Genomic DNA, 54,366 nt, shown 5'->3' with positions numbered 1-54,366 from the left:
CTCCTGGATCGGCTTCTTCTTCGCCGCGCGCGCGATCTCAATGTCGGACTTAAACTCGGCCATGTAGGGAACTTCCTCCGTAATTGGTTGCAGGACTAGTATGCGCCGCCCCGTGGTGGCGCGCATGGAACCCGACCGAGAGCGCGCCCGCAGTCCCAATCAAGCCATGCGATGCACGGTTTGCGACAGCTCAAATGACACAATGAGCGCGATTGGTGAATGGGGAATTGGTACAAGCCCCGGCGGGCCTTCACCCATGCTCACCGCGTCAGCACATTGCTGATTTCGACCAGATTGGAGCGCACCTGCAACAGGTTGAAGCCCATCGTCGCCAGATGCGAGGGGAAGAAGGCGCTGGACTCGTTGCCGTTGGAGATGATCCAGGGCTGCACGTTGAGCGCGGCGCGCAATTGTTCTTCCATGCGCGTCCACAGCGCCGTCAGGTTGCGTTCGGCGATGATGGCGGCAAAATCCGAGCGGGCGCCCACGAGGATGCCGTAATAGGCATAGAGCTGACCATAGGCGAACCAGAAGCGGTCGTCGGCGCGCAGGTCGAACCAACCGGCGTCGGAGACCTCGATGCGTTGGCGCAATATATCCGAGGTCGAGCCGATGTCGCCGGCGATGCGGTCGAGGAACTGAATCAGATTGTCGGCGCGCGCGTCGAAGGTCGCGTCGCATTTTTCCAGGCGGGCGTTGAAGGCGCGCAGCTTGCCGATAGCTTCGCGATAGACGCTGGGCGTCGGCCGCGTCGGCCCGCGCATGCCGACATACCAGGCGGTTTCGCTCCAGGCGAGCGCGGTGCGCGCATCCTGCAGGTTCTGGTCGATCTGCGAAGTGCCGCGCACACGCCCGAGCGTGTCGACCAACTCCGTCGTGGTGCGGCGCATCACCTGGTTGATGCCGAGCTGGAAGGCGGCCTTGTTGTCGAAGAAGGGGGTGTTGCGCCAATCGATGCCGAACAGGCCGAGCTTGGAGAGCACCATGGAGGAAATCCAGGCGTTCTGGTTGACGTTGAAGTCGACCAGATCGGCCGAGGTGCCGGCGATGGCCGAGGGCTTGCAGCTTTGCGCCGGCTCGCCGGCGGCGCCGGCGGCGGTTGCGTTCGAACTGATGGGATCGCCCGCGCCGGTGCTCTCCCGCGCCTGCGCCAGCCCTGCCGGATAATCCGGATTGAAGTTGGTCCAGAACTGCGTGACATAGAAGAAATAGGCGTAGAGGCCGACCAGAAGCAGCAGAGCCAGGCCCAGCGCGCCCTTCAGGATCAGCCCGCGCTTGGTGTACCAGCTGCCCAGCCACATGAACGGCCACAGGATGACGCCGATGAGCAGGCCGATGCCTCGGCCGATCCACTGGAACATCCGGGTGAAGAAGTTCACGATCGGATCAAGCATGGCCCGTTACCTCTCTCGATCGACGAGGCCGTAGAGCCTGGTCCGCAACGCCGTCTTGTCGCTCAGATATGCGGTTTTCAGCCGGTCCACAACATAGGATCGCCATGGTTCGGTCAGCTTCTCGTAATCCGTGTAGAAGGCCTGCTTGTTGAAGATGTAGCGCGCCGCGAAGTCCGACGGCACGAACTCGGAGATCAGCCGGTTCGTCAGCCAGGCATCGGGATGGTCCGGCTTGGCGCGCACCACCAGAAAGCGGTGCTGGGGTGCTGCGTCTTCCATCCGCATCTGGCCGCGCTGCCTGATCTCGCGCTTGGCGGCGTTGAGGAAGGGAAAGATGCCGTCGCGGTTGATGAGGTCGGCATGGCCGTGAATCCATGTCTGCAGCCACACCTTGTCGACATTGGCGATATCGCGCTGCGGCTCGGCCTCGCGAATCAGCGCAAGGATAGCCATTTCGGCGCGGTGCTCGAGATAGTCCGACGTCTCTATCCAGGAGGCTCGCGGCAGTTCCAGGCGTCCGCTCGAGGCCAGGAACTTGAAGACGCGATCGGCATCGTGGATCGACAGATAGCTCACCTGCCAGGGCCGCGAGCGGCGGAAGCCGGGGGCGGCAGGATCGCTGATCACCGTCGTCATGTCGGGATCGACGAACACGTAAAGCCCGCCGAAATGGCTGGTCCAGAAAGCGTTGTGGCGGAAAATCACCTGGTCGGGCACCAGCGCGTTCTCGCGGATATCGCCGCAGACTTTGGCCAGCTCGACCATGTGCCGCAGCATCTCGTCGTCGCGCCAGGCGTCCGGTTCCTGCTTCAGCCGGTCGACGAGCGTGCCCAGTTCTGCCGCCTTGCCGAGCACGTCTTCGGCCGACAGCACGCGGAACTCGACCTGGCTGATCGACAAAAGGTCCTCGATGGTCTCGACCTTCGAGACCGAATCCTCGATCTCGCCATAGATCACGTCCTTGATCGTCAGCGCGTCGATGGCCCGCGAATTCTTGACGAAGAACTCGTGGATGAGCTGCGAGGTGTTGGAAAACGCCGTGTGCACCACCGGCAGCTCGGCCTGCGCCGGCGCCAGGATGATAAAGCGGCGGTTGACCTGGTTCGGGTCGAGATAGTGCGGATCGCCAAGCTCTTCGGCGATCTGCGGCGAAAACCCGCTGCGGTCGATCTCGAAGGACGCGAGCTTCGTCGGGGGCAGCCCGAACGCCTTCAACGCCTTGTTGTAGCGCTCGATCAGATGCGGCTCCTCGACCCGGAGCAGCCGGCCATAGATCAGCTCATTGTCGCGCAGGAGGTTCATTGGTCGCCCTTCACCCTTACCCTCTCCCCGCACGCGGGGAGAGGGGGGCATTGGCGTTGCCGCTTCGTCCTTCTCCCCGCGTGCGGGGAGAGGAAGGGCAGGCGGATGAGGGGCAAGTTCAAGCGCATCGCTTCGACACGGCTCCTCGTTGTCCGGCATGAATGTAGCGAAGCTCATATGCAGTGATTTCAGGCGACAACCGTTTCTCTATTGCCGCAAGAATCGTCTCCAACACTTGCTCGCGCGCCTTGAAAACATCGACATTCCACAGCCTCACGATCGACCATCCCGCCGACACCATGAAATCGTCTCGAAGGCGATCCCGCTCGCTGTCGGCATGCTGGCTTCCGTCCACTTCGACAACGAGCTTGGCTTCTCGACAGGCGAAGTCTGCAAAATAGGGGCCGATCGGGAACTGCCTGTTGAACTTGTAGCCGTTCAATCTGCGGCCGCGAAGTTCCGCCCATAGCTTACTTTCGGCATCGTTATCAGCCTTGCGCAACTGTCGCGCGCGCTGGGTGGTTCGAGTGTCTGGTCCGCGCATCTGAATGCCCCTCACCCTTACCCTCTCCCCGTGCACGGGGAGAGGGGGGCATCCGCCTTGCCGCTTCTTTCTGTTACGCGCCGAAGATAGATAGTGGCCTCGGGATTGTCGCTTCGTCCTTCTCCCCGCGTGCGGGGAGAAGGTGCCGGCAGGCGGATGAGGGGCAGGTTCATGTTAGGCATCCCACATCCCCTTGGCCTTCATGTCCTCGATCTCCGCCAATGCCCGCTCGCGCAGGCGTGCGTCGCGCACCATGCGCTCCACCGCCGCGTCGTCGGCGCGGTCGGAATAGCGGAACTCCGAATCGGCGTAGCGGTTGATCTCCTGCATCACCATCGCAAGCGAGAACGGCCCGCGCAGTTCCTCGATCATCGCGCGCTTCTCGTCGTAGTTCTTGTGCATGAAAGCTTCCGGCGTCTCGAACCATTCGTCGGGAAGCTCGATGTCCATCGCCCGCATCTTGATCGCATCGGTGATGTTGCGGATTGCCCGGCCGGTGAAGCGCGGCTCCGCCTGCTTTATCAGGTGCAGGTAGGTGCCGATGTCGGCCAGCGTCTTCGGCTCGCCATTTTCCTTCATGAAGCGCTCATAGACCTGCATCAGCCCATCTTCATGCGGCTTTGCATGGCCTTCATAGGCGTCCGCCACGGCGCGCTTGATCTCCTGTGCGGCGTAGAGATCATGCTTGCCGAGCGGGATCTTGTGGTTCTTGCCGGCCAGCAGCACGAAGATGTCGATATAGTCGTCGCGGCTCTGCGGCCCGTCGACCACCCAGCGCGCGCCGGCGCGCTGGCGCAGCGCATCGTCGACATTTTCGGGGTAGTTGGAAAACATGCCGAAAGAGCAGTTGCCGCGGATCACCGTGGAGGCGCCCGAAAACGCCTCCATCAGAACGCCGGTGATCTCCTGCTGGCCGGCCGAGGCCCGGTCGTCGGAGCGGCGTGCCGCCACCTGATCGATGTCGTCCACCGTGCCGAAGCCGATGGCGCGCGGGTTCAGCACATTGGTGATGAACTGCTTGCAGTTCTGGCCCGACTTGCCCTGATAGGACGAGATCTGGTCGACTCCGAAATTCTCGTAGACGAAGGGGTAGGAGGCCACCTGGCAATAGTCGTTCAAAAGCCCCGCGATCATCTGGATCAGCGTCGTCTTGCCGGTGCCGGGCGAGCCGTCGCCGATGAAGGTGAACAGGAAGCCGCCCAGTTCCACGAACGGGTTGAGCTCCCGTTCGAAATCGTAGGCCATCAGCATCTTGGCAAGCTTGATCGCCTGGTATTTGGCGATGTGGTTGCCAACCACTTCCTCCGGCTTCTTGAAGGTCATCACCAGCGGCTTCGCCTTGCGGCCCGGCGCCACGTCAAAGCCGTCAAGCGTGAAGTCGTCGGCATCGAGGCGAATATGCGCGTTCTCGAAGGCGCCCAGCCCATCGAAGCGCCCCTTGCGCGTCAACAGCCCCTCGATGGCAATGCGGGCGAAGGCGCGGGCGCGTGTCATCAGCTCCGCATCGTCCTTGGCGCCGGCAAGTGCCGCGTCCAGTCCGGCCACGAGCGATTTCAGCGCGTCCTGCGGCGTGTCGAACAGGAAATCCGGCTCCTTGATGTCGTTCGGCGGCTCGCCGTCGCCGTCGATGAGCTGGGCGAGATATGAGGCCAGGCTGAAGGCCGACACGTAGGCGGCGGCCGAAAGCAGCTTTTTGAAGTGCGCCGCATCCTCGCCCTCCAGCGGCGCGCGAGCGTTCTTCGCCTGCAGGCTCTCCAGATCGCCGCTTCGGGCAAATATGTCGGCGATCGCCAGCGCCACGGCGATGCCGCGGCGCGCGCGGTAAAGCAGCGTGTGCTGGGGAATGCTCATAAGCTGGTCGCCTGGGCGGACGGCCGCGACTGTCTTCGACAGCTCGACTTCGCGCGTCTTGCGCACGGAGCCGGTGGAAACCGTGGAAACGAAGCGGCGGCCGGTGCCGGCAAGTGCTGCGCCGGATTTCCCGCCTGAATCCTCCAGCACAACGATGCGCGTGATCATGCTCTGCGCCGTGGCGCGGTGCTTTTCAATATCGGCTTCGGCGATGGTGGTCAGGCCGGTGTCCATAGAAGGCCTCCGATGCAACTGGCTGGCTGCCGGAACGCCCCCTCATCCGGCCCTTCGGGCCACCTTCTCCCCGTCGGGGAGAAGAGAAGCGCGGCAACGTTTCCGATCTCCTCTCCCCCACGGGGAGAGGGTGGCCGAGCCCCTGGGTCCTGCCGAAGGCAAGCCCAAGGACGGGCTCCACAGAGGCCGGGTGAGGGTGCCTTTGTGATGCAGGCCTTACACATTGCTGAGCATCCACAATTCGACGATCCGCATTTGCCTCTCATCCCCCTGCCGGAACCTTCTCCCCACGAGCGGGAAGAAGGGAAGGGCTGCGACCTCTCCGATCTCCTCTCCCCAGTGGGGAGAGGGTGGCCGAGCGAAGCGGAGGCCGGGTGAGGGGGCGTGGAGGCGGACTTCAGACATCCCATTGTCTTTCCCCGACGAGAGAAGAGGCGGGCTGCGGCGTTGCCTGCCTGCTCTCCCCACGAAGAGTGGGGGGAGAGGAGCCCCCGTTCTGCCAAGGCGCGAGTTTGCGGATTGCGGTTTCCTCTCCCCACCGGGGAGAGGTGGCGAGGCATCAGCCGAGCCGGTGAGGGGGTGCTTTCCTTGGTAAGGATCAATTGGCGGCTACACATCGCTTATCACCCGCCCCTTGGACAGGATGTGGACCTTGTAGCCGGCGAAGATCCTGTCGGCTTCGCCCGCCGCATAGAGCGCCTGATAGGCTTCATGCGGAACAAGCGCGTGCTTCTCGTAGTGGCTCACCCCTTGGCGGGCGGCTTCGAGGTCGTCCGTGTTGATGAAGAATTCCTCCGATGCCGGCTCGCTCGACCACAGGCCGCGCCGTCCCGGCTTCTCGGCCTTGGAATAGACCTCCTGGATGGTCCAGGTCAGCAGCCAGGCGTTTTCTGGCCTGCTCACCTTGGAGAGAACTTCGGTAACGGTCGAATTGTGCTCGGTGATGCCGGCCGAATAGAAAGGTCCAAGAACCACGCGCCGCAACTGCTTCGGATGCAGTTCGGGAAAATCCTTGTCGAGATTGGTGGCGATGGTCACCGGCGACAGCGTGTAGGCGGAATGCTTTTCGGTGAAATCATCGAAGCGGTGCGCGAGTTTAGGATTGAGCAGGCCTTCCACCGGTAGCGGGATTTCCACCTTCTCATTCAGCCTGCCGTTCGCAACCACGAGCTGTGCAATCATGTCAGGTGAGGAATCTTCCACCGTCGCCATATAGATCAGCGGCAGGTTGGCGCTGCCGTCGAACGATGCCCAATGGACCAGATAATAGGGCCGCCCGGTCTTCGGATTGACCGAGACCTTGACCGTCTTCGCCAGCAGGAACGGCGCGAAGGTTTCGCCGCCCTCGACATCCTCCAGATAGAGCCGCTCGGCCATCGAGCGCTGCAGCGCTTGCGGAAACGCCTTGTGGCGCAGGATGAAATCCGCCATTTCGGCGCGAAGCTCTTCGGGCTTGGTAATGGTGGCGAGGCGCTGGCTCGCGCTGCGGCGGTCGTTTTCCAGCTCCAGCACGTTCTGGAACACCGGAAAGCCGCTCTCGGCGCGGCCGATGCGGAAGCTCTCCATGAAGCCTAGGCGGTTGTTCCAGCAGGCGAAGGATTTTTCCAGCCGTGCGATATATTCGGCGACGATGCCGGCAACGATCCCATGCTTGTAGAGCGGCGAGCGGTCGTCGCGCATGAAGATTTCCAGCCCGCCCAGCGCTGCGCGAATGGCGGCGAAATAGCGCCTCGCGTCGTCGGGTTCGGCGGTCATGCATGCGTCTCTGACAAGGGTCGGGCGCGCTGCCCCTCACCCTTACCCTCTCCCCGTGAAGTCCGGGGAGAGGGGGGCGTCAGCGTTGCCGCTGGTTGCCTTCTCCCCGCACGCGGGGAGAAGGTGCCGGCAGGCGGATGAGGGGCGGTCAGTTCCATCGCGGAAGTACACTCACGCCCGCACATAGGCCGAGGCGTCGTGCTTCTTCATCACTTCCTCGAAGCGGCGGGCGAAGGCGTCGTCGGCAAGCTTCTTGCGGCGCTGGATGTCGGCGGTCGCCACCATGTTCTTCTCGTGCATTTCGAGCAGGTCGCCGATGTGCTTCTGCGCCGCCGCACCGATGCCGGCCATGGTTTCCTCGGCGGTGTTGTCGACCTGGCTGCCCAGCGTATTGATGCGGTGCGCCACTTCCTGCTGGGCGGCCGTCTTCAAACTGTCCTCCAGCGCCTTGTAGAGCACTATGCGCTGCTCGGTATCGATGGTCAGCTTGTTGATCAGCGTGTTCTGCGCCGCGATCTGGTTGTTGAGCGAATCGACGAAGGTCTGAAACATCGAAGTGTAGCGTTCCAGCGTCTGGCTCTCGGCCAGCAGTTCCTGCTCCTTGGCCTGTTTCTCGTTGTATTCGGTGGCAAGCTTGGAGCGCTCGCCCTCAAGCTCGGTGCGCTCCTTCTGGGTGGTCGAGGCAGCGATGCGGTTTTCCACGTCGAGCAGCAGCGGGTTCAGTTCCTCGATGCGCTTCTGTATCGCCTCCAGGTTGCTCATCGTTGCCTTGCGGCGCTCGATCACCTGGGCCAGGCTGGTCTCGGAGGTCTTGTAGCGCGCATCCAGCACCTGCTTCTGGGCCTTGAGGATGCCGACGATCGTATCGGACTTGACCAGCAGTTCCTGGAGATTGCCGGCAAGCGACATGTTGCGCACACGGTCGGTGCGCATGCGCTGCTTTCTGTGGGCCGAAAACAGGCCGATGAAGTTTTCCCAGGCGGTGAAATTCTTCATGCTCTCGAATTCGGCGCCGAAGACGTTGGTGGCGTCTTCCAGCCCGATGATCAGGTCGGCGATGTTGCCTTCCATGATCTTCTGCTGCTTCAGCACGTCCTCGATGCGGGCGTTCTCGATATCGAAGTCGCTTGCGCCGATCTTCTGGTCGGTTTGGGCGAACTTTTCCAGCATGGCGCCCGACTGCTCGATTTTGGCGCGCATGTCCTCGGCGACCTCTTTCGTCCTGGCAATCTCGGCATCGAAATTCTGCAACGTCGCCATGGGGGTTCTCCGGTTTGCGCGTGAGGTCGGGTTGCCAATATAGGGGCGGCTCATATCGATTGAAAGACGCGGGCCCCGATTGAACCGCCGGCGGCTTGCGGCTAGGCTCCGGGCGTGTTGCCGCATGGCGGAGCTGCATCGGAAAGTGTCGTCTTCAGGAAAGCCGGCGACGCGTGCGGCGGAGCCTTACCGCTTGAAACTACAACAAAATGATGTTTGGCTGAGGAGCCCGCGCGGGGGCAAAACACATCGCCGCGTCGGAAAAGATTCACAACGGGAGAATCCTATGTCGCGTATGAAACCATTCGCCATTTCACTTGCCATGGCGGCAATTCTGTCTGCCGGATCGGCCTTCGCGGCCGAGCCCGACAGCTGCAAGACGGTGCGTTTCTCCGACGTCGGCTGGACCGACATCACCGCCACGACCGCGACCGCCTCGGTGATCCTCGAAGCCCTTGGCTACACGCCCGACGTGCAGGTGCTGTCGGTGCCGGTCACCTATGCCTCGCTGAAGAGCAAGGATATCGACGTCTTCCTCGGCAACTGGATGCCGACCATGGAAGCCGACATCAAGCCCTATCTGGAGGACAAGTCGGTCGAGACCGTCGTCACCAATCTTGAAGGCGCCAAATACACGCTCGCCGTGCCGACCTACACCTATGATGCCGGCGTGAAGGACTTCGCCGACATCGCCAAGTTCAAGGACAAGCTCGACAACAAGATCTACGGAATCGAGGCCGGCAATGACGGCAACCGCCTGATCCTCGACATGATCGAGCAGGACAAGTTCGGCCTCAAGGGCTTCGAGCTGGTCGAAAGCTCCGAGGCGGGCATGCTGGCCGCCGTCAGCAAGGCGGCGAACTCCAAGCAGGACGTCGTGTTCCTCGGCTGGGAGCCGCATCCGATGAACGCCAATATCGACATGAAGTACCTGACCGGCGGCGACGAGGTGTTCGGGCCGAATTTCGGCGGCGCCACCGTCGCCACCAATGTGCGGGCCGGTTACACCACCGAGTGCCCCAATGTCGGCGCGCTGCTCAAGAACATGGTGTTCTCGCTGAAGATGGAAAACGAGATCATGGGCTCGATCCTCAACGACGGCACCGAGCCCAAGGCCGCCGCCACCGCCTGGCTCAAGGCCAATCCCGACACCGTCACGCCCTGGCTTGAGGGCGTCACCACCTTCGATGGCGGCGATGCCAATGCGGCGGTAAAGTCGGCGCTCGGCCTCTGAGCGCCAAGCCGCACTCCAGACCATGATCCCGAAAAGTCGACACCGGTTTTCGGATAAGATCATGAGTCACCAGAATAACGCCGGTCATCCTGACGGGTGGCCGCCGTTGCGATCCCGCAGAATGGAGGGGTTTTAGTGGATCCCATTTCGGCCTTCGTCGCCAGCTTCAAGATCCCGCTTGGACGGTGGGGCAAGCAGTTTTTCGATTTCCTCACCGTCAATTTCGAATGGTTCTTCGATTCCATCGCCGGCGGCCTCACCACCGTGCTCGACAGCCTGGTCGACGCCATGCTGTGGCTGCCGCCGATCGTCTCGGTGGCGCTGATTGCCGCCCTTGCCTGGTATCTGCAGAAGTCGTGGAAGCTCGCCCTCGCGGTGGCGCTCGGCCTGCTCTTCATCGTCAACCAGGGTCTGTGGAAGGAAACGGTGGAGACGCTGGTGCTGGTGGTGGCGGCCACCGCCGCCTCCATGGCCATCGGCGTGCCGATCGGCATCTGGGCCGCCCATAGCGAGCGCGGCTACCGCTTCCTGCAGCCTATCCTCGACCTGATGCAGACGATGCCGACCTTCGTCTATCTGATCCCGGTGCTGATCCTGTTCGGGCTCGGCATTGCGCCCGGTCTCATCGTCACCGTCATCTTCGCCTGCCCGGCGCCGATCCGGCTCACCTATCTCGGCATCACCTCGGTGCCGAAACCGATGCTGGAGGCCGGCGAGGCCTTCGGCGCCACCAAAAGACAACTTCTCTGGAAGGTCGAACTGCCGGCAGCGCTCCCCACCATAATGGCCGGGCTCACCCAATGCATCATGCTCTGCCTGTCGATGGTGGTCATCGCCGCCCTCATCGGCGCCAACGGCCTCGGCAAGCCGGTGGTGCGGGCGCTGAACTCCGTCAACATCCCGCTCGGGCTCGAGGCGGGCCTGGCGATCGTCATCGTCGCCATCATGCTCGACCGCATGAGCCGCATCGGCACGGGAGGCGCCAAATGAACGTCGCCGTCGATTTCAAGAATGTCGACATCATCTTCGGCAAGGCGCGCGCGGAGGCGCTGGCGATGGTCGACCAGGGCGCCTCGCGCGCCGAGATCCTGGAAAAGACCGGCGCCGTGCTCGGCTGCGCCGGCTGTAACCTCACCGTCAGGGAAGGCGAGATTTCGGTGCTGATGGGCCTGTCGGGCTCCGGCAAGTCGACGCTGCTGCGCGCCGTCAACGGGCTGAACGAAGTCGCCCGCGGCGAGGTCATCGTGCACGACAAGGGTTGGAAGGCCGATGTCGTCTCCTGCGGCGAGGGCGAGCTGCGCAAGATCCGCCGCGAATGCGTGGCCATGGTGTTCCAGCAGTTCGGCCTCTTGTCCTGGCGCACGGTGGAGGAGAATGTCGGCTTCGGGCTGGAGCTTTCCGGCGTGAAGGAGGCCGAGCGCAAGGAGCGCGTCGCCACCCAGCTCAAGCTGGTCGGGCTCGACCAGTGGGCCAAGAAATACGCGCATGAGCTTTCCGGCGGCATGCAGCAGCGCGTCGGGCTGGCGCGCGCCTTTGCCACTGCGGCGCCCATCCTGCTCATGGACGAGCCGTTCTCGGCGCTCGACCCGCTGATCCGCACCAAGCTGCAGGACGAGCTGCTGCAGCTTCAGGAGCGGCTGAAGAAGACCATCATCTTCGTCAGCCACGACCTTGAGGAAGCGCTGAAGATCGGCAACACCATCACCATCATGGAGGGCGGGCACATCGTGCAGACCGGCGCGCCGGAAGACATCGTGCTCAAGCCCGCCAACGACTATGTGCGCGACTTCATCGCCAATGTGAACCCGCTCTCGGTGCTGACGGCCTGGAATGTCATGCGCGACCGGCGCGACCTCGAACCGTCGGACGAGCCCGGCTGGGTCTGGCTCGACCGGCGTCGCACCACGCGTTTCCGCCTCGACAGCGACGGGCTGGTGACGGCGGCCGAACGCAACGGCCAGCCGGCCATATGGGTGTCCTGCGATGAGGTCGAGACGCTGCCGCCGGACGCACCGCGCGTGTTCTGGGCCAAGGCCGGCACGACGCTGAAAACCGTCATGCTCGCCATGCACCGCAGCCAAACCGCGCCGGTGGCGCTGTTCGACGATAGCTCCCGTTTCGTGGGAGCGATCGGGATCAGGGATGTGTTGTCAGCGGTGTTGAGAAGGTGAGGGGAACCAAGGTTAGTTCGACCAAGTAAGAATAGGGAGAGGTCAACAACTCGGGAGGCTTGAAAAAGAAGACTGGATAGCTTTGGTTTAGTCGAACAATGTCATTTCAGTCACGAGCAGACGGCGTAGTTCTCCCTCACCTGAAGAGCCTGGTTTAAAGCGATCAGTGTTGAAATCTTGCCAATTAAGTTTGACTCGGTTGAACATTGGCGAGAAGTCCATCCTAGTAACTGCTTGACCAGGTTTGGCAACAGATTTATAAACTCGCCCGAATATTGAAGAAAGAGCTCGATATCCGTTTGTTCTCCACAGCATGATGCCGGTTCCGGAATACGCCCAAGCCTCCGGCCACCGCTCCTTGACAGCCTGAAAGTATTCCTCGTAGACTTTTCCAATCAGAACATCGTCTCCCTTCACAAACAATCCTCGGAACACCAATTTCCTTAAATCGTCGGCCGAAGGTTGGGGCAGAGGATGATTTCGTATTATCAGATCTCTATCGAGCTTCGGATCCCTAGATAGATACACAATAAGGCCGTTTACGAAGGTGGCTTGCGTTAGTGTCTCCTCACCGCGTTCATCGCCCGATGTTCCTAGCCGTTTGATTTTCTGGTAGAATGGGCTGGTAGGTAGCTGATCAAGCGCGACCGCAATGTTGTGGCACGTCTTAAAAGGACTTCTGGATTTCGCCAATGAAAACAGATCATAGGCGAGCGACTTGTTGACCTTTGTCTGCTCCAAATTGACCGTCGCGAAAACGTAAGCCTGATCGGATATGTCACTTCCCACGAAAAACGCCACCATTACATCAAAATTCTGTCTTTCGGCGGTTGGGACGAAACCTTCTAGTCCTGCAATTCGATGCTGGCCATCGATAACGCGCGCTATTTGACGCAACATTTGCGTGGGCTTATCTTCTCCCCATCTTGTGTTCGACACAACTATCTCCCCGGTCGCCTCGTCATAAGCGCCATAGTCATTTTCTACGGACACGATAATTGTCCCGGGGAATGTGGCATCAATGTAGTTCACATACTTTTGTAACTCGGTTACCCTCCGATCATTTAGAGGTCTTTGTATACCAAGATATTGCTCAACATCTCTCTGTTCTTGGAGTCTTCTTCTTACATCAAAAAATGTAATTTCTTGTATTGGTCTGTAGTCAACAGATGCTATGTATATATCCCCGATTGGCTGTCGTACTTTCAGCGCCTTAAAACGGCGCTCAATTTTATCTTGATCAGCGAGCGGCAACGTTGTTTGCATCAACGCACTCCGTAGTCATATAGAAAGTCTTGCTCATCTTGACGCATAACGTTGGCTGCACCGGACTCTCTTACGGAGTTTGTCGTAACGATAGCAAACCAGACTGCAACCGAGCAGAGCGATACAACTAGGGAGAGTGACCACATCGCGGTTGGCGACGTGACAATCTTGACGTTAGGCGCGGACTTGAACCCGATCATTGCGGCGGCAACGACGCAAACGCCGACAACGAGCAAGTAGTAGAGCCACTTCAGAGGGAAGCCTTTGACCCTATTTACTGCTCCTCCTTCGGAGTTTACCAGCGTAAACATCAATGGGCCAACGGTGGTCGCAGACAATAGTAAAGCTTCTCCGTTGAAGAGGTACCCGTTAAGATAGTTAAGTACACTCTCGCCAGAAAGAAAATGGAAAATGGCTCATAACCATACCGGCATAAATGAAAATGCGATAAGGTAAACAAACTCACGAGCTGATCTATAACAACTATTTCTTGCAACTCTAAGCCATACCGAAAATATACTTATGAAATGTGTTTGGCCGCGTGAGATCCAAGCTTTTATTCTCGACATCAGGCTCATGCGACCTCACATATTGAAACGTATTATAAGTTCAGATGTAACTTTCCGACCTGAGGCCTTGCCCGAAATGACCGAAGGTCGGGTGACTCTACTGTGGCCGCCGACGTTGCGGTAGAGTTCGGAAATTGATGGATGATCAGCATTGGTCACAATCACTTTTGCCCCCCTGGACACTGCGCTTAATACGCAATGGCGGAGTCGAACTTGGTCTTCCCAACTGAAGATCTTTTGATTGTATTTCACGAAACCATTAAAGTTATGTGCCGTCGTGTATGGGGGATCAACAAAAAGAAAATCACCAGTTCTGGCCTCGTTGATTGTTTCCTCGAAGTCGCAACATCTGATCTCGGCCCCAGCCAGCGCGGCCGAAACCGCTTCGAAGTCATCGTCGTCAAACGAGATGATAGATTTAGTTCCAATGGGAACGTTGAATTCGCCTTTTAGGTTTTCGCGGTAGAGGCCATTCCAACACGCTCTGTTGAGGTACAAAAACTGCGCTGCTCGCTCGGCGGTTGACTCAAATTTCTTTGCGCGAACTCCGTAGTAGTAATCCTTGGAGTGAGCCTTATGATGCCCAAAAAGCAGTTTTGATATTGAAACAGGTTCATCTCTAATTGCCAAATAGAGCTCAATAAGCTTATGATTAAAATCCGAGATTATTGATTTGGACGGTTTAATAGAAAAGTAAATAGCCCCTCCGCCGAGAAAAGGTTCAATATACCGTCCCTCGTATGGCGGGATTTGAAAATCCCCCCTATCTGCCAGCCAACGCTTCCCCCCAGCCCATTTTAGAAATGGTTTAATCGACACTTCGTTGCCCCTGCCTTCACAGGCAGCGTACCGCGTGAACCTTTCGCGTGGGTTACTTATTTCGTGCAACGAAATGCAAGCGGAAAATTGTTGTGTCCAGAGCCAAAGTTCTCGTGCTGGCGTATTGCAATCCAAAAAAATGCATAATTCCATAAATCTATCCACGCCCTGCTGCATCGCGCCTATCCTCTCCGCACTGCCCTTGCGGGAACCGGGTCTAGAACCGGGATCAGGGAGGGCGGCGGTGACCCTCCCCCGCGCCGTGGTACGTGCGGGCATGTAGGGGCCCGAGACAGGCCGGCGTGCTTCGGCTGGGCGCAAATGCCGCCCGAGGCATGCGGAGAAGCCGCGGCGTACTCCCCGTCAGAGCGACGGGATCGGGGCGCTGTGACCGGCCGACCTTTGGGACAGACACCGGCGGGGCGCGAAGGTCGCGCCACGTATTAAAATCAGGAAGGCACGGCCCAAGCGCCCCGCTTCCCGGCTCTTTGACAATGGCCAGACGGTAGGACCGGGCGTGGCGATGATGACGCGCGTTTTACCCTCCCCCAACGTGGGGAGGGTCGCGCCGCAGGCGCGGGGTGGGGGGCATACGACCATGGCAATCATCACCCCCACCCGCCGCTTCGCGGCGACCTCCCCCATCGAGGGGGAGGTAAGCGCCGCCCGAGACCCCTCTCCCTGCCTGCGGGTGAGGGTGAGGGGCAATCTTGGGGGAGTTTTGGCTGAAAAAGTGCCGTCAGATCCGGGCGACCAGCGCGGCAAGCTGGTCGGCGCATTGCCCCCAGCCCTCATGGAAGCCCATTTTCTCGTGCGCCTCGCGGTCCTCCACCGTCCAGTGCAGTGCGCGCGCCGTGTAGCGGGTCTTGCCGTCCTCATCCTCGAAGGTCAGGATCAAAGTCATGAACGGTTTTTCGGCAGGCTCCCAGGCTTTGACATAGGCGTCGGTGATCACCAGCTTCTCGTTCTTCACCACCTCCAGATAGACGCCGGGGTTCGGGTAGTCGGTGCCGTCGGGGCCGCGCATCACCACCAGATTGGCGCCGCCGGGGCGCACGTCGAGCTCGGCGGAAGGCGTCGTCCAGGGCAGGGGCGCGAACCACTGCTTCAAAAGCTCCGGCTCGGTCCAGGCGCGGTAGAGCTTTTCGCGCGGCGCGTCGATCAGTCGGCTCAGCACCAGTTCGCGGTCGGATTTCGGGGCGGCCTGGGCTTTCTCAGTCATGGCGGTCTCCTCCTCGCTGGTTGCGCTTCGAAAAATCTCGGTCAGCGGCCTTCCCTGTACCACATGGCGCCGAGCGCCAGCAAAAGCAGGCCGAGCCCGAAGAAGCCGCCGAACATCGGCACCCGGCTCACCGATTTCAGCACGCTGTCATTGGTGGTGCGAAGGCCGATCCAGTCGCGGCCCGAGGCGTCTCCGGTCGTGTGCACCGGAACCACGGCCGGCAGGCCGGTGGAAAGCCGGCGCACGCTGCCGCCGCTCTGCTCGGCGGCCGGCCGCACCACCTCCTCGGTCGAGACGACATCGGCGAATTCCGGCGCGTTGATCGGGCCGATATGGGCAAGCGCCGTCAGGTCGCCATTGGCGACCTGGTAGAGGCCGATCTCGTTGGTCTCGACGCTGCCGGAAAAAATGCCGGGCTCGGTGCTGGCGAGCGGCACGGTCATCGCCTTGCCGGAAGGCGTGATGATCCGGGCGGGGCCGGGGTCGTCGCTCATCGTCTGGCGGCGCACCTCCAGCACCATGCCGCGCCCGGCGGCGGTCAGCCGCTCCTCCTCTAGCTCCGGCTCCTTCATCAGCCAGTGCGCGATGCGTCGGTAGAGCGAGACATGCGGGCCGCCGCCCTCGAAGCCGCGCGCCCACAGCCAGCCCTGGTCGGAAAGGAACATGCCGACGCGGCCTTCGCCCTTGCGGTCAAGCAAAAGCAGCGGCCGCTCCTGCGGTCCCTTCATCACCACCTCGCCCTCGGGCCGGTCGATGCCGATCAGCCGGAACCAGCGGCTCCATTTCGGCGGCTCGCTGGTCGAGCCTTCCAGCCCGCGCGTCACCGGGTGGCGTTTGCCGGTGTCGGTCAGCCTTGGGTAGAAGGCCTCGTCCAGCACCTCGCCGCTCGGCATGGCCGGCAGCGCCGACATTAGCGGCGTATGCGCGATCGACTGGCCGCCGGCATATTCGGGCCCAGCGGCGATCAAAAGCGCGCCGCCCTTTTCCACATATTCGGCGATGTAGTCATAATAGAGGATCGGCAGCACGTCGCGGTGCTGGTAGCGGTCGAAGATGATCAGGTCGAAATCATTGATCTTCTCGACGAAAAGCTCGCGCGTCGGAAAGGCGATCAGCGACAATTCGTTGATCGGCGTGCCGTCCTGCTTTTCGGGCGGCCGCAGGATGGTGAAATGCACCAGATCGACCGAGGCGTCGGACTTCAGCAGATTGCGCCAGGTGCGCTCGCCGGCATGCGGTTCGCCCGAGACCAGAAGCACGCGCAGGTTTTCGCGAATGCCATCGATCAGTGCGATGGCGCGGTTGTTGGTGTCGGTCAGTTCGCCCTCGGCGCGGTCGATCGCGAGCTCGACGATGTTGCGGCCGGCGCTCGGAACGGTGATCTGCAGCGGCATTTCCCGCCCGATCGTCGCCCGCTGCACCGAAACCTGTTCGCCATTGATGGAAACGCGCACATCGACCGCACCGCTTTCGCCGCCGGTGGCGATGACGCGGTAGGTGAGGTCGAGCGGCTTGCCGACGATGCCGAAGCGCGGCGCTTTCTCGAAGCGGATGCGGCGGTCGCGCTCGCCTTCTTCGCCGGTGATCAGCGCATGCAGCGGCGCATGGAAATTCGATCCGCCGGCCGGCACGTCATGCACCTGGCCGTCGGTCACCATGATCGCGCCGCCGATGCGCGAAGGCGGCACGTCGCGGAAGGCGCCGTCGAGAGCGCCGAAAAGCCGGGTCTGGGTGCGCTCGTCGGCAGCGTCGGCCTTGCCCGTCTCGACCACGCGCACCTCGAATTGCTTCAGCGCTGCGAGTTGCTTTTGGAGGCCAGCCACGGCCTGATCGGTCTCTGCGGTGCGCTCGCCGATGTCCTGGCTCTGGCTGCGGTCGACGATCAGCGCCACCACGCTTTGCAGCGGCTCGCGGTTTTCGTCCAGCAGCACCGGGTTCAGAAGGGCTGCGGCGAGGGCTGCGACGGCGGCCAGCCGGAAGATCGCACCGCGCTGGCGAAACCAGACGCCGAGCACGGCCAGTAGGGCCAGCGGCACCAGTATGGCGGCAAGCACCTCCCATGACAGCAGCGGTTCGAGGGCGAGCGACCAGTTCATGTCACTGCCCCAGCCGCTCGAGCAGGACCGGAACATGGACCTGATCGGATTTGTAATTGCCGGTCAGCATATACATGACGATGTTGACGCCGGCGCGGTAGGCGTAGATGCGCTGCATGGGATCGGACGGAATTGTCGGCAGCATCGGCTCGCCGCTAGCGTCGATCGCCCAGGCGCCGGCGAAATCATTGGCGGTGATCATGATCGGCGAAACGCCGTCGCCGGTGCGCACTGGGCGCTGTTCGCTGTTGGTGGCGTCGAGCGAGGCCTCCACCCATAGCGGACTGCCGCTGTAGCGGCCGGGAAATTCGGGAAGGATGAAAAAAGCCTTGGTCAGCACATGATCCGAAGGCACCGGCTCCAGCGGCGGCACGTTGAGATTGCCCAATATGTCGCGCAGCCGCTGCGTGGCCGGGCTGGCGGAGCCTTCATCGATACCGGCGGCGTAGCGGTCGCGTGTGTCGAACAGCACCGTGCCGCCCTGCTGCATATAGGCGTCGATGCGGGCGATCGCCTCTTCATCGGGCATGGCCGCAGCCGGATCGATCGGCCAGTAGATGATCGGGTAGAAGGAAAGCTCGTCCTCGGCGATATCGACACCGGCCGGCTCGCCGGGCTCCAGCGCGGTCTTTTCGATGAGGTAACGGGAAAGGCCGTCGAGCCCGGCGCGGCTGATTGCGTCGAGCGAGGCGTCGCCGGTCACCACATAGGCGAGCCGCGTGGTGGCGACCGCCTCGATCGCTTCGGCGTCGCCTGGTTTGGCGTCCTGCGCTTCGGCATGGGAAGAAACGGCGAGCAGGGCGCAGGCGGCGAGCAGGACCACAGCCGTCGAAGCCGTGCCGCGAGCCGCCGCGCGCCGGCGGCGTGCCATGATGCCGCCCATCCAGAACACCGCGAGCGTGTCGAGAATCATGAAAAGCAGGGCCGCGGCCACCAGCGGTCCCTTGAGGTCGCGCGATTCGTCGAAAGCGTAGCTCATCTGCGTTACGGGCGCGGATATTTCGGGGCGCGCCAGCGGAGCAAGTGTTGCATCCGTTGGCAGCAGATTGTGGGCGACAACTCCCTCTTCGGTGCCATAAAGACCGGGCGGATTTTCGATGGTGACAGGCGCCGGTCCACGCCCTGCGGAAAGCGGCCGTGCGTCAGGTGTTGGCGGCACCAGCGCGCCGTTGGCCGCGATCATGCGATAGGGTGCGAGCGCGGTCGGTTGGCCCTCAGCGTTTGCTGCCGCCGTTCCCTGATTTCGCGAGAGCTGCACCAGGCGGCGCAGCATTTCGACGAAACTGCCGGAAATCGGCAGGTTCGACCACGTCGCCTCAGGCGTGATGTGGAACAGCGCAATGGTTCCTTTTTCACGCTTGGCGCCGGTGACGAGCGGCGTGCCGTCAGCGAGATTGGCCCAGGTGCGCTCGACAATATCGGCGGATGGTTCGGCCAGGATCTGGCGGCTGACCGTAACCTCGGTCGGCGGCGCGAGATCGGCGAACGGTCCGGTGGCGGGAAACTCGGCCACAGGTTGCGGTTCGGTCCAGGAGAGGGCGCCGCCCAGCGAGCGCTCACCGGTGCGCAGGCGAACCGGCAAAAGCTCCTCGTCATTGCCGGCAGCCGCGAGCCGCGAGCCGGCGAAGCGAACCAGTGTGCCGCCGTTCTCGACCCATTCGATCAGCTTGCGGCGCGCAGCTTCCGGAATGGTGCCGACATCGGCCATGATGATCATCGCCGGCTTGCGCTCGAGAAGCTGCGGGATCGCATCGGCCAGATCGGCGCTCTGAGGCTCGACCAGATCGGCGAAGGGCTCGAGCGCGCGGCGGATGTAATAGAGCGGTGACAGCAGAGGCTGCGCCTGATCGGCTTCGGCCTGCGAAAGCAGTCCGACCCGCCGGCGCTTGGCGCTCTCGTCGAGCACGCGCACCGCGCCGGCATGGTTTTCACCGTCGATCGACACGGCGGCGAAGTCGTTGCGCAGTTCGAATGGCACCTGCATCTGGCCGGTCGCCGCCGTTTCGCCCGGCCCGAAATTCAGTATGGCATCGGCAATGCGGCGGCCCTTGTCGTCGAATGCGCCGGCGGTGATCTGGCGAGGCGCGGCATCGCCCGGCGGTCGGATTGCGGTCAGCGCAAAGCCTTCGATCTGGTTTTCCGCCGAAGCCAGCCCCACGGTTGCGAGGCGCTCGGGCACAGCCCAGACGAGGCTTGCGGGGTTTGTGGCGAGCAGCGTGTCGAATGCGGCCTTGTCACCCTCGGCCGCAAGCCCATCGGCGAGGATGGCAACGCTTGCGCCAGGCAGCGTCTCAAGTGCCGCAGCGACCCGGGCGTAGACTGCCGGGCGATCGGTCGGAACCGGGCGCGGCTTGGTGGCGCGCAACTTGTCTCGCGCCGCCGCGGCGTCGAATGGCCCGATCTCGGCGTTGGGCTTCTCGGCGGTGAAGGCGAGCAGCACTGGCGCTCCGCTCGATCCGGCATCGGCGATCAATCGCTCTGCGGTCGCCACGCGGCGATCCCAATCCGGCGCGCTCGCCCAGCCATTGTCCATCACCACGGCAAGAGCACTGCCGGGAGTCGACAACTTTTCTGCGGGATTGAATGTCGGCTCGGCCAGCGCCGTGACGATGAGGGCCGCCATCAACAGCCTTAGCAGCGTCAGCCACCAGGGGCTTTGATGCGGCGTCTCTTCGGTCTTGAGAACGCGGGCCAGGATTCTCAGGGGCGGAAACACCTCGGCCTGGGGCCTGGGCGGGGTCAGCCTCAGCAGCCACCAGATCACCGGCAGCGCCAGAAGCCCCCATAGAATGGCTGGAAAGCCGAAGGAGAGCGGAAGCCAGCTCATGCGCGAACCCCGGCGGCGTAGCCGCCGCCATCGGCGGTCAACGCCATGTGGATGCGCACCAGCGCCTCGGAGGCGAGGCGATCGGTGTGGTTGACGGCAAAGCTCCAGCCAAGGCGCTTGCACCAGGCGGCCAGCTCCTGACGGCGGGCGAGATAGTAGCGGCGATATTCCTCGCCAAGCATCTCGGCGCGGCCGGCGGTCAGTTTTTCGCCGCTTTCGGGATCGGTGAATTCGGTGCGTCCGGTGTAGGGGAATGTCTCTTCCGCCGGATCGGCGACCTCGATCAGATGCGCGCGCACGCCGTGTCGAGCCAGCACGTCGAGCCATTCGCGGGTTTCCTCGACCGGATCGAGGAAGTCGCTGGCGATGATGATATCGGAAAAACGGCGAATGCCGGAAAGATCGGGTTTCATCGGAAGTGTCGAAGCATGCGACAGATGGCCGGCGATGCGCTCGGCGCCATTTCTGGCGGTGAACGGGTCGGTAAGACCGGGCCAGGCGATGCGCTCGCCGCTGCGCGACAGGAGTTCGGCAAGTGCCAGGATGAGCACGAGCGCGCGCGCTTCCTTGGATACGCTTGCGGTCGTGGATTTATAGAGCATCGAAGCCGAAGGATCCGCCCAAAGCCAGACGGTGTGCGCGGCTTCCCATTCGCGGTCGCGCACATAGGTGTGGTCGTCGCGGGCCGAGCGCCGCCAATCTATGCGGGACACAGCCTCGCCTTCGACATAGGGCCGGAACTGCCAGAAGTTCTCGCCGATGCCGCGCCGCCGCCGGCCGTGCCAGCCGGCGATGACGGTGTTGACGACTCGCCGCGCTTCGATCAGCAGGTCCGGAACGAGCGAGGCGCGCAGCCTTGCGCGGGCAAGCGCATCGCCGGTGGCGGAAGGTGCGGACGCCTCGCCGATACGCGCCATCAGATGCCTTTCACCAGCCGCGCCACGATATCGCGCACGCTCATGCCTTCGGCGCGGGCGGCGAAGGTCAGCGCCATGCGGTGCTGCAGAACCGGCTCGGCAAGCGCCTTGACGTCGTCGATAGAGGGCGCCAGCCGTCCGTCGTAGAGCGCGCGGGCGCGGGCGCAGAGCGTCAGCGCCTGGCTGGCGCGCGGGCCCGGGCCCCAAGCAACATGCTTGTCCGTTTCCGCGTTCGACTGGCCTGGGCGAGCGGAGCGCACCAGCGCGAGAATCGCCTCGACGACGCTCTCCGGCACCGGCATGCGGCGGATGAGCTGCTGGATTTCCTGCAAACGCGTGGAGGTCAGTACATTGGTGGCCCTCGCGTCTTCCACTCCGGTCGTCTCAAGCAGGATGCGGCGCTCGGCGTCGATGTCGGGGTAAAGAATATCGATCTGCATCAGAAAGCGGTCGAGCTGCGCTTCCGGCAGCGGATAGGTGCCTTCCTGTTCGAGCGGGTTCTGGGTGGCAAGCACGTGGAAGGGCGCCGGCAGATCGTGACGCGCGCCGGCAATGGTGACGTGATATTCCTGCATCGACTGGAGCAGGGCCGACTGCGTGCGCGGGCTGGCGCGATTGATCTCGTCGGCCATCAGCAATTGCGCGAAGATCGGGCCGCGAATGAAGCGGAACGAGCGCTTGCCGGCTTCGTCCTGCTCCATGACCTCGGAGCCGAGAATGTCGGAAGGCATCAAGTCCGGCGTGAACTGCACGCGGCGCGCGTCAAGTCCAAGCACGATGCCGAGCGTTTCCACCAGCTTGGTCTTGGCAAGTCCGGGCACGCCGACCAGCAGGGCGTGGCCGCCGGCAAGCAGCGCCACCAGCGTGCGCTCGACCACGGCTTCCTGCCCGAAAATGACGCGCCCGACACCTTCGCGAATCCGCGAAATGTCGGCCAGCGCGCTTTCGGCCTGCGCGATCATCGCTTTTTCGCTGATTGCAGCTTCCTTGACGACTATGCTCATGCCGCTTCGATCCTCAGTTTGTGGAACGCCGGCCGGCGGCGTCCGGTGCCGCGATTAGCACGTCTTTCGTGCGGATAGATGAACTTAAATCACACGCATAGGCTGACAAGCGCAACAACAGTGACTATTTCGTGACCATGACAAGCAACCACGAGCATCGTGAAGAGAGCCTGGCAACTGCCGGCGATACTTCCGGGCTGCAGGCGCTGATCTCGCGGGCAACCCGCGCCGGCAAGGGCCTGCCGCCGGTCGAGCGCTGGAATCCGGAGTTTTGCGGCGATCTCGACATGGAAATCAGGCCGGACGGGACATGGTTCTATCTTGGCACGCCTATCGGCCGCATGCCGCTCGTGCAGCTTTTCTCGACGGTTCTGCGAAAGGATGAAGACGGTAAGACCTATCTGGTCACCCCGGTGGAAAAGGTCGGTATCCGCGTCATCGACGCGCCGTTCGTGGCAGTCGAGATGAATGTGACGGGCGAAGGCGAGCGGCAGGTCCTCACCTTCCGCACCAATGTCGGCGATGTCGTGGAAGCTGGACCCGAGCACCCGCTGCGCTTCGTCGACGAGGACGGGACCGGCGGGCTGAAGCCCTATGTGCTGGTGCGCGGCCGGCTCGAGGCGCTGGTAGGGCGCCCGGTGATGTACGAACTGATCGAGCATGGCGAGGAGATCGAAGTCGGCGGCGAATTGATGTTTGCGGTGCGCTCGCACGGCGAGGTCTACCCCATCATGCCAGCCGAGCGATTGAGGCAACTGGCGGCCGAGTGACCGAAAAGATGGATATTCCTGACGCCCCGCCTTTTTCCGCCCGGAGCTTTCGCATGCGCGCGTTGCGGGAACGCGAAGCCGAGGCGGACGACGACTATGGCGATCATCGGTTCAATCCGGGCTTTGGCGATCTGATCCGCCGCGACAGTTTGCGAGATGCGGCCGTGCTCGTGCCGATAATCGACCATGGCGAGGAAGCATCCGTGCTTTTGACCAAGCGCGCCGAGAAGCTGCGCAACCACTCCGGCCAAGTGGCATTTCCAGGCGGGCGCATCGATCCCGAGGATCCGACACCCGAGTTCGCGGCACTTCGTGAAACCGCCGAGGAGATCGGCCTGGACGGCGATCATATAGAGGTGATCGGCCGGATGCCGGACTATGTTTCGGGCAGCGGCTACCGCATTGCGCCGGTGCTGGGCATCGTGCGGCCGGGCTTTCAGCTCAACCTCAACGCGCATGAGGTGGATGTCGCCTTCGAAGTGCCGCTGCGCTTCCTGATGGATCCGGCCAACCATCACCAGGGCAGCCGGCTTTGGGACGACCGGACCTGGGTCTATTACGACATGCCTTATGGCGGACAGCGCATCTGGGGCGTTACCGCCGGCATCATCCGGACGCTCTATGAAAGGCTTTATGCATGAGCGACACCGTGTCGATCGCTGGCAGGGCGGACTGGCTCGCCCATGCGGGCCTGCAGCGCCTGCTTGCCGTGCTGAGCGGCGACGGCGAGGAGGCGCGGGTCGCCGGCGGCGCGGTCCGCAACGCCTTGCTTGGCAAGCCCGTTTCCGACATCGACATCGCCACCACCACAGTGCCCGACGAGACGACGCGCCGCGCCAGAGCCGCAGGCTTCATGACCATCCCGACCGGTGTGGAACATGGCACCATCACCGTGGTCGCCGGCGGCACGCCGTTCGAGGTGACGACGCTGCGCGCGGATGTGGAAACCGATGGGCGGCGCGCCAAGGTGCGGTTCGGCCGCGACTGGAAGCACGATGCCGAGCGGCGTGATTTCACCATCAATGCGCTCTATGCCGAGGCCGATGGAACCGTCGTCGATCTGGTCGGCGGAATTGCCGATCTCGAAAGCCGCACCTTGCGCTTCATCGGCAATGCGGAAGAGCGCATCCGGGAAGACTATCTGCGCATCCTGCGGTTCTTCCGTTTCTTTGCCTGGTATGGCTCGGGGCGGCCCGATGCGGACGGGCTGAAGGCCTGCGCGCGGCTGAAGGAGGGGCTCGATCAGCTTTCGGCGGAGCGCGTCTGGTCGGAGCTGAAAAAACTTCTCGCCGCGCCCGATCCGTCACGCGCGCTCCTGTGGATGCGGCAGGCCGGGGTGCTGTCGCGGGTTTTGCCGGAAAGCGAGAAATGGGGCATCGACGCCATCCACGCGCTGGTGAAGACCGAGCACGATCTCGGCTGGGTTCCCGATCCCCTGCTTCGGCTGGAGGCGATCATCCCGCCCGATGGAGAGCGCATCGCCGCCATGGCCGCGCGGCTCAAATTTTCGAAGGCCGAGGCCGACCGGCTAAGACGCTGGGCGGCCACGCCCGTCCCGGATCCCGATGTGACGGAGGGGATGCTTGCCAGGCAGCTTTATCGCGGCGATGTGAGGGGCTTTGCCGATCGCCTGCGTCTGGCGTTGGCCTCGGCGCGGGGTCGTGCGGTCGAGGACGATAAGGCGTTGATCGAGGCGGGCGGATTTTCGCGTCTGCTTGCATTCGCCGACAAATGGGAGCGGCCGCAATTCCCGATCAATGGAACCGATATCGCGGCGTTGGGCGTACCGGAGGGCCGGCGTGTCGGCGATCTTCTGCAATCGCTTGAAACGGCGTGGCTGGATTCGGGATTTGCGCTTGACCGCGGCGCGCTGCTTGAACGCGCCGCCGAACACCTGAAGGGGCGATAGCGTCAGGCCGCGTCGCGGACCTTTTCGATGCGGGAGCGAATAGCTTCCACCATCGTTTCCCGGATAATGGTTTCGCCGTGGGTTTCGCGCATGTGCTCGACCACGCGGCGCATGATTTCGGCTTCCTCTTCGTGGCGCGTATGCCATTCACAGCCGGGGACCAGCGATCCGCAGTGAAATTCCTTCATCTGTATCTCCTTTCCTCCAATGCCGGGATAAGGATGATAGCATGAAAAACGCGCGGGGAGGCCAACCGGCCTAATTTAGTGAAACCGCATTCGAACGGTCGAGCCATTCGCTGACGATCTTCACATCCTCGCCACCGAGCCCATGATCGGCCTTGATGAAACGGGCATCGAGGTTTGCACCATGCTCTTCAAGCATCGTCTCAAGGGCGGGGGCGAAGGGCGCGTAAGTGGTGTCAGCGAGGCCCGCGACCATCAAGAGGCGCACATTCGAAAGGTCGACGGCAGGGATCTTGTCGAGCACCGACATCGGCCGTAGCAACACGGCGCGCTCGATCAGGCCCGGATGCAGAAGCGTCATGGCCGCCAGCAGGTTCGCACCGTTCGAATAGCCGATGAAAGTGGTGTGTGAGAGGTCAAGCGCGCGGGATTCGACGGCATCCTCGATGAAATCGGCGAAGGCGGCGGCTTCAGCGCGGATGTCGCGCTGATCGAATTTCGTCGGCGTCAGACGCCGATACCAGCGCTTCCTGCCGTCCTGCGTGATGCGGCCGCGCACGCCCATCAACACCGAGCGCGGGGCGGCGCGGGAGGCAAGCGACATGAGCGTAGTTTCGTCCCCGCCGGAACCATGCAGGAGCACTATGGTTTCGGCGGTGGCGTTCTGCGGTCGCTTGACCAGCACCACGAAGTCCTTGGCGCGGAGCAGGGACCCCGAGATGGCGGGCGGCGCGAGAACGCCGCCGTTTCGCGAGCCCACGTCGACCGACGCTTTCGCGGGCATGGATTTCGTCTGAGCGGCGGATGCTTCCCGGCAAGCCTCAGTCGAAGAAACGGCGGTTCGCGGCTGTCCAGTCTTCGTCGCTTGCGCCTGCGAGCCGTTGCGCTCGCAGTCGGAGAGGTCGCGTGCGTCAGCCACGCCCGCCGAAGCGAGAAGGACAAGGGCAGACATGGCGCCAAACAGGAATTTCACCAGCATGAAAGGACACTGTCAGCTAAAAGTTAACCAAGATTTTAGCGAGAGAGGCTCTTGCCGGTGCAAAGCGCCGGAGAGCGTCTGGGGCTTTAAATCTCAGCCTCGACCTTCAGTTTACAGTGCTTTTCCGTCGTGCCCCACCGATTTTGTCGGAAGGGTAACAGTTTGTGATCTCCGCAGCGCGAGTCTCAGCGTTTCAAGGCCACTTCACCTCGGGCGGCATGCTTGACAGGATCGAATCGACATTGCCGCCGGTCTTCAGTCCGAAAATCGTGCCGCGGTCGTAGAGCAGGTTGAATTCGACATAGCGGCCACGGCGAATAAGCTGCTCGTCGCGATCGCCATCGGTCCAGTTGAGGCCGAAATTGCGGCGCACCAGATGCTGGTAAACGACCAGGAACGAGCGCCCGACCTCTCGGGTGAAACGGAAATCAGCTTCCCAGCCGCCTTTCTCCTCCGGAGAGTGCAGCCAGTCGTAGAAGATGCCGCCGATGCCGCGGGGCTCGTTGCGATGGGGAAGATAGAAATAGTCGTCGCACCAGGTCTTGTATGCCGCATAGTCGGCGACGGCGGCGTTGCGATCACAGGCAAATTTCATCGCCTGATGAAAGGCGAGCGTATCCGGATCGTCCTGCGTGCGGCGGTGGTTCAGAACCGGCGTCAGGTCCGCGCCGCCTCCGAACCACTGGCGCGAGGTGACGACCATGCGCGTGTTCATATGCACGGCAGGGACATTAGGGTTCCAGGGGTGCGCGATCAGCGAAATCCCGCTCGCCCAAAAGCGCGGGTCCTCTTCCGCGCCGGGTATCTGCTTGCGGAAGTCCGGCGAGAACTCGCCGTGAACCGTCGAGGTGTGGACACCGACCTTCTCGAAGACGCGTCCACGCATCATCGACATCACGCCGCCGCCACCTTCACCTTCGTCGCGCTGCCAGGGCGTTCTTTCGAAGCGGCCGGGCGACCATGAGGCCAGGGGGCCGGTCAGTTCATCCTCGAGTTGCTCGAAGCCCGCGCAGATGCGGTCGCGAAGCTCCTCGAACCAGGCGCGGGCCGCCGCCTTCTTGTCTTCGATGTCGGCCGGCAGCCCTGCCGGAATCTCGGGGCGTTGCATGGCGGTCTCCGCTGTTCTGGTACTGCCCGACCATCGGAAAGAGGCCGTGCCGCACAAATGACTCGTCTTTTCTGGCGCGATCCCTAATCTGTCTATGATCTGGGTCAAGGAGTTCATCGTGCGTACCCCGACGAGACCGCCGCTCGATGGTCTGAAAAAGAAGCTCGACCAGAGCCGGGCCGAGCGCGGGGGCATGCGGCGCGATGGATTCTTGCGCGAGACCTTCATATTGCCGCGAAACGACGCGCGCAAGAAGGCCCAGGAATGGTTCGAGCGCTGGCCAAAACAGGCCTACTGGACGACGATCGAGAGCTGGTTCGAGCGGCCGGGCGACGTCATCGAGTTCACGATCCGGCGCTTGCCGAGTTCCGACTAGGCAAGCGTTCCTCGGTTTTGGCGAGCAGCCGTAGCGGCTGACGAGTCATCGCCGCAGCACATCGCACCGGAGCGCTCACCGTACCCAACCAAGCACCTGGCGAATTTCCGCTTGACCTCAACCTAAGTTGAGGTTGTATCAATTCGTCCTTCGCGATGCACACGCAAGGAGGACGCCATGTTCATACGCCTGAGAGTAGCGGGTCTGGCGAGGGTGGCAGGCCGGAGGGTCGCTTGGTCGATCGAGATGGGTGCCGCCGATTTCTCAGCCGAGCTGTCGCGTTGCCTCGCCGGCCGCCATGGCGGCGGCGAGCGCGAGGTTGAGGCTGCGGCCGCCGCCTTTCATTGGGATGAGCAGTCGGGCGTCGGCGCAGTCGTGCACCTGTTCGGGTACGCCCGCCGATTCGCGACCAAACAATATTATGTCGCCGTGGCCGTAGCGGAATTCCGTATAGGGCAGTGCAGCCTTGGTCGAGAACAGAAGAAGCCGGCGGCCCTGCGCCCGACGCCAGGCCTCGAAAGCATTGAAATCGAGATGGCGCGTAAGGGAAGCCATTTCGAGATAATCCATGCCGGCCCGTTTCAGCGCACGGTCGGAAAGGTCGAAGCCGGCCGGCTCGATGATGTCGACCGCGAGCCCGAGGCAGGCCGCCATGCGCAGAATGGTGCCTGTGTTTCCGGCGATGTCGGGCTGGTAGAGGGCGATACGGACGGCATGATCCATTACGGTCTCCAATGACGACGCTGAAATTCGTTCCGCTGCTGTGGCGTTTTGCGCCAAATCAGTCTATACGAGCGCGGTGTCAACTCGAACCGATGGAGGCAGCCATGGATTTCCGGATGTGTATCGCACTGGCTCGCCCACGCAACGGGCGCCCGGCCTGACGGCGGATTCGACACGACGCTCAAACTGAAAAGTCCAGCATCGCGCTTTCTGCCGGAACCCGTTTCCGTCTCCGAAGGATCGTCTCGATGCATGCTAATTTCAAGAAGGGGCAGACAGCCCCGATAGCCCCCGCTGCCGAAACACGTCTGCTCGATATTGCGGGCCGCGCTATTGTTCCTGACACCGCGTTGTCAGGGGTGATCAAAGCGGCTCTTGGCTCGTCGGGACGCGAAGGCCATCTGTCCCCTTCCGGGGTGCCGCGCCCAAGCCGGCCTGCTGCAGACCAGACAAAGGACGGCATCCAGGCGCGGCCGTCCAAGCCGATTTCGAAAAGACAGATGACATTTGCCCCCCGGCAGGGGCACAAATGAAACTTCAAGAGTTCACCATGTTTCGCTGGTTTGAAAAAAGACTCGATCCGTTCCCGGCCGAAGAGCCGGTCGAGCCGCCAAGGACGCTGCTCGCATTCTGCCTGCACTATACGAAAGGCTCGTGGCCCTACCTGATCGCGGCCGCCATTCTGATGGCGGGTATTGCGATCGCCGAAGTGTGGATGTTCGGCTTTCTCGGCAACATCGTCGATTGGCTGGCGGTGCAGAACCGCGAGACCTTCCTCCAGACGGAGGGCTGGAAGCTTGCCGGAATGGGGCTGATCGTCATGGTCGGTCTGCCGGCGGCGGTGTGGCTGCATTCGCTGGTCAGCCAGCAGACGCTGATGGGCAACTACCCGATGCGCATCCGCTGGCAGGTCCATCGCTACCTGCTCAAACAGTCGATGAGCTTCTATCAGGACGAGTTCGCCGGACGCATCGCCACCAAGCTGATGCAGACTGCGCTCGCGGTGCGCGAATGCGTGATCAAGCTGATCGAAGTCCTGAACTATGTCTGCGTCTATTTCCTCGGCGTCTTGTTCATCGTCGGATCGGCGGACTGGCGGCTGGCGATGCCGCTGCTGGTCTGGCTCGCCGCCTATCTGGTGATGCTGCGTTATTTCGTTCCGCGTCTTGGCCGCGTGTCTCAGGAACAGGCCGACGCGCGCTCGCTGATGACCGGACGCGTGGTCGACAGCTACACCAACATCCAGACGGTGAAGCTGTTCTCTCACGGCCGCCGGGAAGCCGCTTTCGCACGCGAAGGCATGAGCGACTTCCTCGAGACTGTCTATCGCTCGATGCGGCTGGTGACGCAGCTCTACGGTGCGCTCTATATGCTCAACTCGACACTGCTCGCCGGGGTCGGAGCGCTGTCGATCTGGCTTTGGCTGAACGAGGCGGTGTCGATCGGCGCGGTTGCCGTCGTGCTCGGCCTGGTGCTGCGCCTATGGGGCATGTCGCAGTGGATCATGTGGGAAGTCTCGGCGCTGTTTGAAAACATCGGCACCGTGCAGGACGGCATCAATTCGATTTCCCTGCCGCGACTGGTCGAGGACCGGCCTGGGGCGAGCGATATCGTCGTCGGCAAGGGCGAGATCGAGTTCGAGCGCATCGGCTTCCACTACGGCAAGGGCAGGGGGGTCATCGAGAACCTGTCGCTGACGGTAAGGCCCGGCGAAAAGGTGGGGCTGGTGGGACGTTCGGGTGCGGGCAAATCGACGCTGGTCAATCTGCTCTTGCGCTTCTACGACCTGGAAAGCGGACGCATCCTGATCGACGGTCAGGATATATCCGGCGTCACGCAGGATTCGCTGCGCGCACGGATCGGCATGGTCACCCAGGACACTTCGCTCCTGCATCGCTCGGTGCGCGACAATATCCTTTACGGCCGTCCGGAGGCCGACGACGCTTCGATGATGGAGGCGGCACGGCGCGCCTCGGCGGACGAATTCATCGCCGGTCTTTCCGATCCGAAAGGGCGCAAGGCTTATGACGCGCATGTCGGCGAACGCGGCGTGAAGCTTTCGGGCGGCCAGAGGCAGCGCATCGCGATCGCGCGCGTGATGCTGAAGGACGCACCGATCCTGATCCTCGACGAGGCGACTTCGGCGCTCGATTCGGAGGTCGAGGAGGCGATCCAGGAAAATCTCTACCGGTTGATGGAGGGAAAGACGGTGATTGCCATCGCGCATCGGCTCTCCACCATCGCGGCTATGGACCGGCTGGTGGTGATGGACGAAGGCCGCATCGTCGAGGAGGGCACGCATGCCGAGCTTGTGGCGCGCGGTGGTCTTTATGCGCAGCTCTGGATGCGCCAGTCGGGCGGGTTCCTGCAGCATGAGGAACTCGAGGAGAGCGGTACGGCCGCGGAACGGGCGGCTGAATGAGGCGGCTTGTCCCGGCCGCATTGCTATATCATATCCGTAAATGTCGAGCAGTTTGCCTGGCTCGCGCAAAACAAGAGGCATGGGCCGCGAAACGATGAGAGACGAGGGATTGCGCGACAGGCTTTGGCGGAAGGTGGAGGGATCGATCGATCCCTTCCATGATACGGACCGCGAAGTCCTGCCGGCGAGCGCCTGGAGGTTCATTCTCTATTTCGCCAGGCAGGCCAAGGGGCCTTTCGCGCTGCTTTTGCTCGTCGGCGGCTTGGCCGGAGCAGTCGATGCCGGGCTCTACTGGTCGATCGGCTGGCTGATCGATCTGCTCGACCGGTCCGATCCGCGCACGCTTTTTGCCGAGCACTGGCCGGAGCTCGTCGCACTGCTGGTGCTGCTCCTGGTGGTGCGCACGGCGGTAATCGTGGCTTCCGCCGTGGTCGAGCAGCAGGTGATCGTGCCCGGCTTCTTCTCGATGGTGCGCTGGCAGGCATTCCGCCGCGTCATCGAGCAGCCATATGGGTTTTATCAGAACGATTTCGCCGGGCGCATCGCCACCAAGATCATGCAGGGCGGCGAGGCGGTGGGCGATTTCATCGTCAACGTGCTGCAGACGATGTGGTCGTTCCTGACCTTCGTGGTGCTGGCCATCACCGTCCTCGTCACCGTCGATCCGCTGCTGGGCGCGGTCGTCGGGCTGTGGTTCGTCGGTTATGCGGCGATCATCTGGTTTCTTTTGCCGGAAATGCGCGCCGCCGGCCGTGCCACCGCCGATGAGCGCTCCATTTTCAACGGCCGGCTGGTGGATGCCTTCACCAACATCATGTCCGTGAAGCTGTTCGACAGCGGGCGACGCGAGCATGCCTATGTTCGCGACGGCATGGAGCGCTTTCTGCTTGCGGTCGTCAGGCTGACGCGCGCTGTGACCACGGTGCGCGCGTCCGTTGCCATACTGAACGGCGCGATGATGAGTTCGATCGCCGCTATCTGCATCTATACCTGGACCAGCGGTACGATTTCGACAGGCGCGATCGCCGCCGCCCTCGGGCTCGTCTTCCGGCTCAACCAGATGTCGGGCTGGATGATGTTCAACATCAATGGGCTGGTCCGCAACTATGCCACGGTGCAGGACGCGACACGCACCATTTCCGTACGCCCGGCCATCCGCGATGCGCCCGACGCGCTGGTGTTGCCGCGCGCCAGCGGCGACATCCGCTTCGAGAACGTGTCGTTTCATTACGGCAAGGGCAGCGGCATCATCGAAAATCTGAACCTGCATATCAGGCCGGGCGAGCGCGTCGCGCTGATCGGGCCTTCGGGCGCGGGCAAGACCACCATCGTCAATCTGGCGCTGCGGCTGTTCGAGGTCGAAGGAGGCCGCATCCTGATCGATGGCCACGACGTGCGATCAGTGACGCAGGGCTCGCTGCGGGCGCAGTTCGGCGTCGTCAGCCAGGATGCGATGCTGATGCACAGGTCGATTCGCGACAATATCGGCTATGGCCGCGCCGATGCGACCCAGGCGGAAATCGAGGACGCGGCCGAGCGCGCGGCAGCGCACGAATTCATAGCCGGCGTCACCGATCCGAAGGACCGCCAAGGATATGACGCCCATGTCGGCGAACGCGGCGTCAAGCTTTCCGGCGGCCAGCGCCAGCGCGTGGCGATCGCCCGCATGATGCTGAAGGATGCGCCGATCCTCATCCTCGACGAAGCGACGTCGGCGCTCGATTCGGAAGTCGAGGCGGCGATCCAGGACAATCTCTACCGCATGATGGAGGGCAAGACGGTCATCGCCATTGCCCACCGCCTGTCGACCATCGCCGCGCTCGACCGGCTGATCGTCATCGACGAGGGCAGCATCGTCGAGGAAGGAACGCATGAGCAACTGATCGCAAGGAACGGCCTTTACGCGCAGCTCTGGAAGCGCCAGTCCGGCGGCTTCCTGGGCGACCGGCTGGCCGCGGAATAGGTTATCGGTTTGTCCAGAATTGCTCGTGGAGCGTGAGATGTCGCTTCGGCCGCCCCGCAATATCCATGGCCCGTCCTTCGATACGGGCATCAACGTGCTCGAGCACGAAATGCTGGCGGAAAAGGCCGCGTCTCTCGGGCGGGCCGGAGGACATGCGGAGGCCTGCCTGGCAAGGCTGCGGGAACATCAAGGCGATGCGGCCGAAAGGCGCGAGCTTCTCAAGAATGCGGCGGCCGCCGTCCACGCCTACTTCATCCAGCGTGAACTGTGCGGCCTGCGCCGGCATGACGATGTGATCCGGGATCTGGACATTCCGAACCAGGTGCTGGTGCGGCTCGGCGCGGCCTGAGGAAGTTGATTTGCCGCTGTTTTCCGCGGGTTAGCGCGAGCTTTCAACAGCACCCGCGACAATCTGCCCTGCTCCCCTTGTCCTGTCTGGACAAGCGCGGGCTTCACGCATAAACCCAAAACCCAAATACCGGAGGATTTGTCAGCCTGGTCCGCTTGCGGCTTCGGGCCTTCGACAGTGAGCGGGGAAAAGGCTCCGGCCACCGGTGAGGGTAAGGCGAAAGGATCATATTCCCGTGAGCGCAAACGATACGATCGACCCATCCCGTCGTGATTTTCTTTATGTGGCGACCGGAACGGCAGGCGTGATCGGCGCGGCCGCGCTTGCCTGGCCGTTTATCGACCAGATGCGGCCTGACGCCTCGACGCTTGCAGCCTCTTCCGTCGAGGTCGACGTGTCGTCGCTGACGCCCGGCATGTCGCTGACGGTGAAATGGCGCGGCAAGCCGGTATTCATCCGCAATCGCACGCCCGAAGAGGTCAAGGCCGCGCAGGATGTTGCGCTCGCCGAGCTCAAGGACCCTGTCGCCCGCAACGCCAATCTGGCAAGCGACGCCGAAGCGACCGACATCGATCGTTCCGCCGGCGAGGGCAAGGAAAACTGGATCATCATGGTCGGCGTCTGCACGCATCTCGGTTGTGTGCCGCTCGGCCAGCAAGGCGACTTCGGCGGCTGGTTCTGCCCCTGCCATGGTTCGCACTACGACACGGCCGGCCGCATCCGCAAAGGCCCGGCGCCGGAAAACCTGCACGTTCCGGCTTTTGCATTCATTTCCGACACCACCATTCGGATCGGTTAAGGCAGAGGGGACCAATTTCCATGAGCGGTGGACACTCGACCTATTCGCCCAAGACAGGCATCGGACGCTGGTTCGACGCGCGCATGCCATTGCCGCGCCTCGTCCATGATTCGTTCGTTTCCTATCCGGTGCCGCGCAATCTGAACTACGCCTACACCTTCGGCGGCATCCTTTCGCTGATGCTGGCAGCGCAGATCCTGACCGGCGTCGTGCTGGCCATGCATTACACCAACGATACGACACTGGCCTTCCAGTCGGTCGAGAAGATCATGCGCGACGTCAACTCCGGCTGGCTGTTGCGCTACATGCACTCCAACGGTGCATCGTTCTTCTTCATCGCCGTCTATATCCACATCATGCGCGGTCTCTACTACGGCTCCTACAAGGCGCCGCGTGAGCTGCTGTGGATCCTTGGCTGCATCATCTATCTGCTGATGATGGCAACGGGCTTCATGGGCTACGTGCTGCCATGGGGCCAGATGAGCTTCTGGGGCGCTACCGTCATCACCGGCTTCTTCACCGCCATTCCGGTGGTCGGCGAGTGGATTCAGCAGCTGCTGCTCGGTGGCTTCGCCGTCGACAATCCGACGCTGAACCGCTTCTTTTCGCTGCACTATCTTCTGCCGTTCATGATCGCCGGCGTCGTGGTGCTGCACGTCTGGGCGCTGCATGTGGTCGGCCAGACCAACCCGACCGGCATCGAAGTCAAGGCGAAGACCGACACGGTCGCCTTCACTCCCTACGCGACGATCAAGGACGCCTTCGGCATGGTCGTGTTCGTGGCGGTGTTTGCCTACTTCATCTTCTACATCCCGAACTATCTCGGCCATCCCGACAACTACATCATGGCCGACTCGTTGAAGACCCCGGCCCACATCGTTCCGGAATGGTATTACCTGCCGTTCTACGCGATCCTGCGCGCCATCACCTTCTCGATCGGACCGATCGATTCCAAGCTTGGCGGCGTGCTTGCGATGTTCGGCTCGATCGCGGTGCTGTTCTTCGTGCCGTGGCTCGACACCTCCAAGGTGCGCTCGGCCGTCTATCGCCCGTGGTACAAGCTGTTCTTCTGGCTCTTCGTGCTCAACGCCATCTTCCTGGGTTGGCTGGGCTCGCGGCCGGCCGAAGGCATCTACGTGGCGCTGGCGCAGGTTTCGACCTTCTACTACTTCGCGTTCTTCCTGATCATCATGCCGGTTCTCGGGCTTATCGAGAGGCCGCGTCGGCTGCCGAACTCGATCACCGAGGCGGTGCTCGAGAAGAACAAGTCCGGTGGCGCAGGTCGTTTTGCCGGTGCCACGCCGGAAACCAAAGGCTGAACGAGAATCTTTGAGAGGAACATTCGCATGAAAAAGATTCTCAACGGATTGGCTGCGGCCGGCTTTGCAATGGCCGCGGTTCTGGGAACCGCCCAGGCAGCCGAGGAGCACAACGCGGCAGAGCCAACCCACTTCCCGATCATCAAGCCGACCCTGGAAAAGTGGTCGTTCTCTGGTCCTTTCGGCACCTACGACAAGGCGCAGCTTCAGCGTGGCCTGAAGGTCTACAAGGAAGTCTGCTCGGCCTGCCATTCGATGGACCTCGTCGCGTTCCGCACGCTCGAGGACCTCGGCTACACCGAGGCGCAGGTGAAGGCGCTTGCTGCCGAGTACGAAGTCCAGGACGGGCCGAATGGCGACGGCGAAATGTTCACCCGCAAGGCATTGCCGGGCGATCATTTCCCGGCGCCGTTCCCGAACGCCGCTGCGGCAGCAGCCGCCAACAACGGTGCGGCTCCGCCCGATTTTTCGCTGATTGCCAAGGCGCGCTCCGTGGAGCGCGGTTTCCCGACCTTCATCTTCGACATCTTCACGCAATATGCCGAGGGTGGGCCGGACTATATCCATGCGCTTCTGACCGGCTATGACCACGAGCCGCCGGCCGGCATGGAAATCGCCGAGGGCACCCATTACAATCCCTACTTCATTGCCGGAAAGTCGCTGGCAATGGCAAAGCCCCTGTCGGACGACCAGGTCACCTATGATGACGGCTCGCCGCAGACGGTCGACCAGTATTCACGCGATGTCTCGGCGTTCCTGATGTGGGCGGCCGAGCCGCACATGGAGGCGCGCAAGCAGACGGGCTTCAGCGTGATGGCGTTCCTGCTGCTCTTCGGCGGGTTGATTTATCTGACCAAGCGCAAGGTCTGGTCGGGCATCGCGCACTGACGCAAGGCAGACGCAGACTACGAGGGGAAGGGCGCTTTGGGCGCCCTTTTCTTTCGAGGCTCGAACGCAAGACGGCGCAGATGCGGATTTCGGGTGAAATTCTTCCTCAAAAGAGTGCATGATCGCAGGCTTAGGTCAGCGCCATGCTATCGCGCACATCCAGAAAGCAGCCCGATCACGCCCATGACATCCTCACTTGAAAACACGCTGCTGGACGCTATCCGCAATATCCCGGACTATCCCAAACCGGGAATCATGTTTCGCGATATCACGACGCTGCTCGGCAATGCGGCGGCGTTCCGCCAGACCATCGATGAGTTGGTGCGGCCTTATGCGACGTCCGGAGTAGCAAAGATCGCCGGCATAGAGGCGCGTGGATTCATTCTTGGCGGCGCCATCGCGCATCAGCTTTCGGCCGGATTCGTGCCGATCCGCAAGAAAGGCAAGCTGCCGCATGAGACCGTGCGCGTCGCATACAGTCTGGAATACGGGCTGGACGAGATGGAAATGCACAAGGATGCGGTGGAGCAAGGCGACAAGGTTCTGCTGGTCGATGACCTGATCGCGACTGGTGGTACCGCGGAGGGCGCGGTGAAGCTGCTGCGGCAGATGGGAGCCGACATTGTTGCGGCCTGCTTCGTCATCGACCTTCCGGAGCTCGGCGGTCGCGAAAAGCTCGAGGCGCTCGGCGTTCCGGTGAGGACGCTGGTCGCTTTCCAGGGACATTGACAACCTCAGCGCTGAGATTGTTCCCGTTCAGGCCCAGCCGAATACGTTATCCCGTCTTCACCAGTACCGCACTTTCGAATTCGATCACCTTGTCCCCGGTCGAATCATGACCCTCGGCGCGCAGCGTCAGCAGCCGCCAGCCCGGCCGGCTCGCAATCGGTCGATGGCTGATATTGGTGCGGCTGAAGGTGATTGTTTCGCCGGCATAGACCGGCTTCAGCCATCTGAGATCCTTGAAGCCGGGTGATGGACCGAATTCCGGCGCCGGACCGGGTCCATTCCATAGCTTGCTTTCGACTTTTGTCTGGAAAGCCAGATTGTAGCGCATCCACGTCGCCGCCGTATGCCAACCCGAAGCACAAAGGCGGCCGAAAATGCTAGCCTCGGCCGGCTTTTCATCGAGATGGAATGGCTGGGGATCATATCTGGCGGCAAAGGCCTTGATCTCGTCGGCATCAAAATGGTGGGCACCGAGTGTGACGCTCGTGCCGATGGCGAAGAATTCGTCTAGCGTCATACGGCACCTGCGCCGGCCTTGGTCAGGAACATGCCGGTATTTTCGAGTTCAAATACGCTCTCGCCGCGTTGGTTGAACAGCTCGGCGCGCAGCGTGACAAAGCCGATATTGGGCCGCGATCTGGAGGTGCGCTTGGAAATCACAGTGCTGCGGCCGGTCAGGATGTCTCCCGCCAGCACCGGTTTCTTCCAACGCGCATAGTCTATTCCCGGCGAGCCTTGCGAAGTCGAATCCAGCAGGAAGGCGTCGCACATCATGCGCATGAACATCGAGCATGTGTGCCAGCCGGAAGCCGAAAGGCCGCCGAGAATGCTCGCCTTGCCGGCTTCCTCATCCAGATGCATCGGCTGGGCGTCGAACTCGCTGGCAAAGGCGATGATCTCGTCGGCGGTGACCAGCTTTGAGCCAAGGTCCAGTGTGCCGCCTTCGGGAAAATCCTCGTAGGCCCATTTCTTTTCCGTCATGCCGAAATCCCGTTCAAGCTTGAACGTTCATTGTGGACCCGATGGTGCCTGTCGGCAAGGCGGTGTCAGAGCCAGCCGCGGCGCTTGAAATACCAGAAGGGCAGCACCGCCGAAATGACCATCAGGCCGAGAGCCATCGGGTAGCCGAAGGCCCAATTCAATTCCGGCATGACATCGAAGTTCATGCCGTAAATGGAGGCGACCAATGTCGGCGGCAGGAAGACCACGGCGGCGACCGAGAAAATCTTGATGATGCCGTTCTGCTCGATATTGATCATGCCGAGCGTGGCGTCGAGCAGGAAGGTGATCTTCTGCGACAGGAAGGAGACGTGGTCGGTGAGGGACATGACGTCGCGCGTCAGCACTTTCACGCGGGCGCGCAAGTCCTTGCTGTTCTTGTCCTGCACGAAGGCGTTGCCGAGAAAGCCCGACAGTCGCTGAAGCGTCATAAGGCTGTCGCGGATATCCGAGGCGAGACCTTCCTTGCGGCCGATGGTCTGGAGCACCCTCTGGAAATTGCGGTCGCGCTTGAACGCCTTGGTTTCGGCAGACTGAAAGATGTCCTGCGAAAGTGCATCAATGTCGCGGCCGACGCGCTCAAGAACGTCGGCGAGGCGGTCGACGATCGCTTCCAGCAAGCCCATAAGGATGGTCTGTCCGTCGACGCAGCCAGTCGCCACCTTTTCCGAACGCATCGGGAAGGTCTGGAAGGCGCGGGGTTCATGATAGCGAACGGTGATCAGCCTGTTGCCGGCAAGCGCGAAGGTAACGGGAGACATCAGCGGTTCATCGCTGTCGGTCTGTGCCGGCAGCGTAGCGGTCATGAACAGAGCGCCGTTCTCGACATAGAGGCGGGAGGAAATCTCGATCTCCTCCATTTCCTCGCGGGTCGGAATTCCCACACCGACCCATGCTTCGATCAAGGCCTCCTCCGCCTTGGACGGGGCAAGCAGGTCGGCCCATACCACCTCGTCCTTGTGCTGCAACAGGTCATCCACCGGCCGCAGGCGACCGCTTTCCACGGCAAAAGCCTTGATCATCTTCGACCCTCCGTGACCGGGGAAATTGCTGCAGTTGGCCCGGCCGGTTCAGCCGGACATCAGGTGTTGAATCTGAACAGCAGGACGTCGCCATCCTGCACGACATATTCCTTGCCTTCATCCCGCGCCTTGCCGGCTTCCTTGGCCGCGACTTCGCCGCCCAGGGAAATAAAGTCATTGTAGGCGATGGTCTGGGCGCGGATAAAGCCGCGCTCGAAGTCGGTATGGATGACGCCGGCCGCCTGCGGCGCCTTGGTGCCTTTGCGAACCGTCCAGGCGCGCGTCTCCTTCGGCCCGACGGTGAAGTAGGTGATGAGCTGCAGGAGTTCGTATCCGGCGCGGATGAGCCTGTCGAGGCCCGGTTCCTCCAGTCCGAGATCGGCGAGGAATTCCTGCGCCTCCTCTTCGGGCAGTTGTGCCACCTCGGCCTCGATCGCCGCCGAGATCACCACGGTGCGCGCGCCCTGGGCCTCGGCCATCTTCTCGACAGCTCGCGTGTGGTCATTGCCGGTTGCCGCCTCGGCTTCCGAAACATTGCAGACATAGAGCACCGGATGCGAAGTCAGCAGGTTGAGGCCCTGCAGGATGGCGAGATCCTCGGCTGCCATGCCGTCGAGCAACAGGCGCGCGGGCTTGCCGTCCTGCAACAGCGCCAGGACCTGCTCCATCACGGGCAGGATGGTCAGCGCCTCCTTATCCTTGCCGCTTGCGCGCTTGCGGAACTGCACGATGCGGCGCTCGATGCTTTCGAGGTCCGCAAGCATAAGCTCGGTCTCGACCGTCTCGGCGTCGGCAATGGGGTCGATGCGACCTTCGACATGGGTGATGTCGTCATCCTCGAAGCAGCGAAGCACATGGACGATGGCATCGACCTCGCGAATATTGGCGAGAAACTGGTTGCCGAGGCCTTCGCCCTTGGACGCGCCGCGCACCAGGCCGGCGATGTCGACGAAGGATATGCGGGTAGGGATGATCTCCTTCGACTTTCCGGCGGCGGCAAGCTTCTTCAGTCGCGGGTCGGGAACGGCCACCTCTCCGGTGTTCGGCTCGATCGTGCAGAAGGGATAGTTCGCAGCCTGTGCGGCCGCGGTTCGCGTCAGTGCATTGAAAAGCGTCGACTTGCCGACATTGGGCAGTCCGACGATGCCGCATTTGAAACCCATGATGACGAGGCCTTGTACAGGTGCAGAATTGATGTGGGCTATGGGCGAAAGGGCAGAGGATCGTCAACCCCTTCGCTGCCTTCCATGACCGAAGCCATGCCGAATGCCCAGCAGGTTGGGAAAATCAGCTCCTGTTGCCGAAGAGTTTTTTCAGCATCGCGGCCATCGGGCCGGTTTCGGGAAGCTTCGTTGCAGGCGCCGGCTGGCGCGCCTGGCGGATGTGGCTCTGTTTTTTAGGTGCGGGACGCTCAGCCACCGCCTGCCCGGGCGTCGCTGCTTCCTGCATCGCGAGCGTGAGCTTGTTCATGAAGCCGTTGTCGTCGCCTTTGGCGAGCAGCCCAGCATGGTCGGCGATGGCGGTGAGCAGCGGATCGAGCCATTCCCCGTCGGCCTTGGCGAAATCGCCAAGCACATGGCCATGCACCATCTCCTTGACGCCGGGATGGCCGATGCCGATGCGTACGCGGCGATAGTCTTTCTGACAATGCTGGTCGATCGAGCGGATGCCGTTGTGGCCTCCGGCGCCGCCGCCGGTCTTCACGCGCACCTTGCCGGCAACAAGATCGAGTTCGTCATAAAATACCGTCAGGTCGGCCGGCTGGAGCTTGTAGAAGCGCATCGCCTCGCCAACCGACTGGCCGGACAGGTTCATGAACGTCTGGGGCTTCAGAAGGATGATCTTCTCGCCGGCGAGGGTTCCCTCGGCGACCTGACCCTGGAATTTCTTCGACCAGGGCGAAAAATCATGGCGGCGGGCAATCGCGTCCGCCGCCATGAAGCCGACATTGTGCCGGTTGTTGGCATATTTCGCGCCCGGATTTCCGAGACCTGCAAACAGCAGCATCGAACGTCTCCAAGCGCCTCCCGAGGCTTATTCCTCGGGCGCGGCTTCCGCCTCGCCTTCTTCGGTGGCGGCAGCGCTGTCTTCGCTCTTCAGTCCGGCAGGCGCCGCAACGGTCGCGATGGTGAAGTCGCGGTCGGCGATGACCGGCTTTACGTCGCGCGGTAGCTTGACGGCGGAAATGTGGATCGAATCGCCGATGTCGGTGCCGGTGAGGTCGACTTCGATGAAGTCGGGAATCGCGTTGGCCGGGCAGTGGAACTCCACCTCGTGGCGCACGATGTTGAGCACGCCGCCGCGCTTGATGCCCGGCGACTTCTCTTCATTCAGGAAGCGGACCGGCACGTTGACATTGACCTCGGTGTTCTTTCCGACGCGCAGGAAATCGACATGCATCGGGAAGTCGCGGATCGGATCAAGCTGGTAGTCCTTGGGCAGGACCTGGATCTTCTTGCCGTCCACGTCGATCGTGGCGATGGTGGTCAGGAAACCGCCGCCGTGAATCTTGTAGTAGACGTCCTTGTAGGACAGGGCGATCGCCAGGGGAGGCTGCTTGTCGCCGTAAATGACTGCAGGCACTTTGCCGTTGCGGCGAACACTGCGGGCGGACCCCTTACCGACCTGTTCGCGTGCTTCGGCCTTGAGCTCGTAGCTAGCTTGGCTCATGGCATTTCCTTTCGTTGTGATTGGAGCGCTTGAGTGTGGGCAACCCACACTTCAAACGTCGAAAGCAGCCGTTCCGTGCATGATCCATCGGCAGCAAGTGCCTGTCTGTAAAGAGCATGCGAGAGCGACGGCCCTCGGCCGCGTTGCCTCCAAGGGTGTCTACGCGGATGGCGGCTCTATAGCGGAAGGTGCCTCACGGCGCAAGATTATTGCAGTCCGGCGCAGCTTCCGCAGACAGACGCCGTTCAGTCGAACAGGCTCGAGACGGACTGTTCCGTGGCGGTGCGTGAAATCGCTTCGCCGATGAGGTCGGCGATGGAAAGCACCCTGATGTTGGCGGCAGCGCTGACTTCCGATGTCGGCTGGATCGAATCGGTGATCACCAACTCCTGCAGCTTCGATCCTGCGATGCGCGCGGTGGCGCCACCGGAAAGCACACCATGGGTGATATAGGCGGTAACGCTGGTCGCGCCATTGCTCAGCAGCGCATCCGCCGCATTGCAGAGCGTGCCGCCGGAATCGACGATGTCGTCGATCAGGATGCAGTCCTTGCCGCGAATGTCGCCAATGATGTTCATGACCTCGGATTCGCCCGGCCGCTCGCGACGCTTGTCGACGATGGCCAGTTGCGCGTCGAGGCGCTTGGCGAGCGCGCGGGCACGCACCACGCCGCCGACATCGGGCGACACGACCATGACGTTACCGAGTTGCTTGTACTTGGCCTTTACGTCACGCGCCATGACCGGCACCGCGAACAGATTGTCGGTGGGAATGTCGAAGAAGCCCTGAATTTGGCCGGCATGGAGGTCGAGCGTCAACACGCGATTGGCCCCGGCGCGGGTGATCATGTTGGCGACCAGCTTCGCCGAAATGGGCGTGCGGCCCGATGCGCGCCGATCCTGTCGCGCATAGCCGAAATAGGGAATGACCGCCGTGACGCGCCGCGCGGAAGAGCGCATGAACGCATCGATCATGATCAGCAGTTCCATCAGGTGATCGTTGGTCGGAAACGACGTCGACTGCAGGATGAACACGTCTTCGCCGCGCACGTTTTCCTGGATCTCGACGAAAATCTCCTGATCGGCGAAGCGCCTGACGCTTGCCTTGCCGATCGGCAGATTGAGGTAACGGGCGACCGCCTCGGCCAGAACCCGGTTGGAGTTGCCCGCAAAGAGTTTCATGTAACTGTCCTGACAGGGAAGATGAGCGGGTTTTTAGCGGGCATTGCGCCTATTGCAAGTGTTGTCGTGGCAAATTGACGTTGAATCCATAGAATCGCTGTTTTTAGCAGGCCGATCAGCCAGTGCGGCCGGCCAGCCAGGCTGCCAATTGGTCGATTGTCGTGTCGGCGATCGTCTGCATGACTGCGGGCGAAACAGAATCCCAGCCGTCCTTGCCCTGCGTCTGGACCTTCTGCTGACCGTTGATGCGATGCAGCCTGCTGCCGGCGGGGTCGTAGACATCCCATACATATACCACGGTCGTCTCCGGACCCTCAGTAAGGGCGGAGAAGTAGCCTTTCAACACGTGCGTCGTGGAAGGATCGGTGGTGCCGGCAAGCCGCATGCCGCGCTGGCCGGCACGGCTTGCCAGGCGTTCGGTCAGCGGGGTTGCGGCTTCCACCGTCGCGCCGACAATCGGGGCAAACTGAATGCGGGCGTTGGATGCGGCTATCGGGCTCGTGCCGGTTGAAGGCGCCGGCGAGGACGGCTGCTCGGTGGCAGCGATCGCCGAGGGCTCGAGCACGTCCTGCGTGCTGGTGCAGGCGCCCAGCGCGAGAGCTGCGAGCAATGATACGGCGCCTGTTAGGAATCTCCTCATGACCAAACCAATGTGTCTGCCGCTCGTCATCACTTTACGATCAGGTCGAGACCGTGACGCGAGAGCGGCTTGGCCTGCGTATCTGTGGTCAGATAGGTGCGGCCAAGCGTCATTGCGGTCTCGGTTTCCGAATCCATGATGATCATATGCGCAAACAACGTCATGTTCGGTGCGATCGGCTCGGGATTACCCTGGTAGAACATCGGCATATCCATCCAGGATGGCGTGAAGCGCGCGCCAAGCGAATAACCGCAGGCGTTCAGCCGGTGCTTGGTCAGTCCGTGGCTTTCCAGGCTGCGGGCATGGGCATCGAACACGTCTCCGAACGTATTGCCGGGTGTCATCACTTTTTCGACCGCCGTCAGCGCGTCATGGGCGGCGTCGAACAGTTCCTGATGGCGCTTCGAGACCTTGCCGGTCAGAACGGTGCGCATCATGGCGGCGTGATAGTGATGGAAGACGCCGGCCCATTCCAGCGTGAGCTGGTCGTTCTTGGAAAGCTTGCGGCGCCCGGCCTTGTAGCGGCACAAGAGCGCATCGGCCCCTGAGCCTATGATGAACTCGTTGGCGGGATAGTCGCCGCCACCTTCGAAGATCGCGCCCTGCATGGCCGCCAGAATCGCGCCTTCGTCGGCGCCCTGCTTGATAAGCGGCAGGGCCGCATCCAGCGCATCGTCGGCAAGGCTTGCGGCCTTTTCCGTCTTCTGGATTTCGGCCGGGCTCTTGAACAGGCGCAGCCTGGCGACGATGCCCGAGGCGTCGACGATCTGGCCGAATGTCTGCATCTGCTCGTCGAGACGGCGGCCGTTGAAGGCGGTAAGCCCGTGCGTATCATACTCAATGCCGATGCGGGCGCCGAGAAGGTCGAGATCGTTCAAAAGATTGCGCAGGTCGAGCGCCGGGTTGGCGCCCTCGCGATCGGTCCACAGGACGATGTTCTCGATGGTCGAAGTATGACGGGCCTGGCGCAGGTCGGCCGAGCGCGTAAGCAATACCATGGAGCCGTCGGCCTTCATGACCAGTGACTGGAAGAAGCAGAAGCCGAATGTGTCATAGCCGGTCAGCCAGTACATGCTTTCCTGCGCGAAGAGCAGAATGGCGTCCAGCTTCTTCTCCGCCATTTCGATGACGAGGCGGTCGCGGCGTGCGTCAAACTCCGAACGTTCGAAATGAAGCGCCATCAAATATCCTCCAAGACAATTGCAGAAATCTGGCGGCCGTAATCTGCTTCCTTACGGTGTGTCGAGCGGCGATAGGAGTAGAACAGGTCCTCTTCCGCATAAGTGCAGCGGCCAAGGCCCTCGACGGCCACGCCGGCCTTCGCCAGGCGATCGACGGTGTAGCCGTTCAGGTCGAACATCGAATGCCCCGGCGTGGTCGACGGCGTGAAATAGTGGGCGTTGCTGCTGTCGGCATCGACGAAGCGAGCGACGAATTCCGCGCCTACTTCGTAATTCGCAGCGCTGATGGAGGGGCCAAGCGCGGCAGCGATGCGTTCGCGTTTGGCTCCCAGGCTTTCCATTGCAGCGATGGTGTTTTCAAGGACGCCGGTGAAGGCACCCTTCCAGCCGGCATGGGCGGCACCGATAACGCGCGCTTCGGCATCGGCGAACAGCACCGGCCCGCAATCGGCGGTGGTGGCGCCGATGGCGATGCCCGCTCGGTCGGTAACAATCGCATCGGCCTTCGGCCGCGCGCCGGAAAAAGGCTCGCGCACGATGATCACGTCCGGCGAGTGGATCTGATATGCGGTCAGCAGCGAATCGGAGTCGACGCCCATCCAGCCGGCCACGCGGCGGCGATTTTCGAGCACCAGCTCCTGATCGTCATTGGAGCCGACGCCGATGTTGAGCCCGCTGTAGATACCATCGGAGACACCACCGAGGCGGGTGAAATAGCCATGTTTTATGCCGCTGGATTCCACTTGGCCAAGCAGGGCGGAGCGGATCGGATCGAGTGTCGGTTGGTCTGACATGAGCGCCTTGTTCTCTGCGGCAGCTGTTTCGTCAAGGCGAAATCCGCCATTCCGGTGACGCATTGGTTCCAGCGGGCGCGAGAGTGAGGCAGGCTTTTGAGCAAGTCAATCCGGGTTGGAAAAGGGTGCAACCCTAAAGCCCGACGGTGCGATCGCCAGCACCTTGAACAGATTTCCCATCGCATCTGGACCTGCCAGCCGCTCGACTTCGCCGCGGATCGCCTCCTGCCGCCCGGGCGAGGCATTGGCGCCCAGCCTGCCGGCGCGCTCCAGGAGTCCCATGCGCAGCAGAAAATCGCCCTGGGTCGTCGCGTGGGCGGCCAGGCCGCTCTGCCTTGCCGTTTCGGCAAGTGCTGCGAAGTCCACATGCGAGGTCAGGTCGGCAAGGCCGGGGTTAGCCAGGACGTCCTCGTAGCGGTGCTGCCGCAAGGCCTGCAGCGTGTCGCCCATACCCGGCTCGAGATGACCGTAGTCGATGAAGAGGCCCGCCCCGCCATTTGCCGCTATCGGCGTGGCGATCGCCTCCATCAGGGCCGTTCGTGCCGGCGCATATTCGAAGATCGCGCCTTCGGCCGCTTGCTTGGCGCCTGCGGGCAGCAGCGATGGGTCGAGCGATCCGGCGCCGGCAATGAACTGGAGTTCGCCATCGGGTCCAAGTCCGACGGCGCGCTCGCGCCAACTGCCGCTGGTCAGGATGAACTGGCGCGTCGGAATGGCGTCAAAAATCTCATTGCCGACGATAATCAGCGGCATCGGCGGCAGTGTTTCGACAGAACTATGCCAATCGATGCTGACGCCGGTGCCGGCGAGCGTGTCCTTCTGGATAGCCGTCAGCCGGGGGCTGGTTTCGATCATGGCGAAGCGAGCCGAGGCGTGCAGCGCGGGCGCCAGGCGGCCAAGCGTTCGCAGCACGTCCTTCATCAGCGTGCCGCGTCCGGGTCCGATCTCGGCAATGGCGGCTGGTAGCGGCTCCCCCAACGCTTTCCAGGTCGTTCCTATCCAGACGCCGATCAGTTCGCCGAACATCTGGCTGATTTCAGGCGCGGTGGTGAAGTCGCCACGCACGCCGAACGGCTCGCGAATGGTGTAATAGCCGTCCTGTGGATCGAACAGACAAAGCGCCATGTAGTCCGCGACCGAAAGCGGACCATTGGCCTCGATCAGCGCGGCGATGCGCTTTTTCAGCGCCGTCATGCGGGGCTGGGGGCGGAGGCGGGCTTCGCCGTCGCCATCGCCCACACGCCGAGCACGACCATCGGAACAGACAGGACCATTCCCATGGTCAGCCAGCCGCCGAAGAGATAGCCGAGCTGCGCGTCCGGTTCGCGAAAGAACTCTACGAAAATACGTGAAGCGCCATACCCGGCGACGAAGGCTCCGGCAATGAACCCCGGCCGCTTCAACTTCAGAAGACCATGGGTGAGAATGCGCAGGACGATGAACAGCACCAGCCCTTCAAGAGCGGCTTCGTAAAGCTGGCTTGGGTGGCGCGCCAAAGGCCCACCGTTCGGAAATACAACCGCCCAGGGCGCGTCGCTCGGCCTGCCCCAGATCTCGGAGTTGATGAAGTTTGTGAGGCGGACCAGACCGAGCCCCACCGGCACACCGGCCGCCACGACGTCGAACATCGTCCAGACGCGAATGCCGCGCGAGCGGGCAAACAGGATCATCGCCAGCGTGGTGCCGACCAAGCCGCCATGAAACGACATGCCGCCTTGCCAGACGGCGAAGATATCGAGCGGGTTCTGGATATAGCGGGCGAGGTCGTAAAACAGGATATAGCCGACCCGGCCACCCAGAACCACGCCGACCGCGGCCCAGACGAGAAAGTCGTCAAGGTCTTCGCGCTTCATCGGCGTGACGCCGCTTGCCCAGAGTTTTTCATTCCGCACGAGGCGGCCGGCATACCACCAGGCAAACAGGATGCCGACAATATAGGCCGCGCCGTACCAGTGGATGGCGAGCGGGCCGATCTGCACGATCACCGGATCGATGTTGGGGAAGGGCAGGGCTGCCAACGGCAGCAGGAGGTAGTCGTTCAAGAGGTGCTCCGGATCGGGCGGCAGGATCGGCGCGGACCATGCGGCAGGCTTTTGGCGGGGTCAAGGCAGGCGGATGCTGCCTCATCCAAGCTTGCATTCATGCTCGATGCGCACTACCTCCATGCCAGTGGCCGAGTTTTGCCCAGAGGTATTGTCATGTCTACCGGATCGAACCGCATTCTTGACGAATTCGCCAAGCTGGTGACGGATGCGGCGGGTGCCGCCCAGGGCGTGCGCCGCGAGGTCGAAACAGCGTTCAAGGGTCAGGCCGAAAGGATCCTGAACTCGATGGATGTGGTGCAGCGCGAGGAGTTCGAGGCGGTGCGTGAAATGGCGCTCAAGGCCCGCGCCGAAAATGATCGGCTGGCGGCGCGGATCGCCGAACTCGAAGAAAGATTGTCAAGTTCGCCGATGAAGTCGTCCGAGGCGCCTGTCAGGGCGTCTTCCAGGGTAGCCTCGAAAAAATAATTCGTTAACCTTTTCCACAGCGCCCCATCCGAAAAAGCGCTTTCGCCTGAATCGCTTATCCGGCTTGCATGAATCTGTGCGGCAACGGCTTTCCACACCCTTCTGGCGTGTCGCGCGAAAAAGGGGCTGGTCACGCGACTCTGCATCAATACACTGAATTTGCTGCATGATTCGGGACGGGGTCATGCGCTGGGCGGTGGGGGCCCGGATAAAGCGCGCTTGTGCCGATGCCGATTGATCCGCCGTCTATGTTCTAGTGACAACTGTTTGTGTGTGCATTTCGCGCGGGGCGTGCGGAGGCGCTCCCAGAACGTCAGGAAGCATTTCATGGAACTTGTCGAGCTGGAATTTGCACGCGAAATCCACCCGGTGGATGTGATCGAACAGGTTGCGCACAACAATGAATGGGCCTTCGAGCGCACAGGCGACGACGAGATCTCGATTTCGGTCGCCGGAACATGGACCGACTACCACGTGTCCTTCTCATGGATGGAGGATTTCGAGGCAGTGCACCTTGCCTGCGCGTTTGACATCAAGGTGCCCGAGGCCCGTACGCTCGAAATCATGCGGCTGTTGTCGCTGATCAACGAACAGATGCTTTTCGGGCATTTCGACCTCTGGGAGCAGGAAGGCGCGATCATGTTTCGCCAGTCGCTGCTGCTTGCCGGCGGCGTCGAGCCGACCAGCCAGCAGGTCGAGGTGCTGCTGTCGTCGGCGCTCGACGCGTGCGAATGCTATTTCCAGGCGTTCCAGTACGTTGTCTGGTCGGGCACATCGGCGAAAGATGCGCTTTCCGGCGTGCTGTTCGAAACGCTTGGCAATGCGTAACCCGCAATGAGCATCGATACGCCCGTAAGGCCCGAAATCAGCTTTGCCGATTTCGACCGCGTCGATATCCGTGCCGGCACCATAGTGGAAGCCGAGCCGTTTCCAGAAGCCCGCAAGCCGGCGATAAAGCTCAAGATCGATTTCGGTCCGGCGATCGGCGTGAAAAAATCCTCGGCGCAGATCACCAAATACTACTCGGTGGATTCGCTTGTCGGCCGCCAGGTTTTCGCTGTCGTCAATTTTCCGCCGCGCCAGATCGGCAAATTCATGTCCGAGGTGCTGACGCTCGGCTTTCCCGATGCGGAGGGCGATGTCGTGCTTGGTGCGATCGAGCGCAAGGTGCCGGACGGCGGCCGGCTGTTCTGACCTTCCTCCCTGATCCTTTGGCGGTCAGGCAGGTACCCTGATCCTGGCTCTCAAGCCGCCCATCGGGCTGTCTTCCAGCGTGACGTCGCCGCCATGGCTGCGGGCGATGTCGCGGGCGATTGAAAGGCCAAGGCCGGTTCCGGTCGCGTCGAGATTTCTCGCCGCGTCCAGCCGAACGAACGGCTTGAACACCTCCTCGCGCCTGTCCGGCGGGATGCCCGGCCCATCATCGTCGACGATGATGGTAAGCGAGCCACGCGTATGGGTTGCGGTCACCCGCACATGTTCGGCGTAGCGAAAGGCGTTGCCGACGATATTGGCAAGAAGCCGGCTGAACGCGTTCGGGCGCACGTGGATTTCGCCGGTTCCCGAAAGTGAGGTCGTCAACTCGCTCTTGCTGAGCTTTGCCTCTTCCTTGAGCTTTTCAAGATGCGCCTTGAGGTCGAACTTGCCCGGATCCTCGGAGGCTTCGCCCCTGGCGAAATCGAGATAGCCTTCCAACATCGACTGCATATCGTCGATGTCCTGGTTGAGGGCCTGGATGTCGGCCTTCTTGCCGGAAAGGGCGAGCTGCAGCTTGAAGCGCGTAAGAATGGTGCGCAGGTCGTGGCTGACGCCGGTGAGCATCGCCGTGCGCTGTTCGATCTGCCGTTCGATGCGCTCGCGCATCTGGATGAATGCAAAACCGGCCCGGCGAACTTCCTCGGCGCCGCGAGGGCGGAAATCGGGCGGCATCGGCCGTCCCTTGCCAAAGCTTTCGGCCGCTTCCGCAAGCGCCAGGATCGGCCTGATCTGATTGCGCAGGAAGGGAATTGCGATGATCAGCAATACGAGCGAGGTGCCGACCATCCATATCAGGAAAATATGGGTGTTGGAGGCGTAGGCCTGGCTGCGGCGCACGAAGACGCGCAGCACCTTGTTTTCAAGTTGGACGCGCACCTCGACAATGTTGGAATTGCCGACGGTATCCAGCCAGAACGGCCGGTTTATCTGCTTGGTGATCTCCGACGACAGCGTCTGATCGAGAATGGAGAAAAACGGCTTGGGGCCGGGCGGCGGCAACGGATCGGGCGGCAGCAGGTCGATCTTCAGCGAAAGCCGATCCTGGGCGATGCGGATGACGTTGGCGTAATCCGGATCCTGCGGATAGGTTTCGATCATGTCGATGATGGCGGCGATGTCGCGCGTGACCGCCTGCGAAAGACGCAATGTGACCGTCTGCCAATGCCGCTCCATGAAATTGAAGGCGACGACTGACTGGAGCAGGATCATCGGCGTGATGATGATGATCAGCGAGCGCGGGTAGAGCCGCTTCGGCATATAGAGTGAGACAAGCCGCCAAAAGCGGTTCCAACTCCTGGGCACGGAGCCGAGCCCGAAAAATGCCGATCTAGCACGCATGAAGGGCGCCGCTCTCAGACCGGTTCACTTGCGAAGTCGTCATGTGCCTTTCCCGTCCGCGAACGCCCGATACCGCCGCGGGCAGGAGGGCTCTTAGATGGCCAGTCTATTCCACACTGAGGCGATACCCAACACCGCGGACCGTCTGAAGCCATACCGGGTTTGCCGGGTCGCGCTCGATCTTGCGCCGCAGCCGGTTGATCTGCACGTCGATGGTGCGCTCTCCGACCTCGGAATCGCTCGATACCAGTTCGTGGCGCGGGATGGTTTCGCCGGCGCGCTCGGCAAAGATCGCCAGGATTTCCTGTTCGCGGTCAGTGAGCTTCAGTGGCTCGCCGCCCTTCTTCAGCTCGCGACGTGCGATCTGGAACGTGTAGGGGCCGAATACGATCTGCTCGACCTTCGGCGTCATGGACGGTCCGCCGCGACGCAATATGTTGTTGATGCGCAGGATCAGCTCGCGCGGATCGAAGGGCTTCGGCAGATAGTCGTCGGCGCCAGCCTCCAGGCCGGTGATGCGGCTGTCGGTTTCCGAAAGGGCCGTCAGCATAAGTATCGGAACGGCTTTCTCGGCGCGCAGAGCCTTGGTCAGATCGACGCCGCTTTCTCCCGGCATCATGATATCGAGGATCAGCAGGTCGAAATCGAGGCCGGCAAGTTTGCGCCGCGCTTCCTGCGCATTTCCGGCAACCGTGATGCGGAACCCGTTTTCGCTGAGATATTGTTTCAGCAGGTTGCGAATGCGGGTGTCGTCGTCGACCACCAGAAGGTGCGGAGCGTCGTCCTCCGGCACCACGGGATAGTCGGCTATCTCATTCGTCTTCATGGCCTTTTCCTGGCGTGTTTCCCGGCAGATTGTCAATCTGCGCTCTCCATTCGGGGTTGACCATAGCTTTCAGGAACCGTTCGATCCCTTCGCGTTCGGCCCCCTGCGAGCCTTGCAATGCATCATGGATGCGGCGCGACTGTGGCCGTGCCAACGCCAGGGCCAGCGCCCGCCCCTTGGCGGTGGGGTAGAGTTCGCGCTGGCGCCGGTCGCGCGGACCCTGGACCTGAATGACATGGCCGGTGTCGATGAGCTGCTTGAGCACGCGCGCCAGGCTTTGCTTGGTTATCTGCAGGACATCAAGCAGTTCGGCGACGGTAAGACCCGGCATGCGGTTGACGAAATGCACGACGCGGTGATGGGCGCGCCCGAAGCCATAGTCGGCCAGGATATGGTCCGGATCGGACGTGAAGTCGCGATAGGCGAAGAAAAGCAGTTCGATGATCGACAGATCGAGGCCGTCCTGATCGGTGATCGCGGTTTTTATAGGTTCTGTATCTGCGCCGTTGCGGTCTGCCATGTGTGTCCTGCGAGTTTGTAATTTATGTCAGCCTTGTTGACATATTTTAAGGGCGCTGGTAATTTTTGCCAAGCTTTTCGGCGGATTGCGATCGAAAAGGCAAGTTCAACCGCAATTCTGCGGAATTTCGTGAGTTTGCCATGATGTCCATATCCGCCTAGATTCACGGTCACAAGCCGCGCCGCCGCGACTTAGCAAATTGGATAGAAACGTTGGCGGGCACGTTCCCGCAGGAGGTTATCATGGCATCCGTCCCGTTCGATCAACTTGACGGCTTCATCTGGATGAATGGCGAGTTCGTCAAATGGGCCGACGCCAAGGTGCATGTTCTGACCCATGGTCTGCATTATGCAAGTGCGGTGTTCGAGGGCGAGCGCGCCTATGGCGGGGAAATCTTCAAGCTGACCGAGCACACCGAACGCCTGCACGAATCCGCGCGCATTCTCGGTTTCAAGCTCCCTTACTCCGTGGCCGAGATCGACGATGCCTGCCGCGAGCTTTTGAAGAAGCAGGGCTTCAAGGACGCCTATGTTCGCCCGATCGCCTGGCGCGGCAGCGAAAGCATGGGTGTTTCGGCACAGAAGAATCGCATCAACTGCGCCATCGCCATCTGGCAGTGGCCGAGCTATTTCGATCCGGCGCAGAAGCTGAAGGGCATCCGCCTCGACATTGCCGAATATCGCCGGCCCGATCCGCGCACCGCGCCGTCGAAGGCCAAGGCCGCCGGCCTCTACATGATCTGCACGCTCTCCAAGCACGCCGCCGAGGACAAGGGCTATGCGGACGCCATGATGCTGGATTGGCGCGGCCAGGTTGCCGAAGCCACAGGCGCCAATATCTTCTTCGTCCAGGACGGCAAGATCCATACGCCGACGCCGGATTGCTTCCTCGATGGCATCACCAGACGCACGGTGATCGATCTGGCGAAGGCACGCGGTCTTGAAGTGATCGAGCGCGCCATCATGCCAGAGGAACTCGCGGGCTTCGAACAGTGCTTCCTCACCGGCACGGCCGCCGAAGTCACCCCGGTGTCGGAGATCGGACCACACCGCTTCCAGGTCGGCGAAATCGCCAAGACGCTGATGAACGACTATTCGGTGGCAGTTCAACCCAAGCACGCGATTGCAGCCGAGTAAGACGGCATTACGTCGTTTTACGTTCAGATTGAAACTTGTTCTCGTAACGGGCGGCCATGGCCGCCCGTTTTGTTTTAGCCGCAGCTTATTTGACTCTTGTTCAATTCCGCGTCTGATGAAGTTGGTCGGCTCGCGCGAGTCGGTCTTACTGTTGGAGGGATAGTAATATGGAAGCGCTTCTTCCGATCATCATACAGGCGGTAACGGGCGCCATTGGCGGCCTTGGTGTTGGGGCGGCACTCAAGCAGGCGGCAATGAGCGCCGTACTGAAAGTCGTTTCGGGCGTGGTCGGTGGTGTCGCCGGCGGCCAGATTCTGACGAATGTGCTAAGCGATCCGAATGTCGCGGGCGCCTTGTCGGGTGCTCTGGGCGATGCGGTTGGTGGCGTCGTTGGCGGCGGCGTGGTGACGGCGATCGTCGGGGCAGTCATGGGCGCCATGAAAAAGGCCTGAAGGGCAGTAAGTTGAATTTCGCGGGCGGCCTTCGAGCCGCCCGTTTTTTGTTAGCTCGCATTTACGGTGGCCCCAGGCGGTGGACGTCGCAGCAGTTGCCGCCTACATGTTGCCTGACAAAGCGAAAGGAAAAACATGGGTCAGCTCAATGCGGGCATCGTTCCGGTCACGCCGTTCCAGCAGAATTGCACTATCCTCTTCGACGCGGACACCAAGTCGGGCGTTGTGGTCGATCCCGGCGGTGACGTCGACCAGATACTGTCGGCGATCAAGGACAATGGTCTCACCATTACCGCGATTTGGCTGACGCACGGCCATATCGACCATGCCGGCGGGGCGATGGACCTGAAGGATGCGCTTGGCGTCGATATTGTGGGCCCGCATGAAGCCGACCGGCCGCTGCTCGACAATCTGGAATCGCAGGCGACCCGCTTCGGACTGACGGGTGCGGTGCGTAATTGCGTTCCGGACCGCTTTCTTAGCGAAGGTGAGACGGTCTCCTTCGGCGAGCACGTCTTCAAGGTGTTCCACTGTCCAGGTCATGCGCCGGGCCATGTCGTCTACTACAACGAGGCGGCGAAGTTCGCTCATGTCGGCGATGTCTTGTTTCGCGGCTCGATCGGCCGCACCGATCTGCCCGGTGGAGATCACGCAGCGCTGATCGCCTCGATCAAGGAAAAGCTGCTGCCACTCGGCGATGATATCGGCTTCATCTGCGGGCACGGCCCGGGCGGACGTTTCGGTGAGGAACGACGCAGCAACCCGTTTCTGGTTTAGAGCCTTTCAGGTTTTGACGGAAGCGTAACCGGCGTTTGCGATGTAGTTTGCGCATTCGGCGGGTTCGATGGTTGCGACG

At 62.0% G+C, this 54,366-nt stretch carries 52 protein-coding genes; 20 read left to right on the top strand and 32 right to left on the bottom strand.

Annotated features, from left to right (window positions below; genetic code table 11):
- Positions 1-260: 260 nt before the first annotated feature.
- From ACLKMW_RS21405 to ACLKMW_RS21380, 6 genes are all read right to left on the bottom strand, one after another.
- Positions 261-1,394, bottom strand: coding sequence for a DUF2333 family protein (locus tag ACLKMW_RS21405; protein WP_415726558.1), 1,134 nt, complete (start codon positions 1,392-1,394; stop codon positions 261-263).
- A 6-nt stretch (positions 1,395-1,400) separates the two neighbouring features.
- Complete coding sequence (locus tag ACLKMW_RS21400; RefSeq protein WP_415726557.1) at positions 1,401-2,696, bottom strand: DUF6638 family protein; 1,296 nt, start codon at positions 2,694-2,696, stop codon at positions 1,401-1,403.
- Between the two features lie 118 nt (positions 2,697-2,814).
- The gene (locus ACLKMW_RS21395; protein WP_415726556.1) at positions 2,815-3,240 is read right to left on the bottom strand and encodes an endonuclease domain-containing protein; all 426 of its coding nucleotides are present in this window, start codon (positions 3,238-3,240) and stop codon (positions 2,815-2,817) included.
- Positions 3,241-3,414: 174 nt separating this feature from the next.
- Entirely contained in the window at positions 3,415-5,325 is a 1,911-nt protein-coding gene (locus ACLKMW_RS21390) for an AAA family ATPase (protein ID WP_415726555.1), read from the bottom strand.
- Positions 5,326-5,934: 609 nt separating this feature from the next.
- Positions 5,935-7,080, bottom strand: a complete 1,146-nt coding sequence (locus tag ACLKMW_RS21385) for a hypothetical protein (RefSeq protein WP_415726554.1) — start codon at positions 7,078-7,080, stop codon at positions 5,935-5,937.
- A gap of 171 nt (positions 7,081-7,251) precedes the next feature.
- Positions 7,252-8,340: a hypothetical protein gene (locus tag ACLKMW_RS21380; protein WP_415726553.1), complete on the bottom strand. Its 1,089-nt coding sequence runs from the start codon at positions 8,338-8,340 to the stop codon at positions 7,252-7,254.
- 286 nt (positions 8,341-8,626) lie between these two features.
- Between ACLKMW_RS21380 and ACLKMW_RS21375 the strand changes: the two genes are divergently transcribed.
- From ACLKMW_RS21375 to choV, 3 genes are all read left to right on the top strand, one after another.
- The gene (locus ACLKMW_RS21375) at positions 8,627-9,574 is read left to right on the top strand and encodes a choline ABC transporter substrate-binding protein (protein ID WP_415726552.1); all 948 of its coding nucleotides are present in this window, start codon (positions 8,627-8,629) and stop codon (positions 9,572-9,574) included.
- 135 nt (positions 9,575-9,709) lie between these two features.
- Entirely contained in the window at positions 9,710-10,564 is an 855-nt protein-coding gene (choW, locus tag ACLKMW_RS21370; RefSeq protein ID WP_415726551.1) for a choline ABC transporter permease subunit, read from the top strand.
- Positions 10,561-11,745, top strand: a complete 1,185-nt coding sequence (gene choV, locus ACLKMW_RS21365) for a choline ABC transporter ATP-binding protein (protein WP_415726550.1) — start codon at positions 10,561-10,563, stop codon at positions 11,743-11,745. The genes choW and choV overlap by 4 nt, the downstream gene beginning before the upstream one ends.
- 87 nt (positions 11,746-11,832) lie before the next feature.
- On the opposite strand, the gene ACLKMW_RS21360 is transcribed toward choV, so the two are convergent.
- From ACLKMW_RS21360 to ACLKMW_RS21330, 7 genes are all read right to left on the bottom strand, one after another.
- Positions 11,833-13,011 (bottom strand): DGQHR domain-containing protein, encoded by a 1,179-nt coding sequence (locus ACLKMW_RS21360; RefSeq protein ID WP_415726549.1) that lies wholly within the window; start codon positions 13,009-13,011, stop codon positions 11,833-11,835.
- A gap of 584 nt (positions 13,012-13,595) precedes the next feature.
- Positions 13,596-14,576 carry a DNA adenine methylase gene (locus tag ACLKMW_RS21355; RefSeq protein WP_415726548.1) on the bottom strand — a complete coding sequence of 327 codons (981 nt, stop codon included), beginning with the start codon at positions 14,574-14,576 and terminating at the stop codon, positions 13,596-13,598.
- Positions 14,577-15,138: 562 nt separating this feature from the next.
- Positions 15,139-15,621, bottom strand: a complete 483-nt coding sequence (locus ACLKMW_RS21350) for an SRPBCC family protein (protein WP_415726547.1) — start codon at positions 15,619-15,621, stop codon at positions 15,139-15,141.
- Positions 15,622-15,662: 41 nt separating this feature from the next.
- Positions 15,663-17,717, bottom strand: a complete 2,055-nt coding sequence (locus ACLKMW_RS21345; protein ID WP_415726546.1) for a hypothetical protein — start codon at positions 17,715-17,717, stop codon at positions 15,663-15,665.
- 1 nt (position 17,718) lies between these two features.
- A complete protein-coding gene (locus ACLKMW_RS21340; protein ID WP_415726544.1) occupies positions 17,719-20,544 on the bottom strand; it encodes a DUF4159 domain-containing protein in 2,826 nt (941 codons plus the stop codon).
- Positions 20,541-21,461, bottom strand: coding sequence for a DUF58 domain-containing protein (locus tag ACLKMW_RS21335; RefSeq protein WP_415726543.1), 921 nt, complete (start codon positions 21,459-21,461; stop codon positions 20,541-20,543). Before ACLKMW_RS21335 ends, ACLKMW_RS21340 begins: the two co-directional genes overlap by 4 nt.
- Positions 21,461-22,465 carry an AAA family ATPase gene (locus ACLKMW_RS21330; RefSeq protein WP_415726542.1) on the bottom strand — a complete coding sequence of 335 codons (1,005 nt, stop codon included), beginning with the start codon at positions 22,463-22,465 and terminating at the stop codon, positions 21,461-21,463. Before ACLKMW_RS21330 ends, ACLKMW_RS21335 begins: the two co-directional genes overlap by 1 nt.
- A 137-nt stretch (positions 22,466-22,602) precedes the next feature.
- Here ACLKMW_RS21330 and ACLKMW_RS21325 point away from each other — a divergent pair, with 137 nt between their 5' ends.
- The 3 genes from ACLKMW_RS21325 to ACLKMW_RS21315 are packed head-to-tail and all read left to right on the top strand — an operon-like array spanning position 22,603 to position 25,144.
- A complete protein-coding gene (locus ACLKMW_RS21325; protein WP_415726561.1) occupies positions 22,603-23,235 on the top strand; it encodes a DUF1285 domain-containing protein in 633 nt (210 codons plus the stop codon).
- Between the two features lie 53 nt (positions 23,236-23,288).
- A complete protein-coding gene (locus tag ACLKMW_RS21320) occupies positions 23,289-23,876 on the top strand; it encodes a CoA pyrophosphatase (RefSeq protein WP_415726541.1) in 588 nt (195 codons plus the stop codon).
- Positions 23,873-25,144 (top strand): CCA tRNA nucleotidyltransferase, encoded by a 1,272-nt coding sequence (locus tag ACLKMW_RS21315; RefSeq protein ID WP_415726540.1) that lies wholly within the window; start codon positions 23,873-23,875, stop codon positions 25,142-25,144. Before ACLKMW_RS21320 ends, ACLKMW_RS21315 begins: the two co-directional genes overlap by 4 nt.
- Before the next feature lie 2 nt (positions 25,145-25,146).
- Here the strand turns inward: ACLKMW_RS21315 and ACLKMW_RS21310 are convergent, their stop codons facing one another.
- The 3 genes from ACLKMW_RS21310 to hemF all read right to left on the bottom strand — a co-directional run bounded on the left by ACLKMW_RS21310 (position 25,147) and on the right by hemF (position 27,416).
- Entirely contained in the window at positions 25,147-25,332 is a 186-nt protein-coding gene (locus ACLKMW_RS21310) for a DUF1059 domain-containing protein (RefSeq protein WP_415726539.1), read from the bottom strand.
- A 70-nt stretch (positions 25,333-25,402) separates the two neighbouring features.
- On the bottom strand, positions 25,403-26,308 hold the full coding sequence (locus ACLKMW_RS21305; RefSeq protein WP_415726538.1) for an alpha/beta hydrolase: 906 nt from the start codon (positions 26,306-26,308) through the stop codon (positions 25,403-25,405).
- Positions 26,309-26,501: 193 nt separating this feature from the next.
- Positions 26,502-27,416, bottom strand: coding sequence for an oxygen-dependent coproporphyrinogen oxidase (gene hemF / locus ACLKMW_RS21300; RefSeq protein WP_415726537.1), 915 nt, complete (start codon positions 27,414-27,416; stop codon positions 26,502-26,504).
- 118 nt (positions 27,417-27,534) lie between these two features.
- Here hemF and ACLKMW_RS21295 point away from each other — a divergent pair, with 118 nt between their 5' ends.
- Complete coding sequence (locus ACLKMW_RS21295) at positions 27,535-27,792, top strand: hypothetical protein (protein ID WP_415726536.1); 258 nt, start codon at positions 27,535-27,537, stop codon at positions 27,790-27,792.
- Positions 27,793-28,056: 264 nt separating this feature from the next.
- Here ACLKMW_RS21295 and ACLKMW_RS21290 read toward each other — a convergent pair whose 3' ends face one another.
- Positions 28,057-28,515, bottom strand: coding sequence for a tRNA (cytidine(34)-2'-O)-methyltransferase (locus ACLKMW_RS21290; protein ID WP_415726535.1), 459 nt, complete (start codon positions 28,513-28,515; stop codon positions 28,057-28,059).
- Between the two features lie 550 nt (positions 28,516-29,065).
- On the opposite strand from ACLKMW_RS21290, the gene ACLKMW_RS21285 reads away from it, so the two are divergent.
- The 7 genes from ACLKMW_RS21285 to ACLKMW_RS21255 all read left to right on the top strand — a co-directional run bounded on the left by ACLKMW_RS21285 (position 29,066) and on the right by ACLKMW_RS21255 (position 36,984).
- Positions 29,066-30,937 (top strand): ABC transporter ATP-binding protein, encoded by a 1,872-nt coding sequence (locus ACLKMW_RS21285; RefSeq protein WP_415726560.1) that lies wholly within the window; start codon positions 29,066-29,068, stop codon positions 30,935-30,937.
- Positions 30,938-31,016: 79 nt separating this feature from the next.
- Positions 31,017-32,900, top strand: coding sequence for an ABC transporter ATP-binding protein (locus ACLKMW_RS21280; RefSeq protein ID WP_415726534.1), 1,884 nt, complete (start codon positions 31,017-31,019; stop codon positions 32,898-32,900).
- A 37-nt stretch (positions 32,901-32,937) separates the two neighbouring features.
- Positions 32,938-33,249: a DUF6665 family protein gene (locus ACLKMW_RS21275; RefSeq protein ID WP_415726533.1), complete on the top strand. Its 312-nt coding sequence runs from the start codon at positions 32,938-32,940 to the stop codon at positions 33,247-33,249.
- 235 nt (positions 33,250-33,484) lie between these two features.
- Positions 33,485-34,048: a ubiquinol-cytochrome c reductase iron-sulfur subunit gene (gene petA, locus ACLKMW_RS21270; RefSeq protein WP_415726532.1), complete on the top strand. Its 564-nt coding sequence runs from the start codon at positions 33,485-33,487 to the stop codon at positions 34,046-34,048.
- 20 nt (positions 34,049-34,068) lie between these two features.
- The gene (locus tag ACLKMW_RS21265; protein ID WP_415726531.1) at positions 34,069-35,367 is read left to right on the top strand and encodes a cytochrome b; all 1,299 of its coding nucleotides are present in this window, start codon (positions 34,069-34,071) and stop codon (positions 35,365-35,367) included.
- Between the two features lie 27 nt (positions 35,368-35,394).
- Positions 35,395-36,255, top strand: coding sequence for a cytochrome c1 (locus ACLKMW_RS21260; RefSeq protein WP_415726530.1), 861 nt, complete (start codon positions 35,395-35,397; stop codon positions 36,253-36,255).
- 183 nt (positions 36,256-36,438) lie between these two features.
- Positions 36,439-36,984, top strand: a complete 546-nt coding sequence (locus ACLKMW_RS21255) for an adenine phosphoribosyltransferase (RefSeq protein WP_415726528.1) — start codon at positions 36,439-36,441, stop codon at positions 36,982-36,984.
- Positions 36,985-37,030: 46 nt separating this feature from the next.
- Here the strand turns inward: ACLKMW_RS21255 and ACLKMW_RS21250 are convergent, their stop codons facing one another.
- The 12 genes from ACLKMW_RS21250 to lgt form a co-directional block, all read right to left on the bottom strand.
- Entirely contained in the window at positions 37,031-37,501 is a 471-nt protein-coding gene (locus tag ACLKMW_RS21250; protein ID WP_415726527.1) for a MaoC family dehydratase, read from the bottom strand.
- Positions 37,498-37,965 (bottom strand): MaoC family dehydratase, encoded by a 468-nt coding sequence (locus tag ACLKMW_RS21245; protein WP_415726526.1) that lies wholly within the window; start codon positions 37,963-37,965, stop codon positions 37,498-37,500. The genes ACLKMW_RS21250 and ACLKMW_RS21245 overlap by 4 nt, the downstream gene beginning before the upstream one ends.
- A 65-nt stretch (positions 37,966-38,030) precedes the next feature.
- Positions 38,031-39,005: a magnesium/cobalt transporter CorA gene (gene corA, locus ACLKMW_RS21240; protein WP_415726525.1), complete on the bottom strand. Its 975-nt coding sequence runs from the start codon at positions 39,003-39,005 to the stop codon at positions 38,031-38,033.
- A gap of 59 nt (positions 39,006-39,064) precedes the next feature.
- Positions 39,065-40,168 carry a redox-regulated ATPase YchF gene (ychF, locus tag ACLKMW_RS21235; protein WP_415726524.1) on the bottom strand — a complete coding sequence of 368 codons (1,104 nt, stop codon included), beginning with the start codon at positions 40,166-40,168 and terminating at the stop codon, positions 39,065-39,067.
- Between the two features lie 124 nt (positions 40,169-40,292).
- Entirely contained in the window at positions 40,293-41,012 is a 720-nt protein-coding gene (gene pth, locus ACLKMW_RS21230) for an aminoacyl-tRNA hydrolase (protein ID WP_415726523.1), read from the bottom strand.
- 27 nt (positions 41,013-41,039) lie between these two features.
- Complete coding sequence (locus ACLKMW_RS21225) at positions 41,040-41,675, bottom strand: 50S ribosomal protein L25/general stress protein Ctc (protein WP_415726522.1); 636 nt, start codon at positions 41,673-41,675, stop codon at positions 41,040-41,042.
- A gap of 245 nt (positions 41,676-41,920) precedes the next feature.
- On the bottom strand, positions 41,921-42,856 hold the full coding sequence (locus tag ACLKMW_RS21220; RefSeq protein WP_415726521.1) for a ribose-phosphate pyrophosphokinase: 936 nt from the start codon (positions 42,854-42,856) through the stop codon (positions 41,921-41,923).
- A 115-nt stretch (positions 42,857-42,971) separates the two neighbouring features.
- A complete protein-coding gene (locus ACLKMW_RS21215; protein ID WP_415726520.1) occupies positions 42,972-43,496 on the bottom strand; it encodes a hypothetical protein in 525 nt (174 codons plus the stop codon).
- Positions 43,497-43,525: 29 nt separating this feature from the next.
- Positions 43,526-44,677: a M24 family metallopeptidase gene (locus ACLKMW_RS21210; RefSeq protein WP_415726519.1), complete on the bottom strand. Its 1,152-nt coding sequence runs from the start codon at positions 44,675-44,677 to the stop codon at positions 43,526-43,528.
- On the bottom strand, positions 44,677-45,471 hold the full coding sequence (gene pgeF, locus ACLKMW_RS21205) for a peptidoglycan editing factor PgeF (RefSeq protein ID WP_415726518.1): 795 nt from the start codon (positions 45,469-45,471) through the stop codon (positions 44,677-44,679). The genes ACLKMW_RS21210 and pgeF overlap by 1 nt, the downstream gene beginning before the upstream one ends.
- A gap of 105 nt (positions 45,472-45,576) precedes the next feature.
- Positions 45,577-46,665, bottom strand: coding sequence for a class I SAM-dependent methyltransferase (locus ACLKMW_RS21200; RefSeq protein WP_415726517.1), 1,089 nt, complete (start codon positions 46,663-46,665; stop codon positions 45,577-45,579).
- Positions 46,662-47,513 (bottom strand): prolipoprotein diacylglyceryl transferase, encoded by an 852-nt coding sequence (gene lgt / locus ACLKMW_RS21195; protein WP_415726516.1) that lies wholly within the window; start codon positions 47,511-47,513, stop codon positions 46,662-46,664. Before lgt ends, ACLKMW_RS21200 begins: the two co-directional genes overlap by 4 nt.
- 156 nt (positions 47,514-47,669) lie before the next feature.
- Here lgt and ACLKMW_RS21190 point away from each other — a divergent pair, with 156 nt between their 5' ends.
- The 3 genes from ACLKMW_RS21190 (at position 47,670) to ACLKMW_RS21180 (ending at position 49,175) form a co-directional block, all read left to right on the top strand.
- Positions 47,670-47,981 (top strand): accessory factor UbiK family protein, encoded by a 312-nt coding sequence (locus tag ACLKMW_RS21190; RefSeq protein ID WP_415726515.1) that lies wholly within the window; start codon positions 47,670-47,672, stop codon positions 47,979-47,981.
- A 327-nt stretch (positions 47,982-48,308) separates the two neighbouring features.
- A complete protein-coding gene (locus ACLKMW_RS21185; RefSeq protein ID WP_415726514.1) occupies positions 48,309-48,809 on the top strand; it encodes a type III secretion system chaperone family protein in 501 nt (166 codons plus the stop codon).
- A 6-nt stretch (positions 48,810-48,815) separates the two neighbouring features.
- Positions 48,816-49,175, top strand: coding sequence for a tRNA-binding protein (locus ACLKMW_RS21180; protein ID WP_415726513.1), 360 nt, complete (start codon positions 48,816-48,818; stop codon positions 49,173-49,175).
- A gap of 24 nt (positions 49,176-49,199) precedes the next feature.
- Here ACLKMW_RS21180 and ACLKMW_RS21175 read toward each other — a convergent pair whose 3' ends face one another.
- The 3 genes from ACLKMW_RS21175 to ACLKMW_RS21165 all read right to left on the bottom strand — a co-directional run bounded on the left by ACLKMW_RS21175 (position 49,200) and on the right by ACLKMW_RS21165 (position 51,922).
- Complete coding sequence (locus tag ACLKMW_RS21175) at positions 49,200-50,540, bottom strand: ATP-binding protein (protein ID WP_415726559.1); 1,341 nt, start codon at positions 50,538-50,540, stop codon at positions 49,200-49,202.
- 142 nt (positions 50,541-50,682) lie between these two features.
- Positions 50,683-51,402, bottom strand: a complete 720-nt coding sequence (locus tag ACLKMW_RS21170; RefSeq protein ID WP_415726512.1) for a response regulator — start codon at positions 51,400-51,402, stop codon at positions 50,683-50,685.
- Positions 51,389-51,922: a MarR family winged helix-turn-helix transcriptional regulator gene (locus ACLKMW_RS21165; RefSeq protein WP_415726511.1), complete on the bottom strand. Its 534-nt coding sequence runs from the start codon at positions 51,920-51,922 to the stop codon at positions 51,389-51,391. The genes ACLKMW_RS21170 and ACLKMW_RS21165 overlap by 14 nt, the downstream gene beginning before the upstream one ends.
- Before the next feature lie 242 nt (positions 51,923-52,164).
- On the opposite strand from ACLKMW_RS21165, the gene ACLKMW_RS21160 reads away from it, so the two are divergent.
- From ACLKMW_RS21160 to ACLKMW_RS21150, 3 genes are all read left to right on the top strand, one after another.
- Positions 52,165-53,058, top strand: a complete 894-nt coding sequence (locus ACLKMW_RS21160; protein WP_415726510.1) for a branched-chain amino acid aminotransferase — start codon at positions 52,165-52,167, stop codon at positions 53,056-53,058.
- 167 nt (positions 53,059-53,225) lie between these two features.
- Positions 53,226-53,510, top strand: a complete 285-nt coding sequence (locus ACLKMW_RS21155; RefSeq protein ID WP_415726509.1) for a hypothetical protein — start codon at positions 53,226-53,228, stop codon at positions 53,508-53,510.
- A 135-nt stretch (positions 53,511-53,645) separates the two neighbouring features.
- On the top strand, positions 53,646-54,287 hold the full coding sequence (locus ACLKMW_RS21150; RefSeq protein ID WP_415726508.1) for an MBL fold metallo-hydrolase: 642 nt from the start codon (positions 53,646-53,648) through the stop codon (positions 54,285-54,287).
- Positions 54,288-54,366 lie beyond the last annotated feature (79 nt).

Origin of the sequence: Borborobacter xinjiangensis, assembly GCF_047739745.1 — a bacterium.
GTDB lineage: Bacteria > Pseudomonadota > Alphaproteobacteria > Rhizobiales > Rhizobiaceae > Pseudaminobacter.
This window is presented reverse-complemented; position numbering and strand designations above follow the sequence as displayed.

Excerpts from the sequence above, each read along its gene's own strand:
- ACLKMW_RS21185 (WP_415726514.1), top strand. The coding sequence starts at position 48,309 with ATGGAACTTGTCGAGCTGGAATTTGCACGCGAAATCCACCCGGTGGAT.
- ACLKMW_RS21190 (WP_415726515.1), top strand. The coding sequence starts at position 47,670 with ATGTCTACCGGATCGAACCGCATTCTTGACGAATTCGCCAAGCTGGTG.
- ACLKMW_RS21400 (WP_415726557.1), bottom strand. The coding sequence starts at position 2,696 with ATGAACCTCCTGCGCGACAATGAGCTGATCTATGGCCGGCTGCTCCGG.
- ACLKMW_RS21375 (WP_415726552.1), top strand. The coding sequence starts at position 8,627 with ATGTCGCGTATGAAACCATTCGCCATTTCACTTGCCATGGCGGCAATT.
- ACLKMW_RS21250 (WP_415726527.1), bottom strand. The coding sequence starts at position 37,501 with ATGACGCTAGACGAATTCTTCGCCATCGGCACGAGCGTCACACTCGGT.
- ACLKMW_RS21255 (WP_415726528.1), top strand. The coding sequence starts at position 36,439 with ATGACATCCTCACTTGAAAACACGCTGCTGGACGCTATCCGCAATATC.
- ACLKMW_RS21390 (WP_415726555.1), bottom strand. The coding sequence starts at position 5,325 with ATGGACACCGGCCTGACCACCATCGCCGAAGCCGATATTGAAAAGCAC.
- ACLKMW_RS21285 (WP_415726560.1), top strand. The coding sequence starts at position 29,066 with ATGTTTCGCTGGTTTGAAAAAAGACTCGATCCGTTCCCGGCCGAAGAG.
- pth (WP_415726523.1), bottom strand. The coding sequence starts at position 41,012 with ATGCTGCTGTTTGCAGGTCTCGGAAATCCGGGCGCGAAATATGCCAAC.
- ACLKMW_RS21315 (WP_415726540.1), top strand. The coding sequence starts at position 23,873 with ATGAGCGACACCGTGTCGATCGCTGGCAGGGCGGACTGGCTCGCCCAT.
- ACLKMW_RS21320 (WP_415726541.1), top strand. The coding sequence starts at position 23,289 with ATGCGCGCGTTGCGGGAACGCGAAGCCGAGGCGGACGACGACTATGGC.
- ACLKMW_RS21380 (WP_415726553.1), bottom strand. The coding sequence starts at position 8,340 with ATGGCGACGTTGCAGAATTTCGATGCCGAGATTGCCAGGACGAAAGAG.
- ACLKMW_RS21385 (WP_415726554.1), bottom strand. The coding sequence starts at position 7,080 with ATGACCGCCGAACCCGACGACGCGAGGCGCTATTTCGCCGCCATTCGC.
- ACLKMW_RS21355 (WP_415726548.1), bottom strand. The coding sequence starts at position 14,576 with ATGCAGCAGGGCGTGGATAGATTTATGGAATTATGCATTTTTTTGGAT.
- ACLKMW_RS21245 (WP_415726526.1), bottom strand. The coding sequence starts at position 37,965 with ATGACGGAAAAGAAATGGGCCTACGAGGATTTTCCCGAAGGCGGCACA.
- ACLKMW_RS21290 (WP_415726535.1), bottom strand. The coding sequence starts at position 28,515 with ATGGATCATGCCGTCCGTATCGCCCTCTACCAGCCCGACATCGCCGGA.
- ACLKMW_RS21225 (WP_415726522.1), bottom strand. The coding sequence starts at position 41,675 with ATGAGCCAAGCTAGCTACGAGCTCAAGGCCGAAGCACGCGAACAGGTC.
- hemF (WP_415726537.1), bottom strand. The coding sequence starts at position 27,416 with ATGCAACGCCCCGAGATTCCGGCAGGGCTGCCGGCCGACATCGAAGAC.
- ACLKMW_RS21325 (WP_415726561.1), top strand. The coding sequence starts at position 22,603 with ATGACAAGCAACCACGAGCATCGTGAAGAGAGCCTGGCAACTGCCGGC.
- ACLKMW_RS21220 (WP_415726521.1), bottom strand. The coding sequence starts at position 42,856 with ATGAAACTCTTTGCGGGCAACTCCAACCGGGTTCTGGCCGAGGCGGTC.
- ACLKMW_RS21260 (WP_415726530.1), top strand. The coding sequence starts at position 35,395 with ATGAAAAAGATTCTCAACGGATTGGCTGCGGCCGGCTTTGCAATGGCC.
- ACLKMW_RS21280 (WP_415726534.1), top strand. The coding sequence starts at position 31,017 with ATGGGCCGCGAAACGATGAGAGACGAGGGATTGCGCGACAGGCTTTGG.
- ACLKMW_RS21180 (WP_415726513.1), top strand. The coding sequence starts at position 48,816 with ATGAGCATCGATACGCCCGTAAGGCCCGAAATCAGCTTTGCCGATTTC.
- ACLKMW_RS21305 (WP_415726538.1), bottom strand. The coding sequence starts at position 26,308 with ATGCTGGTGAAATTCCTGTTTGGCGCCATGTCTGCCCTTGTCCTTCTC.
- ACLKMW_RS21265 (WP_415726531.1), top strand. The coding sequence starts at position 34,069 with ATGAGCGGTGGACACTCGACCTATTCGCCCAAGACAGGCATCGGACGC.
- ACLKMW_RS21360 (WP_415726549.1), bottom strand. The coding sequence starts at position 13,011 with ATGCAAACAACGTTGCCGCTCGCTGATCAAGATAAAATTGAGCGCCGT.
- ACLKMW_RS21395 (WP_415726556.1), bottom strand. The coding sequence starts at position 3,240 with ATGCGCGGACCAGACACTCGAACCACCCAGCGCGCGCGACAGTTGCGC.
- ACLKMW_RS21275 (WP_415726533.1), top strand. The coding sequence starts at position 32,938 with ATGTCGCTTCGGCCGCCCCGCAATATCCATGGCCCGTCCTTCGATACG.
- ACLKMW_RS21210 (WP_415726519.1), bottom strand. The coding sequence starts at position 44,677 with ATGGCGCTTCATTTCGAACGTTCGGAGTTTGACGCACGCCGCGACCGC.
- choV (WP_415726550.1), top strand. The coding sequence starts at position 10,561 with ATGAACGTCGCCGTCGATTTCAAGAATGTCGACATCATCTTCGGCAAG.
- ACLKMW_RS21350 (WP_415726547.1), bottom strand. The coding sequence starts at position 15,621 with ATGACTGAGAAAGCCCAGGCCGCCCCGAAATCCGACCGCGAACTGGTG.
- ACLKMW_RS21330 (WP_415726542.1), bottom strand. The coding sequence starts at position 22,465 with ATGAGCATAGTCGTCAAGGAAGCTGCAATCAGCGAAAAAGCGATGATC.
- ACLKMW_RS21340 (WP_415726544.1), bottom strand. The coding sequence starts at position 20,544 with ATGAGCTGGCTTCCGCTCTCCTTCGGCTTTCCAGCCATTCTATGGGGG.
- ACLKMW_RS21170 (WP_415726512.1), bottom strand. The coding sequence starts at position 51,402 with ATGAAGACGAATGAGATAGCCGACTATCCCGTGGTGCCGGAGGACGAC.
- ACLKMW_RS21160 (WP_415726510.1), top strand. The coding sequence starts at position 52,165 with ATGGCATCCGTCCCGTTCGATCAACTTGACGGCTTCATCTGGATGAAT.
- ACLKMW_RS21165 (WP_415726511.1), bottom strand. The coding sequence starts at position 51,922 with ATGGCAGACCGCAACGGCGCAGATACAGAACCTATAAAAACCGCGATC.
- ACLKMW_RS21335 (WP_415726543.1), bottom strand. The coding sequence starts at position 21,461 with ATGGCGCGTATCGGCGAGGCGTCCGCACCTTCCGCCACCGGCGATGCG.
- ACLKMW_RS21310 (WP_415726539.1), bottom strand. The coding sequence starts at position 25,332 with ATGAAGGAATTTCACTGCGGATCGCTGGTCCCCGGCTGTGAATGGCAT.
- ACLKMW_RS21150 (WP_415726508.1), top strand. The coding sequence starts at position 53,646 with ATGGGTCAGCTCAATGCGGGCATCGTTCCGGTCACGCCGTTCCAGCAG.
- ACLKMW_RS21155 (WP_415726509.1), top strand. The coding sequence starts at position 53,226 with ATGGAAGCGCTTCTTCCGATCATCATACAGGCGGTAACGGGCGCCATT.
- ACLKMW_RS21215 (WP_415726520.1), bottom strand. The coding sequence starts at position 43,496 with ATGAGGAGATTCCTAACAGGCGCCGTATCATTGCTCGCAGCTCTCGCG.
- ACLKMW_RS21405 (WP_415726558.1), bottom strand. The coding sequence starts at position 1,394 with ATGCTTGATCCGATCGTGAACTTCTTCACCCGGATGTTCCAGTGGATC.
- pgeF (WP_415726518.1), bottom strand. The coding sequence starts at position 45,471 with ATGTCAGACCAACCGACACTCGATCCGATCCGCTCCGCCCTGCTTGGC.
- ACLKMW_RS21345 (WP_415726546.1), bottom strand. The coding sequence starts at position 17,717 with ATGAACTGGTCGCTCGCCCTCGAACCGCTGCTGTCATGGGAGGTGCTT.
- corA (WP_415726525.1), bottom strand. The coding sequence starts at position 39,005 with ATGATCAAGGCTTTTGCCGTGGAAAGCGGTCGCCTGCGGCCGGTGGAT.
- ychF (WP_415726524.1), bottom strand. The coding sequence starts at position 40,168 with ATGGGTTTCAAATGCGGCATCGTCGGACTGCCCAATGTCGGCAAGTCG.
- ACLKMW_RS21200 (WP_415726517.1), bottom strand. The coding sequence starts at position 46,665 with ATGACGGCGCTGAAAAAGCGCATCGCCGCGCTGATCGAGGCCAATGGT.